At 53.6% G+C, this 57,671-nt stretch carries 41 protein-coding genes and 32 tRNA genes (1 of these 73 running past the window's edge); 53 read left to right on the top strand and 20 right to left on the bottom strand.

Features of this window, described 5'->3' with window-relative positions:
* Positions 1 to 920 carry the 3' portion of a recombinase RecA gene (recA, locus tag Pla144_RS20880; RefSeq protein WP_146452708.1) on the top strand. Its footprint begins 193 nt before the window's first position, so 920 of the gene's 1,113 nt are visible here — the last part of the coding sequence; its start codon lies beyond the left edge, outside the window; its stop codon occupies positions 918 to 920.
* 45 nt (positions 921 to 965) lie between these two features.
* Here recA and Pla144_RS20875 read toward each other — a convergent pair whose 3' ends face one another.
* On the bottom strand, positions 966 to 1,661 hold the full coding sequence (locus Pla144_RS20875; RefSeq protein WP_146452640.1) for a metallophosphoesterase: 696 nt from the start codon (positions 1,659 to 1,661) through the stop codon (positions 966 to 968).
* 270 nt (positions 1,662 to 1,931) lie between these two features.
* Between Pla144_RS20875 and thiC the strand changes: the two genes are divergently transcribed.
* Positions 1,932 to 3,263, top strand: coding sequence for a phosphomethylpyrimidine synthase ThiC (gene thiC / locus Pla144_RS20870; RefSeq protein ID WP_146452707.1), 1,332 nt, complete (start codon positions 1,932 to 1,934; stop codon positions 3,261 to 3,263).
* 67 nt (positions 3,264 to 3,330) lie between these two features.
* Positions 3,331 to 3,714, top strand: a complete 384-nt coding sequence (locus Pla144_RS20865) for a heavy-metal-associated domain-containing protein (protein ID WP_146452639.1) — start codon at positions 3,331 to 3,333, stop codon at positions 3,712 to 3,714.
* Here Pla144_RS20865 and Pla144_RS20860 read toward each other — a convergent pair.
* Positions 3,711 to 5,135 (bottom strand): MFS transporter, encoded by a 1,425-nt coding sequence (locus Pla144_RS20860; RefSeq protein ID WP_146452638.1) that lies wholly within the window; start codon positions 5,133 to 5,135, stop codon positions 3,711 to 3,713. The genes Pla144_RS20865 and Pla144_RS20860 overlap by 4 nt on opposite strands.
* Before the next feature lie 111 nt (positions 5,136 to 5,246).
* On the opposite strand from Pla144_RS20860, the gene Pla144_RS20855 reads away from it, so the two are divergent.
* Entirely contained in the window at positions 5,247 to 5,609 is a 363-nt protein-coding gene (locus Pla144_RS20855; RefSeq protein ID WP_146452637.1) for a SpoIIAA family protein, read from the top strand.
* Positions 5,610 to 5,704: 95 nt separating this feature from the next.
* Here the strand turns inward: Pla144_RS20855 and Pla144_RS20850 are convergent, their stop codons facing one another.
* From Pla144_RS20850 to thrC, 3 genes are read right to left on the bottom strand one after another with little or no spacing between them, the layout of a single operon-like run.
* Positions 5,705 to 6,082: a hypothetical protein gene (locus Pla144_RS20850; protein WP_146452636.1), complete on the bottom strand. Its 378-nt coding sequence runs from the start codon at positions 6,080 to 6,082 to the stop codon at positions 5,705 to 5,707.
* A gap of 48 nt (positions 6,083 to 6,130) precedes the next feature.
* Positions 6,131 to 6,919, bottom strand: a complete 789-nt coding sequence (gene dapB / locus Pla144_RS20845; protein ID WP_146452635.1) for a 4-hydroxy-tetrahydrodipicolinate reductase — start codon at positions 6,917 to 6,919, stop codon at positions 6,131 to 6,133.
* Positions 6,920 to 6,968: 49 nt separating this feature from the next.
* Positions 6,969 to 8,372 carry a threonine synthase gene (thrC, locus tag Pla144_RS20840; protein ID WP_146452634.1) on the bottom strand — a complete coding sequence of 468 codons (1,404 nt, stop codon included), beginning with the start codon at positions 8,370 to 8,372 and terminating at the stop codon, positions 6,969 to 6,971.
* 522 nt (positions 8,373 to 8,894) lie between these two features.
* On the opposite strand from thrC, the gene Pla144_RS20835 reads away from it, so the two are divergent.
* The 35 genes from Pla144_RS20835 to Pla144_RS20705 all read left to right on the top strand — a co-directional run bounded on the left by Pla144_RS20835 (position 8,895) and on the right by Pla144_RS20705 (position 19,306).
* Positions 8,895 to 9,266, top strand: coding sequence for a TraR/DksA family transcriptional regulator (locus Pla144_RS20835; RefSeq protein WP_146452633.1), 372 nt, complete (start codon positions 8,895 to 8,897; stop codon positions 9,264 to 9,266).
* Between the two features lie 55 nt (positions 9,267 to 9,321).
* Positions 9,322 to 9,882 carry a signal peptidase II gene (locus Pla144_RS20830; protein ID WP_146452632.1) on the top strand — a complete coding sequence of 187 codons (561 nt, stop codon included), beginning with the start codon at positions 9,322 to 9,324 and terminating at the stop codon, positions 9,880 to 9,882.
* 2,292 nt (positions 9,883 to 12,174) lie between these two features.
* Positions 12,175 to 12,246, top strand: a tRNA-Phe gene (locus tag Pla144_RS20825).
* A gap of 38 nt (positions 12,247 to 12,284) precedes the next feature.
* Positions 12,285 to 12,356 (top strand) — tRNA-Glu (locus Pla144_RS20820).
* An 11-nt stretch (positions 12,357 to 12,367) separates the two neighbouring features.
* Positions 12,368 to 12,440 (top strand) — tRNA-Pro (locus Pla144_RS20815).
* 174 nt (positions 12,441 to 12,614) lie between these two features.
* Positions 12,615 to 12,686, top strand: a tRNA-Lys gene (locus tag Pla144_RS20810).
* A 4-nt stretch (positions 12,687 to 12,690) separates the two neighbouring features.
* A tRNA-Ile gene (locus Pla144_RS20805) sits at positions 12,691 to 12,763 on the top strand.
* Between the two features lie 17 nt (positions 12,764 to 12,780).
* Positions 12,781 to 12,853: transfer RNA gene (locus tag Pla144_RS20800), tRNA-Lys, on the top strand.
* Positions 12,854 to 12,867: 14 nt separating this feature from the next.
* Positions 12,868 to 12,939 (top strand) — tRNA-Thr (locus Pla144_RS20795).
* Between the two features lie 42 nt (positions 12,940 to 12,981).
* Positions 12,982 to 13,052: transfer RNA gene (locus Pla144_RS20790), tRNA-Gly, on the top strand.
* A gap of 5 nt (positions 13,053 to 13,057) precedes the next feature.
* A tRNA-OTHER gene (locus tag Pla144_RS24830) sits at positions 13,058 to 13,147 on the top strand.
* Positions 13,148 to 13,155: 8 nt separating this feature from the next.
* Positions 13,156 to 13,230: transfer RNA gene (locus Pla144_RS24825), tRNA-Asn, on the top strand.
* A 6-nt stretch (positions 13,231 to 13,236) separates the two neighbouring features.
* A tRNA-Glu gene (locus Pla144_RS20785) sits at positions 13,237 to 13,308 on the top strand.
* 20 nt (positions 13,309 to 13,328) lie between these two features.
* A tRNA-Gln gene (locus tag Pla144_RS20780) sits at positions 13,329 to 13,403 on the top strand.
* A 16-nt stretch (positions 13,404 to 13,419) separates the two neighbouring features.
* Positions 13,420 to 13,490 (top strand) — tRNA-Gln (locus Pla144_RS20775).
* 5 nt (positions 13,491 to 13,495) lie between these two features.
* Positions 13,496 to 13,580 (top strand) — tRNA-Ser (locus Pla144_RS24820).
* Positions 13,581 to 13,586: 6 nt separating this feature from the next.
* Positions 13,587 to 13,659, top strand: a tRNA-Val gene (locus Pla144_RS20770).
* A gap of 16 nt (positions 13,660 to 13,675) precedes the next feature.
* Positions 13,676 to 13,749, top strand: a tRNA-Leu gene (locus Pla144_RS20765).
* A gap of 16 nt (positions 13,750 to 13,765) precedes the next feature.
* A tRNA-Asp gene (locus Pla144_RS20760) sits at positions 13,766 to 13,840 on the top strand.
* 8 nt (positions 13,841 to 13,848) lie between these two features.
* Positions 13,849 to 13,926: transfer RNA gene (locus tag Pla144_RS20755), tRNA-Leu, on the top strand.
* A 271-nt stretch (positions 13,927 to 14,197) separates the two neighbouring features.
* Positions 14,198 to 14,273 (top strand) — tRNA-Leu (locus tag Pla144_RS20750).
* 4 nt (positions 14,274 to 14,277) lie between these two features.
* Positions 14,278 to 14,350 (top strand) — tRNA-Val (locus tag Pla144_RS20745).
* Positions 14,351 to 14,454: 104 nt separating this feature from the next.
* Positions 14,455 to 14,525 (top strand) — tRNA-Ala (locus Pla144_RS20740).
* 5 nt (positions 14,526 to 14,530) lie between these two features.
* Positions 14,531 to 14,601 (top strand) — tRNA-Ala (locus Pla144_RS20735).
* Positions 14,602 to 14,612: 11 nt separating this feature from the next.
* Positions 14,613 to 14,701, top strand: a tRNA-Ser gene (locus Pla144_RS24815).
* Positions 14,702 to 14,723: 22 nt separating this feature from the next.
* A tRNA-Arg gene (locus Pla144_RS20730) sits at positions 14,724 to 14,795 on the top strand.
* Positions 14,796 to 14,806: 11 nt separating this feature from the next.
* Positions 14,807 to 14,891: transfer RNA gene (locus Pla144_RS24810), tRNA-Ser, on the top strand.
* 2 nt (positions 14,892 to 14,893) lie between these two features.
* Positions 14,894 to 14,969 (top strand) — tRNA-His (locus Pla144_RS24805).
* Between the two features lie 6 nt (positions 14,970 to 14,975).
* Positions 14,976 to 15,045, top strand: a tRNA-Trp gene (locus Pla144_RS24800).
* 4 nt (positions 15,046 to 15,049) lie between these two features.
* Positions 15,050 to 15,124, top strand: a tRNA-Thr gene (locus Pla144_RS20725).
* 105 nt (positions 15,125 to 15,229) lie between these two features.
* Positions 15,230 to 15,302, top strand: a tRNA-Arg gene (locus tag Pla144_RS24795).
* A 92-nt stretch (positions 15,303 to 15,394) separates the two neighbouring features.
* Positions 15,395 to 15,466: transfer RNA gene (locus tag Pla144_RS24790), tRNA-Cys, on the top strand.
* A 117-nt stretch (positions 15,467 to 15,583) separates the two neighbouring features.
* Positions 15,584 to 15,649 (top strand) — tRNA-Ile (locus tag Pla144_RS20720).
* A 485-nt stretch (positions 15,650 to 16,134) separates the two neighbouring features.
* Positions 16,135 to 17,238: a slipin family protein gene (locus Pla144_RS20710; protein ID WP_146452631.1), complete on the top strand. Its 1,104-nt coding sequence runs from the start codon at positions 16,135 to 16,137 to the stop codon at positions 17,236 to 17,238.
* 352 nt (positions 17,239 to 17,590) lie between these two features.
* The gene (locus Pla144_RS20705; RefSeq protein WP_231936473.1) at positions 17,591 to 19,306 is read left to right on the top strand and encodes an AAA family ATPase; all 1,716 of its coding nucleotides are present in this window, start codon (positions 17,591 to 17,593) and stop codon (positions 19,304 to 19,306) included.
* A 226-nt stretch (positions 19,307 to 19,532) separates the two neighbouring features.
* Here Pla144_RS20705 and Pla144_RS20700 read toward each other — a convergent pair whose 3' ends face one another.
* Positions 19,533 to 20,924, bottom strand: coding sequence for a diguanylate cyclase domain-containing protein (locus Pla144_RS20700; protein WP_146452630.1), 1,392 nt, complete (start codon positions 20,922 to 20,924; stop codon positions 19,533 to 19,535).
* A 256-nt stretch (positions 20,925 to 21,180) separates the two neighbouring features.
* Between Pla144_RS20700 and Pla144_RS20695 the strand changes: the two genes are divergently transcribed.
* Together Pla144_RS20695 and Pla144_RS20690 are read left to right on the top strand one after the other, a co-directional pair.
* A complete protein-coding gene (locus Pla144_RS20695; protein ID WP_146452629.1) occupies positions 21,181 to 22,332 on the top strand; it encodes an FHA domain-containing protein in 1,152 nt (383 codons plus the stop codon).
* A 35-nt stretch (positions 22,333 to 22,367) separates the two neighbouring features.
* Positions 22,368 to 25,163: a protein kinase domain-containing protein gene (locus Pla144_RS20690; RefSeq protein ID WP_146452628.1), complete on the top strand. Its 2,796-nt coding sequence runs from the start codon at positions 22,368 to 22,370 to the stop codon at positions 25,161 to 25,163.
* A 93-nt stretch (positions 25,164 to 25,256) separates the two neighbouring features.
* On the opposite strand, the gene Pla144_RS20685 is transcribed toward Pla144_RS20690, so the two are convergent.
* The 3 genes from Pla144_RS20685 to Pla144_RS20675 are packed head-to-tail and all read right to left on the bottom strand — an operon-like array spanning position 25,257 to position 29,778.
* Entirely contained in the window at positions 25,257 to 26,306 is a 1,050-nt protein-coding gene (locus tag Pla144_RS20685; RefSeq protein WP_146452627.1) for a hypothetical protein, read from the bottom strand.
* Positions 26,303 to 28,213, bottom strand: a complete 1,911-nt coding sequence (locus Pla144_RS20680) for a hypothetical protein (protein ID WP_146452626.1) — start codon at positions 28,211 to 28,213, stop codon at positions 26,303 to 26,305. The genes Pla144_RS20685 and Pla144_RS20680 overlap by 4 nt, the downstream gene beginning before the upstream one ends.
* Positions 28,210 to 29,778: a MotA/TolQ/ExbB proton channel family protein gene (locus Pla144_RS20675; RefSeq protein WP_197530880.1), complete on the bottom strand. Its 1,569-nt coding sequence runs from the start codon at positions 29,776 to 29,778 to the stop codon at positions 28,210 to 28,212. Before Pla144_RS20675 ends, Pla144_RS20680 begins: the two co-directional genes overlap by 4 nt.
* A 552-nt stretch (positions 29,779 to 30,330) precedes the next feature.
* Between Pla144_RS20675 and Pla144_RS20670 the strand changes: the two genes are divergently transcribed.
* Positions 30,331 to 32,388: a S46 family peptidase gene (locus Pla144_RS20670; protein WP_231936471.1), complete on the top strand. Its 2,058-nt coding sequence runs from the start codon at positions 30,331 to 30,333 to the stop codon at positions 32,386 to 32,388.
* Positions 32,389 to 32,428: 40 nt separating this feature from the next.
* Here the strand turns inward: Pla144_RS20670 and Pla144_RS20665 are convergent, their stop codons facing one another.
* From Pla144_RS20665 to Pla144_RS20640, 6 genes are all read right to left on the bottom strand, one after another.
* Positions 32,429 to 33,508: a hypothetical protein gene (locus Pla144_RS20665; RefSeq protein ID WP_146452624.1), complete on the bottom strand. Its 1,080-nt coding sequence runs from the start codon at positions 33,506 to 33,508 to the stop codon at positions 32,429 to 32,431.
* A 162-nt stretch (positions 33,509 to 33,670) separates the two neighbouring features.
* A complete protein-coding gene (locus Pla144_RS20660; RefSeq protein WP_146452623.1) occupies positions 33,671 to 37,075 on the bottom strand; it encodes an ABC transporter permease in 3,405 nt (1,134 codons plus the stop codon).
* 49 nt (positions 37,076 to 37,124) lie between these two features.
* Positions 37,125 to 37,727: a hypothetical protein gene (locus Pla144_RS20655; protein ID WP_146452622.1), complete on the bottom strand. Its 603-nt coding sequence runs from the start codon at positions 37,725 to 37,727 to the stop codon at positions 37,125 to 37,127.
* 89 nt (positions 37,728 to 37,816) lie between these two features.
* Positions 37,817 to 38,890, bottom strand: a complete 1,074-nt coding sequence (gene floA / locus Pla144_RS20650) for a flotillin-like protein FloA (RefSeq protein ID WP_146452621.1) — start codon at positions 38,888 to 38,890, stop codon at positions 37,817 to 37,819.
* Positions 38,891 to 39,085: 195 nt separating this feature from the next.
* Positions 39,086 to 39,667 (bottom strand): NfeD family protein, encoded by a 582-nt coding sequence (locus Pla144_RS20645; RefSeq protein WP_146452620.1) that lies wholly within the window; start codon positions 39,665 to 39,667, stop codon positions 39,086 to 39,088.
* A 104-nt stretch (positions 39,668 to 39,771) separates the two neighbouring features.
* Positions 39,772 to 42,054 (bottom strand): NfeD family protein, encoded by a 2,283-nt coding sequence (locus tag Pla144_RS20640; protein WP_146452619.1) that lies wholly within the window; start codon positions 42,052 to 42,054, stop codon positions 39,772 to 39,774.
* 244 nt (positions 42,055 to 42,298) lie between these two features.
* On the opposite strand from Pla144_RS20640, the gene Pla144_RS20635 reads away from it, so the two are divergent.
* Positions 42,299 to 43,882, top strand: a complete 1,584-nt coding sequence (locus Pla144_RS20635) for a sulfatase family protein (RefSeq protein ID WP_146452618.1) — start codon at positions 42,299 to 42,301, stop codon at positions 43,880 to 43,882.
* Between the two features lie 34 nt (positions 43,883 to 43,916).
* Here Pla144_RS20635 and Pla144_RS20630 read toward each other — a convergent pair.
* Positions 43,917 to 44,000: transfer RNA gene (locus tag Pla144_RS20630), tRNA-Leu, on the bottom strand.
* 227 nt (positions 44,001 to 44,227) lie between these two features.
* On the opposite strand from Pla144_RS20630, the gene Pla144_RS20625 reads away from it, so the two are divergent.
* On the top strand, positions 44,228 to 45,694 hold the full coding sequence (locus tag Pla144_RS20625; protein WP_146452617.1) for a mechanosensitive ion channel family protein: 1,467 nt from the start codon (positions 44,228 to 44,230) through the stop codon (positions 45,692 to 45,694).
* Between the two features lie 118 nt (positions 45,695 to 45,812).
* On the opposite strand, the gene Pla144_RS24785 is transcribed toward Pla144_RS20625, so the two are convergent.
* Positions 45,813 to 45,986, bottom strand: a complete 174-nt coding sequence (locus Pla144_RS24785) for a hypothetical protein (RefSeq protein WP_197530879.1) — start codon at positions 45,984 to 45,986, stop codon at positions 45,813 to 45,815.
* Between the two features lie 425 nt (positions 45,987 to 46,411).
* Between Pla144_RS24785 and gdhA the strand changes: the two genes are divergently transcribed.
* The 4 genes from gdhA to Pla144_RS20600 all read left to right on the top strand — a co-directional run bounded on the left by gdhA (position 46,412) and on the right by Pla144_RS20600 (position 49,755).
* Positions 46,412 to 47,764: an NADP-specific glutamate dehydrogenase gene (gene gdhA / locus Pla144_RS20620; protein WP_146452616.1), complete on the top strand. Its 1,353-nt coding sequence runs from the start codon at positions 46,412 to 46,414 to the stop codon at positions 47,762 to 47,764.
* A gap of 863 nt (positions 47,765 to 48,627) precedes the next feature.
* On the top strand, positions 48,628 to 49,044 hold the full coding sequence (locus Pla144_RS24780; RefSeq protein ID WP_197530878.1) for a helix-turn-helix domain-containing protein: 417 nt from the start codon (positions 48,628 to 48,630) through the stop codon (positions 49,042 to 49,044).
* Positions 49,045 to 49,258: 214 nt separating this feature from the next.
* Positions 49,259 to 49,537, top strand: a complete 279-nt coding sequence (locus tag Pla144_RS20605; RefSeq protein WP_146452614.1) for a hypothetical protein — start codon at positions 49,259 to 49,261, stop codon at positions 49,535 to 49,537.
* Positions 49,538 to 49,569: 32 nt separating this feature from the next.
* On the top strand, positions 49,570 to 49,755 hold the full coding sequence (locus tag Pla144_RS20600) for a metallothionein (protein WP_146452613.1): 186 nt from the start codon (positions 49,570 to 49,572) through the stop codon (positions 49,753 to 49,755).
* Between the two features lie 88 nt (positions 49,756 to 49,843).
* Here the strand turns inward: Pla144_RS20600 and Pla144_RS20595 are convergent, their stop codons facing one another.
* Together Pla144_RS20595 and Pla144_RS20590 are read right to left on the bottom strand one after the other, a co-directional pair.
* On the bottom strand, positions 49,844 to 50,320 hold the full coding sequence (locus Pla144_RS20595; protein WP_146452612.1) for a hypothetical protein: 477 nt from the start codon (positions 50,318 to 50,320) through the stop codon (positions 49,844 to 49,846).
* A 98-nt stretch (positions 50,321 to 50,418) separates the two neighbouring features.
* Entirely contained in the window at positions 50,419 to 52,173 is a 1,755-nt protein-coding gene (locus Pla144_RS20590; protein ID WP_197530877.1) for a hypothetical protein, read from the bottom strand.
* A gap of 444 nt (positions 52,174 to 52,617) precedes the next feature.
* Here Pla144_RS20590 and Pla144_RS20585 point away from each other — a divergent pair, with 444 nt between their 5' ends.
* Together Pla144_RS20585 and clpX are read left to right on the top strand one after the other, a co-directional pair.
* Positions 52,618 to 52,914 carry a hypothetical protein gene (locus tag Pla144_RS20585; protein ID WP_146452610.1) on the top strand — a complete coding sequence of 99 codons (297 nt, stop codon included), beginning with the start codon at positions 52,618 to 52,620 and terminating at the stop codon, positions 52,912 to 52,914.
* Positions 52,915 to 53,331: 417 nt separating this feature from the next.
* On the top strand, positions 53,332 to 54,606 hold the full coding sequence (clpX, locus tag Pla144_RS20580) for an ATP-dependent Clp protease ATP-binding subunit ClpX (protein WP_146452609.1): 1,275 nt from the start codon (positions 53,332 to 53,334) through the stop codon (positions 54,604 to 54,606).
* Positions 54,607 to 54,748: 142 nt separating this feature from the next.
* On the opposite strand, the gene Pla144_RS20575 is transcribed toward clpX, so the two are convergent.
* Entirely contained in the window at positions 54,749 to 55,612 is an 864-nt protein-coding gene (locus tag Pla144_RS20575) for a DUF4394 domain-containing protein (RefSeq protein ID WP_146452608.1), read from the bottom strand.
* Positions 55,613 to 55,969: 357 nt separating this feature from the next.
* Here Pla144_RS20575 and Pla144_RS20570 point away from each other — a divergent pair, with 357 nt between their 5' ends.
* The 3 genes from Pla144_RS20570 (at position 55,970) to Pla144_RS20560 (ending at position 57,510) form a co-directional block, all read left to right on the top strand.
* Positions 55,970 to 56,515, top strand: a complete 546-nt coding sequence (locus Pla144_RS20570) for a carboxymuconolactone decarboxylase family protein (protein ID WP_146452607.1) — start codon at positions 55,970 to 55,972, stop codon at positions 56,513 to 56,515.
* Between the two features lie 130 nt (positions 56,516 to 56,645).
* On the top strand, positions 56,646 to 57,251 hold the full coding sequence (locus tag Pla144_RS20565) for an RNA polymerase sigma factor (RefSeq protein WP_146452606.1): 606 nt from the start codon (positions 56,646 to 56,648) through the stop codon (positions 57,249 to 57,251).
* Positions 57,252 to 57,261: 10 nt separating this feature from the next.
* Positions 57,262 to 57,510 (top strand): hypothetical protein, encoded by a 249-nt coding sequence (locus Pla144_RS20560; protein ID WP_146452605.1) that lies wholly within the window; start codon positions 57,262 to 57,264, stop codon positions 57,508 to 57,510.
* Positions 57,511 to 57,671 lie beyond the last annotated feature (161 nt).

Raw genomic sequence — 57,671 nt, 5'->3', positions numbered from 1 at the left:
CAGACATCGCGCTCGGAGGCCAGGGGATCCCACGGGGACGCATTATCGAAGTTTACGGTCCCGAGTCGAGCGGCAAGACCACCCTGGCGCTGCATGTAATCGCTGAGGCTCAAAAGGCGGGTGGGATCGCCGCTTTTATCGATGCCGAACACGCTCTCGATCCGAGTTGGGCCAAGAAGCTGGGAGTCGACCTCGAAACACTGCTGGTAAGCCAACCAGGGCACGGCGAAGAGGCCATGCACATCACCGAGATGCTCATCAAGAGTAACGCTGTAGATGTGATTGTCGTCGACTCTGTGGCGGCCCTCGTGCCAAAGAAGGAACTCGATGGAGAGATTGGCGACTCACACGTCGGCTTGCAGGCACGGCTGATGAGCCAATCGATGCGGAAACTAACCGGTGCGATTGCCAAGAGCAAGACATCGGTGATCTTCATCAACCAAATCCGCGAAAAGATCGGTGTTATGTTCGGCAGCCCCGAGACCACGCCAGGTGGCCGCGCACTCAAGTTCTATTCCTCGTGCCGTATCGATGTGCGTCGCATCGGCCAGCTCAAAGATGGAGAAGAAGTCGTAGGCCAACGAGTACGGTTCAAAGTGGTCAAGAACAAGGTGGCCCCTCCGTTCCGTACTGCCGAGTTTGACATGATGCACAAGGATGGCATCAGCTACGAAGGAGATATCCTTGATTTCGGCGTCGAGCAAAAAATCCTCTCGCGTACCGGTGCCTGGTTCCGCTACGGCGAGATGCAACTCGGCCAAGGCAAGGAAAAGGCACGTGTCTTCCTCAAAGAGAATCCCGAGATCACTGAAGAGGTTAAGCAAAAGATCCTCGCCGCCGGTGGATTCGATGACCTGCTCACCAGCAAAACAGGCACAGCAGCGGAAACCGACGAATCCCCGGAAGAGGATTTCGAATAACAATCACCGAGTGGCAACGCTCAGGCATTGCAATGCCTGGGCGTTTCAACGCCATGCTGCCTGTGGTGGCGGCAATAGCCCTTCGCGGACGTCACCACGCTTGTTCGTTTGCCAGATTTTTCCGGTTTCCGGTTCAAGTGCCGTGAGCCAGCCACCACCGTGGCAATAAGTATCAATACAAACTAAATACCCAAGGTTGAGTATCTCACCCTGCTTGTTGGAAGTATGTCCCAGGACTGCCGTCTTGCCCGAGACATGCATCAACGGGAGTAGGTCGCGCAGTGATTCCCACCGCAGCCACTGCCACGGTTGCTCGGCGAGCTTTACGTTTGCCAGATAATTTCCATGGGCAAAGAAGTGGGACGGCGTCTCGTGGTAGTCAGGCCAAGTTCGCAGATAATCAACATGCTCCTGGGGCAAAACCGAGAGCCCCGCACCTTTGCCATACGAGTCGAGCGTTTCGGCACCGCCGAATGAAAGCCAATCCTGCAGAGCTATCTTGCTATCCACCGCATCGAGCAACATCTGTTCATGGTTGCCAAGAATGGGAAGCAGCTCGCATTCGTCACGCAACTGCATCAATCGCTCGATCACCGCGCAACTCCCTGGTCCGCGATCCACAATGTCACCCAGCACAACGAACCGGTCTTCAGGCCCCAGCTCAATCGCTGCGAGCAGGGTATCCAATGCGGTGTAGCAACCATGAATATCGCCAATGGCGATCGTTCGAGTTAGAGACATATCTTCTACTAGTGGCAGTGATGTAAAACGAAGGAATCGACAAATACGCAAGTGACCCGTTGGTGGCTAGCCTATCCGAAATCATATGAAACTAACAACATCCGCTTCTGTGGGAGAGTGGATTGCTAGATTGACATTCCCCGGTCGAGTAGTAGGATAAACCTTGCCAATGAGCCCGGCATTTTCAGGGCTGCCCATGCACGGTCGCCGGCTAGCATTGCGACGGACCGACAATTCATATGGAGGTATTTCTTCCCGATGCCAGAACCGATCACCCAATTGGAACATGCCCGCGCCGGGACAATCACCCCTGAAATGAACTATGTTGCCGAGCGCGAGCAACTTGAGCCTTCAGTAGTCTGCGAAGAAGTCGCCGCTGGTAGGATGGTCATCCCGGCCAATCGCGCACATCTCGCCGGTCGGCTCGAACCGATGGCCATTGGCATTGCTGCCAGTTGCAAGGTGAATGCGAACATCGGGAATTCGGCAGTTACCAGTGACGAGGAAGGTGAGCTGGAGAAACTGCACACGGCGGTCCACTATGGTGCCGATACCGTGATGGACCTCTCCACCGGCAAAAATATCGATGCGATTCGCCTTTCGATCATCGGTGCGTCGCCCGTCCCCATTGGCACGGTGCCAATCTACCAGATGCTCGAAGAACTCGGTGGCGAGATCGAAGAGATGCGGCCTCAGCATTTTCTCGACATGGTCGAGCACCAGGCCAAGCAGGGGGTCGACTATATGACGATCCACTGCGGCGTGATGCTTGAGCACTTGCATCTAACGATGAATCGCGTGACGGGAATCGTCAGCCGCGGTGGTTCGCTGATCGCCAAATGGATGATGGCCCACCGCAAACAGAATCCGTTGTACGAATCGTTCGACGATTTGTGCGACATCATGCGCCAGTACGATGTGACCTGGAGTCTCGGCGATGGCCTACGACCCGGTTCGCTCGCTGATGCCAGTGACGAAGCCCAGTTTGCCGAACTCGATGTGCTCGGTGAATTGACTAAGCGCGGCTGGGAGCGCGGCACGCAAGTAATGGTCGAAGGACCCGGTCACATTCCTATGGACCAGATCCAGATGAACGTCGAACGGCAGATCGAGATATGCCAGGGGGCACCATTTTATGTTTTGGGTCCGCTCGTCACCGATTTTGCGCCTGGCTACGATCACATTACTAGTTGCATCGGAGCTTCCTTGGCAGGTTGGGCCGGTGCAGCGATGCTCTGCTACGTCACTCCGAAGGAACATTTGGGTCTTCCCGAGCGCGAAGACGTCAAACAAGGTTTGATCGCCTACAAGATTGCTGCCCACGCAGCCGACATCGCCCGTCACCGTCCTGGAGCCCGCGACCGTGATGACGCCCTCTCGCGAGCCCGTTTTGCCTTCGACTGGGAAGAACAATTCCGCCTCTCACTCGACCCCGAAACGGCCCAGGCCTATCACGACCAGACATTGCCGCAGGACACTTTCAAGAGTGCCCACTTCTGCAGCATGTGCGGGCCAAAGTATTGCTCGATGAAGATCACCGAGGACATCCGCGAAATGGCGGCCAAAGGGGAGCTGGAGTTGCCTGTGGTGGCGAAGTCCTGAAAATCCAACGATTTTGAAACGTGAGAGTTAGCGAGTGGTGTAAGCATCCTTGGTAGGGAGAATAATTATGAGATTCACATTTTGCGTTGCGATAATTCTAGGAGCAGTCGTCGGTTGCCAGAAAGCAGCCGATACCGCGGCGGATAGTACTGTCGCGGCGAGCCCCGCCGTATTCAACGCCGCCGGAGCTCCTATCGTACAGTTTAAAGTCCCCGACATGATGTGTGAGGAATCTTGCGCCAAAGCGGTGCATGATACGCTCGCCGCTCAGCCTGGGGCAGTGGATGTAAAGGTTGACTTCCCCAATCGCTTGGCGACCGTTGCTATTGATGAGCAGAAGTTTGACAGCGAAGCCGCATTGGCTGCTCTCTTGGACAAGCAGTTTGCCGAGGCGACATTAGTGGGAACAGAGCACAGCGATGCGAAAACCGACACCGACAAAAGTCTTTAGCTGTTGCCGGTATTTGCAGCAGTCGCCTGAAGTTCGTGGCCGAGTTCATCGTTCTTTGGGTGATAGAATAGCACGATCGGAAGTATCATCACGGCAATGAACAAGAACATGATGCTTCGTGGCCAATCTTGAGCCTCGATAACGGATTTGAGTCCCCAATATAGCAGTTGCGATAATAGCACTCCGATCCAATTCGCCTGATTCATGACCGCGATCATACGGCCCTTCTTGTCATCGGGGGGACGCGATTGCAAAAACACCTGTAATGGCACGGCAAAGAATCCGGTAAAGCCACCCAAAAAAAGAAGCGTCCCCAAACTTCCCCAAAATCCAAGCCATTGCTTCCCATCGCCTATGCCGGGAAAGTGGGTCAGCTGTCCATCGCCATCGAGGAGGGCATTGAGGTTTCCATCGGCTGGGATGGCCATTAAGAGCAAGGTCACCAGCATGCCGATGCTGCCGATGCGGATCAGCGTGAAATTGACTTTCCCGCGCGAGACAAGTCCACCGATTGCGCAGCCTAACGCAATCCCGATCCCGATGACTCCTGCCAAAATGCTCGTGTAATCATCACCTAGGGCCAGGGAAGTTGTGCCTAGGATGTTGACAGCTGGCGGCACCATGCCCGCCAAGAGCCAAAAAATGCTTGAGACTAACAATGCGATAAGCAACGGGCGGTCTTGGGCCAACAGCGTCCGCATGTCGGGCGGCACAAGGAATGACGAAGGTTCGCACTTTAACTGAGGATTTGCGGGAGGCACTTTGCGGACAAACAGCGAAGTGATGGTCCCGAGTGCCGCGATCGAGATACACACCGCGGAGCCCACCCACAATTGGTCACGAAATTCCGTGAGGAGAAAACCTGCTACCACCGTGCCAAAGATGATGGCGAGAAAGGTTGTCATCAAGATAAAACCATTAGCACGTGGGAGGTCTTCATTGCGGAGCATTTCCGGTAAGATGCCATACTTCGCAGGACCGAAAAAAGCGCTTTGAGAACCCATCAGAAACAAACCGATGTACAACAGGATTAGACTCTTGTCCTGATTCGTGTAGTAGACAAACCCAATACCGCCCAAGATCATCACTGCGATCTCAGCCACTTTACAGAGAACGACGATGCCTCGCTTGCCGTACTTGTCGGAGAGATAGCCGGCAATGCCCGTGAAGGCCAAGAAGGGGATCGTGAACACCAAGCCAGCGATCCACTGGTTGTCTTGCGTTTTATCTCCACTATCGGCCCCGGCCACGACGGTGATCGACAGTAGCAAGATCAATTGTTTGAACAGATTGTCGTTGAACGCCCCGAAGAATTGGGTGATTGTCATCCCCCAGAAACTGCGGTCCCCATAAAGTGACGGGAGAGTTGATGTATCGAGATGTTCAGTAATGGCTTCGGAAGTGACTTCGGCGCTGGACATGAGTCAGATTATGCGTGGATTGGTGACAAGCTACAAGATGAATTGCTATGATAGGTCCAGTCCACAGCGGACTTGTCAGCGACTCTTGCCAGTTACAAGGAGCAATAACTCATGGTAAGTGCAGAACTACTTAAACAAGACGGCATCTTAGTCATCCGACCTGAATCTCCCTTAGCCGAAGACGATTTCAAGTCCATTGCATCTATTGTCGATCCATTCATCGACTCACACGGCAAACTCAACGGAATTCTGATCCAAGCCGAGAGCTTCCCCGGCTGGCAAAATTTTTCTTCGTTTGTCTCCCACATTAAATTCATCCACGAGCACCACAAAAAAGTAGCCAAGATTGCCGCCGTCTCAGATAGCAAGTTCCTGGAAATCGCACCCAGCATTGCCAGCCATTTCGTCAAAGCCGAAGTGAAGCACTTTTCGGCTGGTGATTATGATGCGGCGATCGATTGGCTCAAGGCTTAGGTAACGAACTAACTCACGTTAGACGCAACGCACTTGATGTCTTCATTTGGAGTACCAAAATGCCATAGGAGAGCTCGTGGATCCTGACACTATTCTCAGTCAATCCCCGGCGACACTGACTTGATCTTCGCCAGCACCTCCGGCAATGGATACTCAATAATCGGCAGATTGCCGCCTGCGACTTCTTTGAGTCGGTGCCAGCCGCGAGTGAAGAGGGTTTCCTGCTGGCGGACAAATTCGCGGTCGAGATTACGTTTGTCAAACGGTCCTTCTCGGAACACCGGCTCGAAATCATCGGCGACGATGTACTGGGCCAATTCGGGGTTGCAGCGGATGTGGCGCTCGGGGGTCGTGTGCAGCACTTCGGGATCGAGCATGCCGACGATGTACCGCAGGTACAAATCGCTCTCGATCAAATCGGCAACATCGTTGCCGCACACATCACAGAGATAACCTTCGTCGCATTTAGCCATGGCAGGGGAAGGGACAGGATACGGGGAAGAGGAGAAGGACACAAAACACTAAAGGCCAAGCACATCATTCATGCTATAAAGGCCTGCGGGCTTATCGATGATCCAATCGGCGGCGAGCAGGGCGCCCTGAGCGTAGCAATCACGGTTGGAGGCGGCGACCTTCAGTTCGATTGTCTCACCTAACATACCGAACACGATGGTATGTTCGCCAGGATTGTCGCCCGAGCGAAGCGCATGGTAGCCGATCTCGTTGCGCGGTCGCTCGCCGGGCCTGCCATGTCGGCCGTGGATGTGTGACGATTGGCCCATCGCCTCGGCGACGATGTTACCAAATCTGAGGGCAGTGCCGCTGGGAGCGTCTTCCTTGAAGCGGTGATGCCGCTCAATGATTTCGACATCTACGCCTGTTGGCAGTTCGCGCAGTGATATGGCGGCGATCTCGGTGAGTTTCATCAAAAGATTCACCGCAGGACTCATACTCGGTGCCCAAACTATGGGAAGCGTACGCGCGGACTCACGGATAAACTCGTCTTGGGGGACATCAAACCCGGTCGTGGCGATCACAAGCGGTTTCTTGAATTCCAGGCAATGGGTCAGCACAGCTATGGCTGCATCAGGAACCGAGAAATCGATCACCACATCGGCGTCGGACTCGCCAACTACCGCAAGAGGTACTCCAAGATTACCCACGCCAGCGAGCAACCCGGCATCCTGGCCCAGGGCAGGGTGGGTTGCCGATTCCAACGCGGCGACGACTTGATACCGGCTGTCAGCGCTGGCCACCGCCACGACTCGTTGTCCCATGCGACCCGCTGCGCCGTGTACTGCAATTTTCATGGCACTACCCTCCCGGAAACGAACACACGAAACTATGATTCGGACGGAACTAGCTATTCAATTGTATCGCCCGGACAATCTCTTCAAGATCGTTGGCCACCGCTACTGCCCGATTAGCGAATTCCGCTCGTTGGACTCCTCGGCTCCCCAATATCCGGTTGAACTCATCTTGATCAGTTGTGTGGTAGGCCACGGTGGCGGTGGGATCTTTAAGTTGATGACCGGTGAGTATGCAGACGACACGTTCCGACGGAGCAATGACCCCCTCCGAGCAAAGTAATTTCGCACCCGCCACGCTGGCAGCACTAGCCGGTTCGCAGCCCAGTCCGTGGGCGCCGACCTGAGCCTTTGCGTCGAGTATCTGCTGGTCGGTCACCTCCCAAACCACGCCGTCACAAACGTCGAGTGCCCGCAGGCATTTTTGATAGTTCACCGGGCGATTGATTTCAATGGCACTGGCAATTGTCGACGCCCGAGAGTGATTCTTATCCAACTCCTCGTAGTAGTCAGTCGTGGCCGCTCGGTCGATATCCCCGCCGTTCCAGCGCTGGCCATTTACTTCGAACAACTGGTAGAGCGTATCGGCACCCGCCGCATTGATGATCGCTAGCCGAGGAACGCGGTCGATGAGGCCCAACTCTTTGAGTTCCATGAAGGCCTTCCCAAACGCGGAGCTATTGCCCAGGTTGCCCCCCGGCACGACTATCCAGTCAGGCACTTCCCAGTCGAGGCTTTCGAGCACCCGGTACATGATGGTTTTCTGCCCTTCGAGCCGGAAGGGATTCACGCTGTTTACCAGGTAGATGCCAAGCTGCTCGCTCACTTGGCGAACCCGGTGCATGGCGTCGTCGAAATCACCAGAGATTTGCAGCGTTAGTGCCCCGTAGTCAAGTGCTTGGGAGAGCTTGCCGTAGGAGATTTTACCTGAGCCGATGAAGATCACCGCTTGCATCAGCTTGCTTACACCGCAATAGAGCGCAAGCGAAGCGCTGGTATTGCCAGTTGAAGCGCATGCGGCCCGCTTAGCGCCGATGGTATGTGCGTGGGTAAACGCCGCGGTCATGCCATTGTCTTTGAAACTACCCGAAGGATTCATCCCTTCGTACTGTAGGAATAACTGCCCGGCGTTGAGGCCAATGTACTGGGCAACACCATCCGAGGGTGCCAGCAGCGTTTGTCCCTCGCCGATGGTGACAATCTTCTCTGGGGGAGCAAATGGAAGCAGGTCGTGAAAACGCCAGACACCGCTCTTGCAAAGGGGCTCGTTGCGGCGGGACCATTTCTTCTCAAACTCTTTGAGGGAACTGGGAACGGGCAAGCGATCCCAATCGTAAGCGACATCCAACAGACCATCGCATTCACCACACGCGGTGCGCGCTTCGCCAATGTCGTAGGTCGCTCCACAACTGGGAGACAAACATCGTTGAAACGCCTGATCGGTCGAGATAGCCACACAAACTCCGCAATTACTCTGCGCACAGCAGTACGGTTAGGCCGGAACAAGCCGTGCGCGCTCCGTTAAAACACACTGGCGGAGATGAAAGTTATAAATCAGGCCGCTAAGCACAAACAACTAAACGACTTATCCCAGTCTAGTGCGGACAGGAAACTCCTGCAACTCAGGGCAGGGCGTCTGCCGAGGGCCTAAAAGGTAGTCCCTTTGGGGCACCCGTAAATTCCAGGCGACGAACAGAAGATCACGGTATGGCAAGGGGGATTCTTGTGAGCTTGTAGCCGGTCTTGGGTCAATGGAATAGCAGGGAAATCCAGAGAATCCGATAGTTCTCGGCGGACTAGTAGCCAGCGGTTTCTTCAGAGCGTTAGGATGCTCCCAAGGTGTTGTGACCAAAGAAGTTACGCGGCTTTCTTTGTAAGAGAAAACGTTTGACGCAGGCAATATGGCTCGGTAAAATAACGGGTCTGGCCTCCATCGCATGACGTTCGCTGGGGGTGATCACTTTTTCGGAGAACATTGATGAACTTGGCTGATATGAAGGTTTACAAGGAGCGGTTACTTATGCTCCGTTCCAGGTTGCGAAATGACGTGACATCGATGGCTGACGAGGCATTGGGTAACGAAAACCATGAGCCTTCGAGCATGCCGATTCACATGGCTGAACTTGGTAGCGACAACTTCGAGCAAGAATTTACGCTAAGTTTGCTGGCGACCGAAGAAGACACCCTGGGTTTGATTGATAAAGCATTGGTTCGGATCGAGAACAAGTCGTATGGCACGTGCGAGGAGTGTAGCGGAGTGATCCCCAAGACACGCCTCAATGCGATTCCTCACACCCCATACTGCGTCAAGTGTGCATCGTCCCGTGACTCGAAGGGCTTGGCTGGTTAATAACGCTGGGGTTGGCTGGGAGCTGATACACCCCTGATCGAGGCATAACGGGAGTATGGAACATTCCTCAAGTCTCTGGCCCCATCGGGTGCTGTGGTTTCTCTTGCTCGCAACGGTTGGCTGCTTTGCTGATCTCTGGAGCAAGCATCTCGTTTTTTCCAGCGATGAACTTTTCCACGGCAGCGAGTGGTGGCTGATTGAAGGTCACGTCGGCATTCAAAAAAGCCTCAACGAAGGGGCCTTGTTTGGCATAGGGCAGGGCAAGGTCTGGATTTTTGGTTTCTTCTCGGTCCTGGCGGCCATCGCGATTCCCGTCTGGCTGTTCCACTATCGCGCTGCAGAGGATTTCTGGCTCACGACCGCCTTGGGCGCGATCATGGGAGGAGTGCTCGGCAACTTCTACGACCGGGCAGGATTCTCGGGACTCACTTGGGACATGTTCGATCCCCGGAGGCATGGCGAAACCGTCTACGCCGTCCGAGATTGGATCCTCTTTCAGGTGAGCGACCAATGGGTCTGGCCCAATTTCAACATTGCCGACGCTCTGCTTGTCTGTGGTGCAATCGGTCTAGTGCTGAGATCGTTTTACCTTGCCCCGGATGAACCTAAGGCCTAGGGGGGATAGACAAAAAAAGTCGGGGAGACTGGGATTCGGGGGCTTGGGATTGGGGCATGAAGATCAGGTTGCGGAAAGTAGTTCGGCGCGCCGGGAATGTAAGTGACCGGAGAATTGCAACGCATATAGATCCTCTCGGCCTGACTTTTGTTCGGAAGGTATGGAAGATTGATTAGGAAGGTACGTAGGGAACTGAGAGGGGATTTAATGGCCACGAAAAACACAAGAATTCAAAAAAAGTAGAATATCCGGTGCTTGGGTGGTTCAGCTCTTTTTCGAGACTTTTCGTGATACTATTGATTCAATTACTCGCCGCTTACGCAAATCTATTTCAGCAGGATTAAAGAGGGGAAATTAGACGCGGACAAACGCAGAATCAGCAGAGTTTCGCTGATCCGAAACAAGACAATCAATTCTAATCCGCGCAACATCCGCCCAATCAGCGTTTATCCGCGTTCTATTTCTTCCTTAAACATCTGAACCGGTGCGAACTTCTCAGTTCGTAAGACAATGGGAAAACTTGTGCCTTGCGATGAGCTTCATTATAAGGAATCAGGGCGCAGTGTTTAGAGACTATTTTTGGGCCACCAGGGAAGTAGGCGCGAGGCGCTAGTCAGGAAGACACCTCTCAGCGCCGAGGGGAAAAAGACATAAATCATTCCGCAAACTGCATTCTGGCTAGCCTCTGTCCTCAAATATCTAGCCTCTATTTTGCTGGGGGAAGATTTTTGCCATCGCGGAGGCGCAGAGGGTAGGATGGGTGGTTCTGCTGTCTGAGGGATACTCAACGCTTCGCAAATAAGTCGGCCAGCAGGTTCACCCATCTGCATCGGCTTACGCATCGAAAGATGGGTGCATGCACGCCATCCTACAAAAGACCGTAGCGACGATTGGCTTTCTGCGAACGTGAGTGAATGGACGGATGGAGCCACCACTGCCCCCTGTTTGAGGGGTTCTTTTTTGACGAAACGTTTTTTTATTAAAAAACTCCCTCCCTTTTCGTCGGTCAGAATCGCTTCAACTCGTTAGCGGGTCGAGGCTTGCGTAAAATACATCGTTGTCAAATCAGGGGAGTTTTGTAACACAATATTATTCGCCCGCTCAGCCTCGCCTACCCTCTGAGCCCCCCGACGGACGTCACTTTGAGACAAACGGCAGTCCAAGTGAAAAACGGCTCAAGATAAATTTCGGCATCTTGGGTACCTCGCGTAGGTTGGTTGAAACAGGGGGAAGCAAAGGCCCCAGTGCGGCCAAAAACCAAACTCCTATTGAACATGAGGTTGCAGAGAAAACGGAGGGAATGAATAAGATAGTAGAGGAACACTAATCTACGCCAATCAGCACTAATCCAATTAGCGAAGATTAGCGATTCTATCTTCATTTCTTTCATTCTCTCTGTTCACTCAGTTGCCTCCTGTTCCTACGTTGCTGATTCCCAAGCCAGGCAAACAATTCTTGTGTTGCGCAGAAATATTTTCAATGAATGGGCCTAGTGGTTGGCTCTTGCATTATCTGTAATCGGCTGGCCGATTACTACAAGATTCTTTGGGCCAAAAGTAGTTTCGAATTACGAGTTACGAGGTGCTAGTCTGAATGGGGATCAGGGGTCTGGTGGAAGGGGAGAAGATCTTCACCGCCGAGTCGCAGGGATGTAGAGGGGAGCAAAGTGATGAATAGTGAGGGGATGAGTTTTGAAAGGATGAAGATGCGGACTACGAAGACACAACGGCTCTAGAAATGCTCCCCGTTATGTCATTGGGCCGCAGTGGTTAGTTCACAGATTAAAGGACGAGTCTGGACGGGAGTTGAGTGATGAGTGATAAGTTGCAACAGTGCACACTGGACCGATTAGCTCTCTATGCGGGCAAATACTATTGTTCACTTGAATTTCCTCGACTTTCCCAGGATCCTCAGCCGCCCACATTGTGAGGAAAGTCACAAACATTATTACGTATTTCAGAATTTTGCACGAACCAAATGCCGATTTGACACTCTAATAGAGAGACTAACGAAACATTACTCCAATAATGGGGTATATTTTAGATAGAGGTAACCAAAATGAATCATTTAAGACCAAGTTTCATAGCCCGATCTCTGGCTGCATATTTGCCGGCTGATAAATCATTTGCCCAACCGGTGAATGAACAGCTCATATATGCGCTTGCCAGCGGTAATGGGAGATTATGACACTTGGCCTACTCTTTGATGAGCCACAAGGCCCGGTGTCATAGCGACACCGGGCTTTTTTTGTTGGCTCCTCTCGATCAAAGAGGCGGTCCCCAAAACAACTTTGGGCTGGTAGCTGAGATGGTATAGCGGCGGTTTGAAGCACCGCATACGAGGATTCGAGCGCCTCCCAGCCCACTTTGCGCTACCGGTGCGCTATAAAAGAATTACAACATGCCCCGTTGGTCTATTGGCAAGGATAGCAGGCTTTCAATCTGCTGATGAGGGTTCGATTCCCTCACGGGGTACTGATAAATATCGGGCGGAGGTGCAGATGGAAGCACGCCTGCTTTGGGAGCAGGAGGGTTTCGGTTCAACTCCGAATCGCCCGACTTAGATGGTAGTCGAGGGCTGGTTGCCCCCAGAGTTTATTGATACTGGCGGCTGATAACCGAGTTGCGCTGAGTTCAATTCCCAGGGCTACCACTTTCAACGTTCTACGAATCGAAAGGAGAAACAAGATGTCAACTGTCCTGCGATGTAAACAAATACGCCCAACCAACTCTCGGGTTGTGGTGTAACGGAACCATCCCTGACTTTTAATCAGGTGGGTGTGGGTTCGAATCCCTCCGGCCCGACTACTGGCGTGTAGCTCAGTGGTGAGAGCGGCGACCTTATAAGTCGCAGGCCGAAGGTTCAATTCCTTCCACGCCAATTACAAGAAGAAAACTTGGGACTGAGGTGTTAGCGGCAGCATCCCCGGCTCTTAACCGGCGGGGTGAGGGTTCGAGTCCCTCTGGTCCCACTGGTTAAAACAAAGCACTGGTCGTCTAGTGGCGAAGATTCCGCTCTCGTACAGCGGCGACGTCGGTTCGAGTCCGACCCGGTGCTCTGTTGATCTTTGATCTTTGACAATTTGGTTAGCAATAGCTTGCGTCCATGATGTAGTGGCAGCCTTCCTGCTTGCCATGCAGGATGTGTCGGTTCGATTCCGGCTGGGCGCATTTTTCAGGACGTGGGATAGCTTGGTCCAGCTTTTCAAAAATACTGGGCCTGCTTTGGAAGCAGGAGATCGCTGGTTCGAATCCAGCCGTCCTGACTAGTTGATGCGGTGGGTCCTGTGTTGGTACGGGAGGGCGACTGTTAATCACTTAGACGCAGGTTCGATTCCTGCCTCCGCAGCTATGCGTGCCCTTGGCCGAGAGGTAAAGGTTCCAGCCTTTCAAGCTGGCGAGGTGGGTTCGACCCCCACAGGGTACTTTTGTAATGCGAGTAAGCATTCCGGGGTCGTCGCTGCTGGTAGTGATGCCTGCCTTTGAAGCAGGAGTCCGTAGGTTCGATTCCTACCCCCGGAACTAGTGCGAAAACTTATGCGGGGTCGTTCAACGGTAGGACGGGGCGCTCTGAACGCTCTGATGTTAGTTCGAGTCCAACTCCCGCAGCTTACGGAAGTCATCCGGCCGGATGAGGAGACTGTCTTGAAAACAGTTGGTCGTTCGCGCGACTTGGGGGTTCGAGTCCCTCGACTTCCGCTACCTGGTCCTGTGGTCTAGCGGCTAAGGCAGCTTCCTTACAAGAAGACAATCGGTGGTTCGAGTTCACCCAGGACTACTCCATAAATAAGAATGGCCCGGTAGGCAATTGGCAGACCACCTTGGCTTAGAACCATGGATGCTGTGGGTTCGAGTCCCACCTGGGCTACTGCAAGAACGACTTTGTCCTCGTGGAGCAGCTTGGAGTGCTCGCCACCCTGTCAAGGTGGAGGTCGTGGGTTCAAATCCCATCGAGGACGCTCACTACGGCGCGGTACGCAAACTGGCAAAGCGACGAAGCTCAAACCTTCGTGACTGTTTGTGGGTTCGACTCCCACCCGTGCTACTTAATTGGGTTGTGCTCCTCGCGGCTGACTGTAAATCAGCTGTCCGAAAACAAGCGGGGTGGGCGACGAGAGGTTCAATTCCTTCACGACCCACTCGAAACAAAATGCCCCGTTAGACTGGCGCCAGGATGCGAGACCCTCAATCTCGTGGTGCGAGTTCGATTCCCGTAAAGGCTGCTTAGTAAACTAGCGCGGGTGAGCCAGTGCTCAACCGGGCCTCATAAGCCTGGATCGTCGGGTGCGACCCCCGAACCCGCTACTTGCATAAATGGCTGGGTACGCAAACTGGCAAAGCGATCAGGTCGAGAGCCTGATGATTTTGTGGGTTCGACTCCCACCCTAGTCACTACGATCCCGTGGTCAAACGGCTACGACGCCTGGATGACACCCAGGAGAGAGATGGTTCGACTCCATCCGGGATCACTTCGATATTAGGTGATGGTCTGTAAGTGTTGTGGCCGCACACGTCTGTGGTAAGGACGAGGACCGGGTTCAATTCCCGGACGGACCTTTTGAAGAAAACTAACGGGGCGTTGGTCCAACGGGAAGACGCTTGGCTTGCACCCAGGTAATCGGGGTTCGATTCCCCGACGCTCCACATTAGGGCTCATGGTCAAACGGGAAGATACCAGCTCGGCAGGCTGGAAATCTGGGTTCGATTCCCAGTGGGTCCACTAGCACTTTTGGAAGGTAGCCGGATACGGCTCGCCGGGCCGGTTTGCTAAACCGTGCGACTCCACAAGGGTCATGTGGGTTCAAATCCCATGCCTTCCGCTGGATGTTGTTTGAAGCATGAGGCTCGATGGTGAAACGGACATCATGTCTCGCTTCTAACGAGAGGTTCCAGGTTCGAATCCTGGTCGAGCTACTAATGAAAACGGAAGGGCTACCCGATTGGTGACGGGACCCGGTTGGAAGCCGGTTGAGCTATAACGCCTTGAGGGTTCGACTCCCTCTCCTTCCGCTGTGGCCGGGTCCGGTGCTGGTTTCCGGAGGCAGACTGTGAATCTGTTTGGCGGCGGTTCAATTCCGCTCGGTCACCCTTTATACGAGTGTGCTCCTGGGAGAGCAGTCAGCCTCCAAAACTGACGGACAGGGTTCGAATCCTTGCACTCGTGCTTTGCCGACGTGGCCGAATAGTTAGGAACCGGTTTTGTAAACCGGTTGATGCTGGTGCGAATCCAGTCGTCGGCCCCATATCTCGATGGCCAGTGTTTAGTGAAGACGGGGCGGATCGCACTGGACTCTCCTAAAGTCCAAGTCCTGGTTCGATTCCAGGTCGAGATGCTACATGAGAAATAAGCCTTGCGAGTGTGACGGATTAGCACGGCAGACTTCGAATCTGCAAGACGGGGTTCGATTCCCTGGTGAGGTACTGAAACACATAGCCTGTGAGTGTGGCGGATTGCACGCGACTCTGCGGAGGTCGTAGGCCAGGTTCGACTCCTGGATGGGCTACTTGAAACTGACGCTGATGCTAAACGGCCAGGTGGCTGCCTGCAAAGCAGCTCGAAGTGGGTTCGACTCCCACCGGCGTCTCTTTGTATGCGAGGTTTTGATAGCGCTGGGCCAGCGGCGCACTTCACCCCACTGAACCGGTTGGTGTTGTGTGTTCCGTGTATGGATTGTTACGAAGGCGCGCGAGACCGCCACAAGGTTAGCTCAGTTGGTAGAGCACCAGGCTGATAACCTGGCTGTCACGGGTTCGAATCCCGTACCGCACCGCAGGCCGAAAACCTGCTCCTTTGCGAAAGGAAACGACGCGAAAGCGTCACCATGAAGCCCGAGGGTAGCGAACGGTTGTTTGATCGGTCGGGCGTTGTCTTCCTCACTTCGGTGAGAAGATAGCGTAGCGGCAGCACATACCGGCGCTATGCAGTGCGTGGATACCGCTTTCACGCACGCTGTGTCCGAAGGCCATCGAAGCCGAACGTCGTCTCGTGAGTATTGCTCGCAAAGACCTCGCCGGTGGAAGTGTCCCGAAGATACAGCGAACTTGACCGCTCAAATAGCACTCCGCGTGTGGATGTGTGACCAAGCGATTCGTTCCGCTGCCCGAGGGATTTTTATTTCAACAAAATGCGAACCATTGAAACATATCAATAGTCTTCAACTTCCTGTGCCACAGTTAAGGTAAGGAGTTTTACTAAGAAGTATGTGGCGAGCCGACCACAAAAGTTCCTCGGCTAGAAAGGAGGTACAACCTCATGTTGTTCAAGCAAGTAAAGATTCGCAGCTACGAAGTCGGTTTGTACTTCCGCGACGGTGAATTCCAGCGATTGCTGACCAAGGGTCGATACTGGTTGTTCGATCCGCTGTGGAAGGTCCGCGTCGATGTGGTCTCACAGCGAGATCCGTTGATTACCCACGACAAGCTGGACGTCATCGCCAAGAGCGGTGCGCTCACCGGGGTCGCTCAGGTCGTTGATCTGAAGGACTATGAGCGAGGATTGGTCTGGATCGAAGGCCGCTTCAGCCACGTTTTGCCGCCAGGTTTGTGCGCTTACTGGACTGGCTTCAAGGACGTGCGAATCGAAGTAGTCAACGCTCGTGATGTTCGTTTGCAGCACGGCGACTTGAAGACCATCGTTCGTTCGCCTTACGCTGCGCAGGTGCTCGACATCTGCGTGGTTGAACGAAACCACGTAGGTGTATCGTTCCAAGACGGTGATTACGTGGAGACATTGGCCCCGGGCCAGTACGCTTTCTGGAAGAACGTGGCTGATTCGAAGGTCGTTGAGGTCGACATGCGCGAGCAGGCCTTGGATGTGGCGGGTCAGGAAATCATGACCGCCGACAAGGTCACCTTGCGTATGAACGCGCTGGTCACTTACCGCATCACCGATGCGCGTAAGGCTGTTACCGTTACTGACGGTGCAACTCAGTCACTGTACCGTGAGGCACAGTTGGCTCTGCGTGCCGTGGTAGGTACTCGTGATTTGGATTCGTTCCTGACGGACAAGGTTGCCGTTACTAACGAGTTTGAAGAGCAGGTTCGTCAGCGTGCTGGTGATCTGGGTCTGGAAATCGTTTCAGTAGGTGTCCGCGATGTCATTCTACCGGGCGATATGAAGGATCTGATGAATAAGGTCACCGAGGCCAAGAAGGCGGCCGAGGCCAACCTGATTTTCCGACGTGAGGAGACGGCGGCCATGCGGAGCCAGGCGAACACCGCCAAGCTACTGGCCGACAACCCGACCCTCATGCGGCTCCGAGAATTGGAGGTCCTGGAGAAAGTCGCGTCGAGTGGAAAGCTCAACGTGGTCCTTGGCGAAAAGGGCTTGGCCGATCGTGTGGTCAATCTGTTGTAATATTGTACCCCCCTGGTTCGAGCGATTGGACCAGGGGTTTTTTACATTCACTGATTGATCCAACCCGTTCCACTAGGGATGAGGAACCTTTAAATGATGTTTGATGAGTTTGGAAGAAACGGCGGCTAGCGCCGATCCGCTCATGAGGGAGTAGCTAGGCGATGTCTGTGAGGCACTAGCGGTGAGTTAAGACCTGTCGGGCGTTGCCCGCCTAGAGGGGGGAGTGGTTGGTGGCGGGGGGAGCGCACTTCCCTTCGGGACGCGGCTAAACGGGGGGCGGTGTGGCGGGCAAATGGGTTGGAATAAGCTACGCTTCAGGTGGACCCCGAAACTGCTTGGGAAATAACCATTTATGCATACCATCGCTGCACCAGAATCGTTAAATACGGAAGAACAGGACGTTGTCCGGGTTGCCGCTAGGAATAGTGGGAAGCTGGCCATTGAAAACAGGTCGGATACTCGAGGGCATGCCGTCAGGGCGGGGAATGAAAAGCTCTACAACCCGCAAAATCCTGATTACGCGAAGAATTGCTGCGAGGCAGTTTCCCAATTGATTGAGATGCAACTGCTTCGAACTGGAGACGGGCCCAAGCAATATGAACTTACCAACTTTGGTTGGCAGTTGAGCCGCAAGTTGACTACCAAGTCCAATGAAGAGGATCAAAACGTGTCTCACGAAGAAGTTTTGTCGCCAACAATTCCCACCGAATCTATACCGTCGGTCTCCGCAAATGCAGCTACCTGGACCTCCTCGAAAACGGAGTCTCCGGAAGCGTTGATTTCAGCTTTAGGCCTCGATGATAGTTTCCTGCCCGAAGAGCCGAGCACACTTGAAGAGACAGGTCTCAACGCTACTTTTGTCGAAGACTTGATTCTCAAAATCATTCAGACAGCGGGCTCGTTAACAGGAAAACAGATCTCCGATCGAATTTGTCTAAGAGTAGCAATCATTGAAGATCTTTTCACTAATCTTAGAAAGAGACAGTATGTTGCACTCACTGGCTCAGCGATGTTGGGTGATCATATCTATCAGCTGACCGATCAAGGGCGCGAACGGGCTCGCGAAGCTACACAGGAGTGTGCTTATTCCGGTCCCGCTCCGGTGCCCTTGGATGATTATGCAGCCTCTGTACAGGCGCAGACGATTCGCACTGAGAAGCCGAAGCGAGATCGATTGGAAAAAGCATTTTCGGACATCAATGTGGAACCAGAGATGCTGGCGAAGCTCGGCCCCGCAATCAGCGCGGGAAAGGGAATGTTTATTTATGGACCTCCTGGGAATGGAAAAACAACCGTCGCCCAACGAATAACTCGTTGCTTTGGCCAGAATATCTTAGTTCCACACGCCATTATCGAAGATGGTCAAATCATTAAGTTTTTTGATGCATCCTGCCATGTGCCAGTGGAGTCGAGTGCGAGCAAGCTCATCAATACCTCGAATCAAGATCGACGCTGGATCCGAATTCGGCGCCCCACGGTCGTCGTAGGTGGCGAATTGACCATGGATAGCCTGGAGTTGAATCACGATCCAATTAGTCATGTCAGCGGTGCATCTTTGCAACTCAAAAGCAATTGCGGAAGTCTATTGATTGATGACTTTGGACGGCAACAAATCGATCCGACTTCTCTTTTGAATCGGTGGATTGTTCCGCTTGAAAATCGCATCGACTACCTAAGCCTGGCCAATGGGAAGAAAATTGAGGTGCCGTTCGAGCAGCTCATTATCTTCTCGACCAACTTGGAACCGAGCGACCTGGCGGATGATGCTTTCTTGCGACGCATTCCCTTCAAAATCGAAGTCGGCGCTCCTTCACGGCAGGAATTCTCTAAGCTGTTTGAAGCGTTTGCCAGCAAGTCGAAGATTGAATGTACGATGGATAAGCTGGAGTACTTGGTCTCTCATCACTATGATTCGTGCGATCGTCCGCTGCGACGCTGTCATGCACGTGACCTATTGGATCAAGTGGCTCATTACTGTGAATACAATGAGCTACCTATGGTGGCCACCACTGAGATTCTCGACCACGCCGTGAACAATTACTTCACAGCGATGAGCGGGAAGGAATAGCCTCGCACCAAATGCGAGGTTGACGGGCTCATTCGTTATCTGGAAGTAAGATAACTTCTCGCAGAGACACAGAGAGAATGGTAACTCATTTCTCTGCGATCTCGACGCCTCTGTGAGAAAATTCATTTAGATGTCGCACGTGTTGTGCTGGGTCGATTAGTGCTATTCCGTGGCTTAAAATGACTGCGGTAGTAGCCGAAGGCCTTGTTGAGAATCAGTACATCGCTTAGCTAAGTGGAATTACCAAGGAGTTCATTCCAGCGTCGACTAGCACGGGCTGAGAGTCTTCTTCTCCGCCAATTGGATCGACAGCCATTGCGACTATGTTCTCGTAGGTTATAAATCCAATCGGTTTGCTGTCCTCTACAACCACCAGGTAATCCTTCTGATTCGATGCCATGGTGCTGATGATTGCGTCCAGGCGTACGTCGCCTTTTATCGTTTCCGACACCGGAATGAGATGTTCCTCGATTGAGTCGAACACATCGTTTCCACATTGTCGAAATGAGTTTGATTCGATCACACCCAGAAAGAGTCCTTTCTCATCCACCACAGGAATGCAAGGTGGTAGGTTTTGGCCTGAGGCAAAGGCGTAAATTCCTAGGCTTTCTCGGTCGATAGAATTTTCGCCATTGATTGGCAGCACCAGAGGGAGTGCCTCCATCACATGGTGAGCAAATACTTCATGATAGGGGGGGAACTTTTGTTTCCAGTCTGAATGGATCTGTTCCACTTCGTTTCCATCCAGGATGAGATCTCCTCCGAAACTCCTCACCTGCCCGAGGATTGTAACTCCGCGCTGAACCTCATGGCTGGCTGTGTTTCCAGTCGGCCAGTTGAGAACGACTCCAGAGATGGTATGTCGGGCGCGACCTCCCTCGGTAGCGGGAGCTTGTCCAGTAAATTTGCTGGAGATGTCCTCCGCCCACTCCAGTCCTTCGCTAACGGAGGATCCTTGCAGCAGAACTGCGAAAACTCCCTCGTCAACTACACCACAACAATCTTCATCGGTGAGTTCTTCACCCAGACATTGAGCCAAGATTGTGGTAGCTTCCGCTACGGCAAAGTTGCCATTTTGCGACCGCAGACTATCTAAGCTGTCAATTCCCAGAACGATGAGCACGCCGTCCTTAGTGTCGAGGGTGTCACGTAATTGCCGCTCCAGTTGTCGAATAAATCGCCTCTGGTTAGTAATTCTGGAGTGTTTGTCAAAGCCGATGGTAGTGCCAAGTCGTCGTTCGAATTCCAAACGGCGGGCACCACTCTTGATGCGAGAAAGCAGCTCGCCAATGTTGACGGGAAAGCGCACCAAGTCATCGGCACCTGATTCCAGCAGTCGATTTGACTTGGCCGAGGAGTTCGCATCATACAATGCGATCCTGTAGACGAACGGAGTTGCACGTTGCGAAGCCAATGCTACTCTTGTCTGGTCCTCATCGCGTGCGTCTAGTATCAGCAGCGAAGGAGTATCGACCTGCTGCCAGGCAGCATTCTCATTCCAGTCGGAGGACGAGTCGACTTGATAGCCAAAGGAAGACAAGGCCCAAGAGAGCTCTCGTAGGGCGGTCCTATCAGTCGAAACGATCTTAATGGGAAATGGGGTTGTACTGGAAGTCACATAAGCCTCGCTGAAAAAAGGGCATGACGGATTACAACTTCTCTCAAAAGAACCTTAGCATTTTTTCTCACAAAATGTGGAGCAAAGATGCCCATCTCTAGACAGACGATAAGCTAGGCTTCTGATGAACGAATAACTTTTCTGTCAAACCATGAGTCGGTCCGTTTTGAACTGCCGAGAGACTTAAAAAGCTTTTGGCTCAGCACAACGGTTCTTCTCCTGGAACTATTTTCACTCGACTTGAGGCGTAATTTCAGTGACACCAACCTTGCGCAATGAGAATGACACTCAGCCGCGGCTCGAGTATTACCCGGTGAACAGCCCTACTCTCAGAACGGTTGTTATCGAAGAATATCCGTTCATCATCGGACGTGGCGATACCGCCCAGTTGCAGATCAGATTAGAGAGCATCTCACGCGAGCATGCAGAACTGACCAAAACTTCTACTGGATATGTGCTGCGCGACCTAAATAGCACAAACGGAACTGCGATCAACGGCCAACCCATCTCCGCAGCATCCCTTGAGGATGGAGATATAGTAAGTATTGCGGAGACGAAGCTCACATTCCTATGTCCCACAAATGGAAATCTGGAGCGAATGGTCACCCAGCCACTAGGGGACAGGCAGAAAAGTGATCCTCAACGCGAGATAATCGATCCCCAGCATGAGTGCTCAAGTGAAATCAAAGCTTCTCGCGAACTAGCAGAGGCCCTGCTGTGGCAGGCCATACCTCTGAAACGAACCAGTATCATCGATTGCCAATCGGGATCCGAACAGTCCACGATAGTTTCAATCGATCGGCCCTTGGCTGTGAGACTACGCGCTACTGATGCTCAGGATATTTATTCCACGGCCTCTCGCATACAGCAGATGGCATGGCAGCTGACTGCGGAAAATGCGGGAGAAATCGCCTCTTCAGATTCAATTCTGATGGCAGTGGAACTGCAGTCATGCGTCGACAGCAGATTATGCGACGCGTTAATTCAGGCGAGCGAGTGTTTAACTGGAAGCCAATCGCTAGGAATCATACTCCCCTGGGAATTGGCAGTTCAATCTCCTGCAACTTTGTCACTTTGCGCAGAGCTGAAAGCACTGGGAGCAGATTTGGCATTTGACCGATTTTCCGGAGGAGCCGCGTGCATCGGCGACATGGAGCTTGCTTCTCCTGAGTTCTTGGTGCTTGAAGCGTCATTGGCCCGTGGTATTTCATCGCATCCACGACGGCTGACGCAACTGAAAAATTTGATTTCGATTTGCGAAGCAGCTGAGATCGAGTTGGTGCTGCCCTATGGACTGCCAGAAGAAGATTGTCAAGCGAGTCATGATCTCGGTTTAAACTTGCTTGTAAGCAATGCCTCGAACTCTATTGAGGTTGCTAGCGCGAATGCTGTTGTCGCACTGGTCTAGTTAGACCCCGTTCTAATCAAGACGTACTCACAATCATGTCATCCACAATCGCAGAAAGCATTGAACTCCCATCTGGCTACTCCATCATCGATCGCCTTGGAGCCGGCGGTTATGGAGAAGTGTGGAAAGCAATTGCGCCCGGTGGTGTCGAGAAAGCAATCAAGGTTGTTTTTGGACACTGCGATGAAGGTATGGCAGAGAGAGAACTTAAGTCTCTTGAACGCATCAAGAGTGTTCGCCACCCGTTTGTGCTTTCGGTCGAACGATTTGAAATCGTTAACCATCGACTGGTAATAGTCACCGAACTGGCTGACATGAGCCTCAATGACAGCTTTCAGAGTTATCTCTCTGAAGGCCACCAGGGGATCCCACGCGAACAACTGATCGCCTATCTGTGGGATGCTGCTGATGCACTGGATTGCCTTGTCGATCAACACTCCCTTCAGCACCTCGATATCAAGCCAGAAAACCTTTTGGTAGTGGGGGATCACGTCAAGGTGGCCGATTTTGGCCTCGTGAAGGAATTAGCCTCGAAAACGATCAATTCGATGATGGGTGGGATGACGCCCCTCTATTCTGCTCCTGAGATTTACGACGACAATCCTTCCGCGTTCAGTGATCAATACAGCCTGGCTATCGTTTATCAGCATATGCTAACGGGCTCACTCCCGTTTCCTGGTCGAACACCAGCGCAATTGGCAAAGCAACACACACTGTCTGAGCCGAATCTGTGTCAACTCAGCGAAGCGGATCAGCGGATAGTCGGAAGAGCTCTGGAAAAACAACCAACGGCGAGATACTCCAGTTGCCGCGATTTCGTATCTGCACTGCGCTCTGCTGGGAAGTCCAATAATGTCGGCAGTACGAACTCAAGCAACCATGAGAGTTCGCAGCACAGTTCCTCGGTGGCAAGTGAAGATACCAAATCACTCGACTTATCTGAGACGAAGCACGCCGAGGTTTCAGTTGTCACAGCTGCGACGCAAGTGCTTTCAGATATTACAAAGACTTGTGATCTCTCGGAGAAGACAGTTGAACGACCTCAGTTAAAAGCTCTTCCTAAAAGGTTTCCCCGTGTCGAATCCACGATTGAGGATATCGAAACTCCCGATTGTGATCGAACAACGTCAACCGAATCCTGTCCGACGTTATACATCGGTGTTGGAGGCATGGGCATCACGATGCTTAGGGCAATTCGCTCACGTGCCAATTCCCATGATCCAGAGACGGAGTCTTCAAGAGCTTGGCTAGCGATCGATACAGAACGAGACGCCTTGAAATCTACCTCCGATGGTGAATGTCACGATTCGCTGTCGAGCGATGAAAAACTTCATATTCCATTGCGTCGACCCAATGAGTATCGAGAAGAATCGCAGGACTTGTTGAAATGGGTGAGTCGTCGTTGGCTCTATAACATCCCACGATCATTGCAAACGCGTGGTTTTCGACCGCTGGGACGAATAGCAATTGTCGATCATGCCGAAGCGGTATTTTCCGCTTTGCAAAACCGACTGCATTGGCTGGCAATGAATGATCATGGCTCTGAAAACAAGCCTCGGCCAATTCGCGTCGTATTGCTCGTGGGGATGAGTGGTGGGACTGGTGGTGGTACGGTGATTGATCTTGCGCAGGGGGTTAGATCGGTTTGCCAGGAGTTTTCGCAAGAAGTAGTGATACACGGCGTGTTAGGAACCACCTTTCATAACGGCAGTGCTGAGTCACTTGCCGCTGCCAATATGTATTCGTTGCTCACAGAGATTAATCATTCTCAGCTTCGTGGCAACTGTGGAGAGTGCCCTCCGCCGGGTCTTGCTTCCCGATTTGAGTTGCCGCAGCGACCCTTTGATGAGATCTACACGGTTGCAATTCCAATGCGTGGCGACAGGGAAGTTTACGACTTAACTCTGCAGTCGATGGCGGAGTATTTACTTTTGGAAGCGGATGGGAGTATTGCTCCAGTAGTTGATGCACTTCGCTCGGTGAGAGAGGACTCAGCAGATCAAACGTCATTGCGGACCTTTAGTTGCGTCAATGTGGACCATCTGGCGAACTCATTTCGTTCCATTCATCAACAACAGCTAACAGCAGCCATTACGGCAAGCTGGCAAGAGCAAATAGCCGATGAATCGGATGGCGATGCGAAGTGTTTCGAACAATATGCGAATTCTCAATTTGCACATGCGGTCCTGGCGCATTTTCCCCGGATAGTGGCAAGAAGTAATGACGCCATTGAGGACTCTGAGTCTTCTACCCAGAACAAGATTCGTACTGACAACATTCAAAGCATTGCTAAAGCTTTCTTGCAGTTTTTCGAATGCAACGGATTGCCGCATCATGCCGATCAAGCCATGATCGATAGCGCTGACGTCGCGTCGGCGAGCAGTCAAATTATCGATAAGTTCTGCTTACTTTTCCAGAGCAAGAGTGTTCCAGAGCATGAGCTGTCGCAGGAATTAGCTAAGCTGCTTGCTCAGCATGTATGTGAGATGACAGAGAGTATTTCAATAGCCAATCCTCCCTTCTTAGCTGAAAGTGCTTTGACACTCCTTGAGGGGAGCCCGCTTAAGTGTGGTTATCGACGCCGAACGATGTTGATTACTCCAAGCGATCAACACGATTCAGCTTTGTTGGAAGCATTCAAAGAGTCGTGCCCGACCTTAGCCAACTTCCAGACGGCGGTCGCCGACACTTATTTGATTCGAGAGGGGAGTGAGTTGCAGGCTTTGTACCTCGGCGCCCGGTTGGCAGAGACTTATCCCGATATCGATGAAGCAGGTGGTCGACTGCATACACGAAACGATATCTCTTGGGAAGACCTGCGTGGGGTTTGAGAGAGGACGCGCTTCGCTCTGGCTCGTTTGACTCGCCGGGCGCGTCGCGGCTAACAAGGGGAGCATTCCTGCGGGTTGCGGTTAAACGGGTTTCTATTGCGCTGCGGCTTTTGTGCCGTGGGGGGATGCGCCGATGTTTGAGCCGGGGAGCATCGGGCGGGTGGCCAGTGAATAACCCATTTCCCAGAGAGTGCGTTTCAGTAGACGAAAATCATCGAAGCTGTCCGTGTAGAGCCAAACGACCACTGAAGGAGAAGTTCGTCGATGTTGCTGCAAGTAAGTATAAAGGGAGCCGCCGGGCATGAGGGCCTGCTCCACATCCTGGCCGATGCCTTCGGAGGTTGGCAGCACTTCGGCATATTGATCGAAAATGATCCGTTGGATATGTCCAGCGCGGGGTCCTCCAAGGGATGAGGGGTCTTGCGCGCGGCTGACCGTCATGCGGATGCGATAGCCATCGATAGGGCCAAAGGTGTCGACTACATGATCGCTCGCCTGAAGACGACGGCGAATATCGTCCACATGGTTTTGGACTTCGCCTAAAAGTTCATCGAAAGGAACAATCGAAACGAGGCCCTTTTTAAGCCGGAGATGGATCGCATTACCGTCTACCTCTCTAGCCAATGGCGTGGGAACGCTTTCGAGTTCCTCCACCGTCTCGGGACCCGTGAGCAGACCTAATTGTTCCTTGGTCAGCGCATCGAGCGTGAGTTGGTATTCGGCAATTCTCTTTTGCACGTCGAATTGCTGTTGGTGATCGGCATCGAGAAGCTCTCTCCGTCGGGCCAAATCCTCTTCGATGACACTACGGTGCATGGCCAGATTGACCCGCTCGGCGTCAAAGTCGGCTGCCTCTTGTTTGATTTGAATCAATCGTGTTGCCAACCTCTCAACTTCCTGTCGAGCTTGAAAGGTACTTGCGCGAGCCTGCTTCAGTTGGGCCAAAAGTTCTTCTTCATTTGGTCCCGTCTCGACGGCGACGATTTCGGGGAGTGTTTCTGGCTTTATACCGTGAAGGGCATCGTGAGTTGCTTTCGCGCCGACGAGCATAACTAGGATAATGATCACCCCCACGAGATTGGCAACAATGTCGAGGAATGAATCCTGGGACGAATCTTCTTGTTCGATCTGGCGTCTGCTCATCGTAACACCCCCTCTCGCGGAGTCGGAGTGACTGGGTTTTCCGCAGTCTCAGGGAGTTGAAGGTCTACACCGCTATCTTGTAGAAGGTTTGCTACCCGCGTGGCCGTAAGTTGGGCATCGGGGCCGACGTTGAGTTCCAACACGGGCCGCCAATACATCCCGCTGCCCGCGAGTCCCCATTCTTCGATTCGATCCCGGAGTGCTGCGACAAATTCCTGGGAGATTTTATCCACCGGCTGATCGAGCGAAATAATTTGACCGGTGAACTCCTTTCCTCGCGAGGCGTTCTTTGTGGGTAGAATTGCCATCTGGTTTTCACGAACGACCACACGGATCGAGCGTCGTATCGGCACGGAATGTTGGTTTGCGCGTTCGACGGCCCAATTAGCACCCTTTGAGGCTGCGATCGACTCGCTTGGTTTGTTGGAGAAGCTCATGGTTGGCGTGCCGTCGCTGGATGACTGTTGGCTTGCACCACCTGAAGACGCTCCACTTGCTTGTTGATTGGGTGCATTGGAGTTTGCTTGCTTGGAGCTGCCGCCTGCTGAACCAGGCTCGCCGGTGGACTGTTGGGAGTAGCGGGAGCCGACCAGGTTTTTGTCGGTACTTACTTGTTGTGAGCTTCCACCTTCGCTGTTTCCTTCGCTTCCGCTTGCTTCGCCATCTGCTGAAGCAGATGCCCCGTCGGGATTAGGGGTTCCGGGTGTGCCTGCCAGGTCACCCTCTTGACCCTGCAATTCCCCTGGTCTCCGCTGCTGATTGGAATCAGTTTGTCCGCGGGTGTTCCCGGAATTTTCGGAACCGCCTTCACCGTCTTGATTTCCAGCTAGATAGCGATCAGAGTCGTTACTCGTGGAACCGGTGCTGCCGTAGCCACGACCGCCGGGGACGTCCCCATCGCCAGAGGCTGATGTCATGCCCCCTCCCAATCCCATGCCGCGAAAGCGACTCGGTGCGGCCTGTGCCAATTGCAAGAGCCGATCTCGCGCGATGATCACGGCGTGTTGTTGGGCACGAGCCAGTTGCGGATCAGCGGCCTCGGGGAATGTGAGTTTCATATCCTCGTCGATGAATTCGTAACCGTAGTCAGAATCCCACGAGGTTATTGCCGCCCGGGCTAGGGCATATTGCTTGATCCCGTCGGGGCGAATAATCATCAGAGGATACGGGTCTGGCGGAGCATAGTCTCCCCCTTTGGCAGCTTTGTTGTTGAGATATTCGCGCGAGGCACGCAGGGCCGCCGCCAGAGGGTTGCCTGGCCAGTTGGGGGCAATAAAGTCATCGGCAGTGAGACGGACTCCTTCGGGATGCAGTGTGATCCCTTCGCTGCTGCATTCGATATAGATCGGCCTGCGATAAGTGCCGTTAGGACCCTTATAGGGGACGATCGCAAAGGAATGCTTGCCTCCGCTCTGGGCTCGCAGTTCTTCGACTTGCTGCTGGGTATCGGCTACCAGTTTCTCGAGACGCGCCACCTCACGCTCAGCTTGTTCTTGATCGACAGATTGGTTTTCCTCGGTCTGCTTGAGCTGGGCAGCAGCGATTGCCAGTCTGGCGAGCTCTTCTTCCAGCCGCCGAGCATGCTCCTCAGAATGACTGAGGCGAAGTTGTTCGGTCTCGAGACGTTTGTTCGCTTCGTCACGGAGATTGGCAAGCTGCTGTTGATAGGCAGCGACCTCTGCAAGCTCCTCTTGGAGTTGCTTTGTTTGGTCGTGATTCTCCGCAGTCGGCTGGGTTTCCGAAATGAGCGTAAGTTGACTCATTTGGGCGACCAACCCTTCACGGGTAGCGCGTTGGACCAAAACAACCAACAACACAAGCAATGCCCCCATCGTGCAAAGCAGCACGGCTAAAAAAGGGAACAAGCTAATCGAATCGGAGTTCTCGCTGACGCTGCGATTGCTCATGCTGCCTTATTCTGCGTGCGAAGAGGTGTCATCTCGAGGTGGTCGCCATTGACAAGGGTCTTGCCCAGGTGTGCCCCGAGCAATTGTAGGATTGCCGACAGGCCCGAGATCGTTTGCTCAAAATTGTGCGTTTCTGCAAGAGCACGAAGGTTTCCGTTGAGCGAATCTTCGAGTTGCTTGATCTGGTTGGTCCCTTCGACAAGTCGCAGCAAGACCTCTCCCTGGCGATAGAGTTGCTCCTGTTGAGCAACCGTAGCGCTGGCCGAGTCGACCAGGGCAGTTTGCATCTCGTGCAGGATCTGCTCGCTCTTGGATATCAGTTTTTCCTGGCGGCTGGAAGCCACAAGCATCGCTTCGCCGACGGCCGCTTCTACCTCGGCCAGATGGCGACGATTTTCCACGGCTACGACCGACTCGGCTTGGGCTAGTGCCGTGGCATGGTGGTCGAGTCCTTCGTTGAGTAGCACTGCGTGCCGCACGAGAGTCTCTTCCATATTCTTGGCGTGTTGCTCGACTCCCTGGTTGAGCGCCTTGGCATGGCGGGAGAGTCCCTCAACGACGGCCCCGGAGAGGGCTTCGTCCAGGGTGGTCGCGGCGGCGGCGAACGATTCTTCCAAGCTCGCTGCTGCACCAGCCATGACGCGATTGAGTGTCGAAGCGGTGCCGTCGAACATCTCTGACCAACGGCTGCCGGTCTGATCGAGCGAGGCCTGGAGCAACTCGCTTTGTTTCTCGGCACTGGTTTGCACCACGGAGAGTAGTTGTTCAGACATTCGCCGGATCGAGGCCAGATGAGGATCGTTTTCTGTTCCAAGTTGCTGGAAGCGGCCGACAAGTTGTTTGGCTGCGCTCGTATCCACTGAGCTGAGCAAGCGGTTCTCAACCTTTTCAACACAGAATTTTACGAACAGGAGCACCGTGGATAGTACCAGCGACAAGGCGGTCGTATCGAACGCCACGCTTAAGCCGGCCACCACGGCCGGGAGCGATTCATCCATCGCGTCGGCTGAGAGATCGAGCTTAGCGATGGCCATCGTGATTCCGATCACGGTTCCTAAAAAGCCGAGGATCGGAATGGTCGAAAAGATTATACGCACCATCGAGTAACTTTGATGAGAACGTGTTGCGTCAGCATCTTCCAGGTGATGGAGGTGCGATTCAAGCGTGTCCGCCGAGCCTTTTTGCTGGACGTATTCCAAGGCATTGCGGAGTCTTTCCGCGAGATAGCAGTTTTGCAAGGCCGACGAGAGTTTTGCAAGTCCGGCCAGTAGCTCGGGGGCATCACCGACGGTTTGCCCTTGCACACCTGCGGGAGGTAGTTTGATATTGTCCAAGGTGGCGAACTGCACCATCAGGCCTAGCATCTTAATTGTCAACGCTGCCAGACCCACGAAGAAGATCGTGGTGGTTGTATAGTTAATCCAGTGACCAGCGAAGTAACGCTGGATGGTAGAGCCGGGCTCACTTCCACCCACCACCAGCGCGTAAAAGGTGAGACAGGCGAGGCCGCCCCAGATAAACGATTGGCGTAACAGCCATTCAGAGATTGATGAGACTCGTGACACGGCCAACTCCCTTTCGCACAATGCGTAACTACAACCTACGGGAACCATGCCGGCGCACGCCGACCCCGCTACTCCTCAAAATCGGCGCAATCGTCAAAGTTTGTGAGTCGAATTCTGTAAAAAGTCATCTAGGGTGCTGTCGGGGTCGACTGCTAGCGATGCCTGCCATCGGGAAATAAGCTTCCCGGCAAATTCTGTATATCCGGCAAACTTTGCCAAAGCCGGAATCCCGCTAGGTCGATAAGTCCTTTGTCAAATCACGGTGTTTCATTTTAATCAGCCCCAGTAATCGCAACATGACAGCAGTGCTTTGGCCCAAAAGGCTACCGCATTAATTGAGACACCCAGGGGGGCTAGCAGGCGCGGGCGAGACAATCGTCCGCGCCTGCGTTTTTTCTTGCCGGCTTCATTCTGATGCCGCTCTCTACTAAGTTGGATTGGCTCCATTTGGGCAAACCGGACAGAATGTGTTACCATTCTGTCCACCTTTGACTGACTCTCCGAGTCGGAGATTCGGCCAACATTGATCTTATTCACCAACGAGGAATTCCGATGTCCAGACCCCTTGGTTCGCACTGCTATTTCTCCTGCCTGATTTGGCTCTTTTTCACCTCACTGATGCTAGCAGATGAGGGGATGTGGTTGTTCAACGATCTGCCGCGTGAGATTCTCAAGCAAGAATACAATTTTGAGCCCACGCAGGAGTGGGCCGACCACATCATGCTCTCCAGTGTTCGATTCAGCTCGGGGGGGTCGGCGTCGTTCGTCTCTAGTAATGGGTTGGTGCTGACCAATCACCACGTCGCGGCTGATACGCTGCACAAGCTCTCTACCCCCGAGTTTAATTACTACGAGAATGGTTTTCTCGCTAATGGGATGGAGCACGAGATCAAGGCTCCAGACTTGGAGCTCAATCAACTCGTCTCGATCGAAGACGTGACCGAGCGGATCAACGCGGCTGTCGCCAGCGATCTCGATCCTGAAGCATCGCACCAAGCCCGTCGAGCAGCGATGGCTGTCATTGAACAAGAGTCGCTTGACAAGACGGGGCTGCGGAGCGATGTGATCACCTTGTTTGGTGGGGCGAAGTATCATCTCTATCGCTACAAGAAATACACGGACGTGCGGTTGGTATGGGCACCCGAAAGTACGGCCGCATTTTTTGGCGGGGACATGGATAACTTTGAATTTCCGCGCTACAACATGGATGTCACGATTTTTCGTGTCTACGAAGATGGCAAGCCGGCCAAGATCGAGCACTTCCTGAAGTGGTCGGAGCATGGTGCCGGGGACGGTGAGGTAGTGTTCGTCTCTGGAAACCCGGCGCGCACCGATCGCGGGCTGACTACGGAGGCGCTCAAGACATTACGCGATCACTCGCTTCCTTTTTATCTGGATTACCTGTGTCGCATGGAGGTTGCCATCCAGCAGTTCGCCTATCAAAGCCCCGAGCACCAGCGGCGCGGTCAGGATGAACTGTTTGGCATCCAAAACAGCCGCAAGGCAATTACGGGGATGCTCGTCGGGCTGCAAGATCCGCAATTCATCGCCGAAAAAGCGACTCAGGAAGATGCCCTCCTGGTCAAAGTGAATGCCAATCTCGACCTCAAACACTTTGCCGAGGCTTGGAAAAAGGTGTCCGAGGTACAACCAGAGAAGATTGAACTACTCAATGGTGGAGTGGATTTCCGGGAGCGCTACTACGAAATCGCCAAGGAACTCGTGTTGAAGGCCGCGGAGGATCAGAAGCCGAGTGAGGATCGGTTGCGAGAATTCAGCGATTCGGGCCGCGAATCATTGGAGCATGAATTATTTTCGCCCGCGACGATCTACGACGATCTGGAAGTCGCCAAGCTGTCGACGATGCTGTCGATGTTCGTTGAGCAACGCGGCGGGGATGATCCGCTGGTGATCAAGGCACTCAACGGGAAGAATCCGTTCGAGCGTGCTGCCAAATTGATTGGTGGCTCCCAACTCAACAAGGTTGATGTGCGGCGGGAGTTGGTTGAGGGTGGTGTGGCGGCGATCGAGGCTTCCACCGATCCGATGATCCAGTTCTTCCGCAGTCTTGAAGCGGAGTATCGTAAGATTCGCAAACGGAAAGAAGCCCTTGAAGAAATCGAACGTCAGGCGTATTCCCAAATCGAGGATGCCCGCGTGGCTGTCGAAGGGACCTCTGGTTACCCGGATGCGACGTTCACGTTGCGTTTGTCGTTTGGTGTCGTGAAAGGCTACGAGGAAGATGGCCGTGAAGTACCCCCGTGGACTACATTTGCCGGAGCTTTCGCCCATCAGGCAGCCCACGAGGCAAAAGAACCTTGGAAGTTGCCTCCTTCCTGGAACGAGTCAGAGAGTCGCATCGATCTGGAGACACCGCTGAACTTTGTGTCGACTGCCGACATCATTGGTGGCAACTCAGGCAGCCCTGTGGTTAATCGAGCAGGTGAGTTCGTCGGTATCATTTTCGACGGCAACATCCAGAGCCTCACAGCCGACTATTTGTATGACGATGAGGTATCGCGCGCCGTTTCTGTTCACTCCAGTGGCATCCGCGAAGCACTGAAAAGCATCTACAATGCTAAGGAACTTGCGGAGCAATTAGGGAAGTGAAACTAAAGGTCAACGCCGGGTGATTGCAATCCCCCGGCGTTCACTCGGGGGGTGAATCCAGAACGGGTTCTATCGGAACGACTCTTTCTTTAGGAGGTGGACCACCCCGGGGAGCGAACACCAGAACAATCGCCGCGCCGGCGATCACCAGCATTAGCCCCGCGACGAACAGGGCATTGATCTTGTCCCACAATCCTCCCGCGGCGATGGTAAAGAGCGTGTTTACAACCGGGGCACCACCAAAAACCAGTGGCATCACATAGACTGGTTTTCCGCCGAAGTTGAACGCCATAATAATGCCTAAAGCGCCAATCGCCCCCGCGGCACCGCCAGCGAGGCTCCACATCGTGCCGAGGAAATTGTATCGGCTGGCCTCACCCGTGGCAGCTAGCCACAGATTTCCCACGATCACCGCGATGGCAAAGTACGCCAGCCCCACACAGATCAACGGGCGCAGGCGACTATGGTGCATTGCCGCCTGGCCAATGTGCAGCACCGGGCCATAGGCTCCCCAGCAACAGATCACCAAAGCAACCGCTGCGACTCGCAGTACCCAGTCGCGAAAGGTGTGACTCTCGTCTGGTGCCACTTCTTCAGCTTGCGCTGGTTCTACACTCTCAGCGGGTGGCGCGGGTTTCTCAACTATCGGCGGATTCGGTTTCGCCACCAGCACGGTAGTAGCGCCCAAGAGCACCATGATCATGCCGGCAATGAAGATCGGGCCGATCTCTTTCATCTTGCCGGCGAGATAGATCGTAAGAAAGGCGTTCACAACCGGCGCCCCGCCAAACACCAGAGGCATCACATAAACCGGTTTTCCGCCGAGGTAGAATGCGAGGATAATTCCCAGGGCGCCGATGGCGCCAAGAGCACCCCCTGCAAGGCTGAATAGTACTCCAGTGATCGTCCATTCTCCCGCCTCTCCGCGCAGCTTAAGCAACACCGCCGGCACGGCCACGCCAATGCCGAAATATGCCAGACCAACGCAGATAAACGGACGCAACGAGGCCATTCCGCCGACTGTCGACATGCCATGCTGCCCCCAATGGAGTACGGGACCATAAATCCCCCAGGCCAGAATGGTGACGGCAAACGAGGCGATCACAAACAAGAGATTCATAGCAACAGGCGGGGGAAGAATCGATGGGGGTGAGTGAAACTAAATTAACTGTAAACTAAGCACCTGCGATATGCTAGTCGCGGGGAAAGTGTCGAGAGTCAAGTGCGGAGAGTCCAGAGCCAGAAATAGCACTTCCTTGGCACTCGAATCTTGGCTTCTCCTCTAATCCCCCCGTAGCGCTGGTAAGAGCGGCACTCGAACCGCCGCTCTCACCGCCATCCAACCCGCAGCAATTCCAGAAACTGCCACCGCACCCAACAAAATCGCGAGCGTCTCCCACGGCACACTAGCCTGCCGCAAAACCCAGTGGGGGAGGGTGGCCACGAGGGCGGCCAGACAGCCGCATCCCAAGCCTGCGATTAAGAGCGTAATGTTTTCCCCCAGGAGCATTTCTGAGAGGCGTTTTCTTCTAAAGCCAGCACAACGCATGATTGCCAGTTCGCCACGTCGTTCCAGTGCACTTCGCAGTTGCGCAATCGCCAGGCCGACCGTTCCCAACAAGAGGCCGAGCGCCCCAAGCGACTGGAATGTGGACAGATATGTGTTTTGCACCGCCAAGAATTCGGCCAGCCGATCGCGGGTACTGATTGCGTCGAAGCCGAAATCCACGAGTCGGGTCTCTAGCAGCGCAGCAAGTTCTTCAACGCTCTCGGGTGAACTTGCTCGAATCAAGAACTGAGTTCGCCCTGCTTCGTCTGGGTAGAGCCGCAGGAAATTCGCCTCGCTCATGAGCACGTTTCCCTGCAGGATGCTTCCGGCAAGTAGTCCTACGACTTCGGCTATGACTGGTTGGTTTGCGGCATTGCGGAGTTGTAGTCTCGCACGAATTCCACTGAGGTGTAAACTGTAGGTAGCCGTGTTCTGATCGAGCAGGATAGGAATGATTTGGTGGCCTTGATCGTCGTTGCCAAGCGATTTGTCTAGAAATAACCAGTCAGCGTTCCCCTGTGTGGTAATGGCAAACTGATTGTCGCCATAAAAACTCCTTGGAAGACCAATCACGCGAGGCTGCGTGGTTTGATAAAGATTGAGGCAGCTCGCATCCTCACCACGGTGAACACGAAATGAGTAGATCTTCGTTTTCTTAAATAGCAATTCATCTGCTTCTGTGAAGCCAATTTCTTTGCGACCTGCTGCCGTATCGAGATCAAAATAGATCGGCAGATCCGCCGTCGCCATTAGGTCGAACCCGCCCGTCCCACTTTCAGTCGGCGCGAGCCGAAATGCACTCAATGCGACAATCAGAAAACTTGCCACTGCCGTGAGCCCTATTGCGAGGTTTGTCCTGCTCGGGTTGCGACGGGCATTGCGGGTAGCGAGACCTGCTAGTGAAAGAGAAGTGGGGACTGCAAAACTCGATTGACGCAGACGACTTCGTAGCCAGGTTAGCAGTCCCGCTAATACTAGCGCACCACTGCCAAAGAAAGCACCTGCCTGGGCCTCGTCGCGGAGTCCGCCCGCCATTGCTCCCGCTGCGATACCTACTGCGATTGCAACCAGCATAAGAGGAATCCATGGTTGACGTGGTTTGGCGAATAGTGAAGGGAGGTCGTTTGGGTCGCTGGTGTCGCCGGTCAAGAGTTGGCGCGGAGGTATCCGCAGGAGTTTTCTAAGTGACCAGACAATTGTCATCAGTGAAACGACGATACCGATTGCAAATCCTATGGCCAAACTTTGCGGTGAGACATGCAACTTCAAGAACGGCGTCACCGTGGCCGCCACCCACCAAGTCGTCAGGCCGTGAACCATCACTGCGGCGTAGACGATTCCTCCTAGCACGCCGATCGCAGCCCCCACCAGTGCCACGATCGCTGCCTCACTAAGCCAGATGTGGCGTATCTTGCGCGCCCCCCATCCTGTCGTAGCCAAAATCCCCACTTCACGGGCACGGTTCTCAGCACCCAAGCGAAACAGCAGGGCGATCAACATTACGGCCGAAGCCATCAGAAAGAAACTAAAACCCAGAAACAGTCCCTCAAAAGAAGTCGTCCCTCGTGCGGCAGCCAATCCTTGCTGTTTGACTGGCAGTAATTTCATTCCCAAGTCACTTGGATTGATGGCCTCCGTAAGCCGGCTCGTGAACTCGACGACAGTCGGTTTGTCGTTTTCCATCGGAATTCGCAGAGCGCTCACAGTTCCCCAGCGTGTTGACCATAGTTTTTCGGCAAGTGAATACGAGACAAACGCTTTAGGAGTGGTGCGATACTCGTCCCAGTAGGTTTCGTCCTCGGTTTCAATCGTTTCAACGAGCTTGAACGGCAGATCCCAATCACTGATCGAGCGTTCATCCGTCACGCCGGGTAGCTCAGGAGTGAAGTGGGGATCCGCAGCAGCAGTCAACTCCCCGTCGACGTTTTTGAGGGGTGCAATGAACTTGAGTGCTAGTGGGGGCGTACTCTTTTCGACCAGTCGCCCGTGAGTGGTTTCCGGTTCGTAGTAGGTTATCGTAATCTTGTCGCCAAGCTGACCACTAAGCCTTTGAGCGGCCCAATCGTTGAGCGCGATTTCATCATCGGCTAGAACAATTGGCTTTCCGTCCGCATCACGTAATGGTCCTAACTCTTCCGTAGAATCGACCCCCGTTACCGTCGAGTACGGAATTTGATTCTTACCGAGCGAGATAGTGTTGGCCAAGTAAGTGACAACCGGCTGTATGTCTTCCGCTGGCCACAGCTTGCGGACTGTCTCAACCAACTGCGGAGCAAGCACAAGCCGCTCCGCCGACAACTGCAGGAAGTGACTTGCCGTTGGAGCACCAATCTTGGTTTCGGTTACGCGCAAACCAAAGTCTGCCAACTCCGGCCGCAGAGCCTTTTTCAGATTATCTTGGTGGACGACAGTACTCGGCTCAGTAGGCTCCACTCCGCCGATGGCGATGAGATTCGCCCGACCAGGAAGCTCCAGTAATCGCTGCATCGTCTCAAGCGAGACAAACACATTACGGGGCTGAAGCTGGCTCGGCTGCAATCCGAATCGCGAGATCCCCTCATTGAGAATCTCGACAATTCGTAATCGACGCGAAGTGGTCGAATCTTCTTTTTCGCCAAGTGTGCTGTCCGCTGGGATGTTGCTCGGCAAAGAAACTCGCAGTAGCACTTCGTCACCAACGGCTGCCCCGAGTTCTGCGGCAATCGATTGCGAGATGGCAATGTCATCTCCTGTGAGCTGCTTAATCGGTCCGCCATCACCCAATTTCCAAAACGCATCCGTTATACCGAGGATAGAAAGTTGCGTTGCTTGTTTAGTTTGACCGTCCTTGGTGGCCGACAGACTCCCCGGCACAAAGAGCAGAGGGGCGAACCCCTGAAATCCCCCTTTACCGGTTGCGGAATTCCGTTGAGCCAACTCAGTGGCCAGTCCCTCACGAAATGGCTGCTCTGCCAAGAGCACAGTATCGATATTGGAGAGCCGCGCGAGCGTAAGATCGCGAAGACTTCCGCGCACCGAGTCTCCGACTAATAGCGCCCCCGTGATGACCGCCGTGGCAACCGCTACCCCCAGGGCAACGGCCAGATGGGTTCGCCGATATTGCCAGAGACTAGCAAGGATGTAACGGAGTGGAGACATATACCCATTATGGCAAATCGAAGTGATGGTGTCATGGAAACATGACCCATCAAATCTCGGGCCGGCGTAGGATCTCGCTGGCGATGATTGCTTGGCGCATGCCTGCGGGGCTGCGGAGCAATTGGGCGATGTCGTCGGCTCGCTTATTTTGATGTTTCGGCTCGGCTGGTCGCACTTGATGCTCCAACGCCCCCAGCTTGTGCTCGAATGTTTGCTGTAAATGGGATTCTAACCGTTCATCAGCGAGGCCTACATCTTCCCCAAGTTTCGATGTCTGCTGGGCAATTTCGACAGTGCTGATGTGCCTCCTGACATGCTCCCGCACACTCTCAGACCGTAGGCTGGTGGGAGCCGCAACCGGGGTTGGTTGCTGGACTTTGATGACAGCGGGCTTGGGTTTTTTTTGCTTTTGCTTTGGTCTGGGAGGTTTGCCCTGCATTTCTCGTAGAAAATCTTCTACTTCGCCACGGAGGTTTTCGGCAATCTCCTGGCCTTTAGGAGGTGCCCCATCACCCTGTGGACGGGGAGGCCGGGGCTTCCCCTCCTTGTTCTTTGCAGAGAGAAGTTGTCCCAGCGCAGAAATCATGAAGAAGATGATCACAATGACCAGCTCTCCCCAGCCGGCAGCGAATAATGGTGGGAGATGATTCATGTTTCTAGCGATGTTAGTCTTGTGTACATAGATATCGACATACGTTGCGGCCACAGTCGCGCAGTGTGCTTACCTACACCTTGCTCCGATTAATCTCGACGAACTGAGCCAACGCCGGCGATTGATTCCCGCATGTCGGTATCCGCTTGCACGTTCTTTAGTTTGTAGTAGTCGAGAATTCCCAATCGGCCATTGCGGAAAGCTTCGGCCATTGCTTTGGGGACCTCAGCTTCGGCTTCGACCAAGTGTGCCCGATTCTCTTCGATCATGGCGATGTTTTCTTGTTCTTGCGAAACGGCCATCGCCCGGCGGCCTTCTGCAGCGGCGCGAGCGACTCGCGTGTCAGCCTCCGCCTGATCGGCTTGCAAGCGGGCACCGATGTTGTCTCCCACGTCGATATCGGCGATGTCGATCGACACGATCTCAAAAGCAGTTTGCGAATCGAGTTTACGAGCCAGCACCGCCTTGGAAATTCGATCCGGATTTTCGAGCACGTCGGCATGAGACACTGCCGACCCGATCGCGCTCACGATTCCTTCGCCGACACGGGCAATGATGGTTTCTTCGCCTGCTCCACCGATTAATTGTTTGAGATTCGCCCGCACGGTGACGCGGGCTTTCACCTTGAGCTGAATGCCATTCTTGGCAACTGCGTCGAGGGTAGGCCGTTTCGATTGCCTTCCCGGGCAGTCAATCACGCGGGGATAGACACTTGTTTGCACCGCTTCGAGAATGTTCCGCCCCGCCAGGTCGATGGCAGTGGCCCGCTTGAAATCGAGGTCGATGATTTTTGCCTTGCGAGCCGCAATCATCGCACGAATTACCAAGGGGACGTTTCCACCAGACATATAATGAGATTCAAGGGCTTTGGTCGTGAGTCCTTCCTCTTCAGTGATACCGGCCTGGGTTGCCATGATCTTGCTGCGCAGAATGACGGTGGGATTCACTTTGCGAAAAGTCATCCGCAAGAGATCAAAAATGCCAACCCGCGCCCCAGTACTGACCGACTGGATCCACAGTCGCGCATAGCGGGCGAAGATGGCAAACATAACCAGGAACACCACCAAGCCAATAAAGCCGATGATTAGCCATACCGTTGGAGATAAGGCCGATACTACCTGAGCCAATGGGCTCGGTAGAAAAGTAGATAAGTGCCAATTCATGGAAAAATCCCTGTATTAATACGATTACGGGCGTCGCCGCTCTGCCCGCTTTGTACCCCTTGAGGAGTGTGAACGCAAGTCAGAGCGGGGGAAGAAATGACCAATGTTCAATGGCCAATGACCAAAAGGTAGCTTTTGGATTTGGGAATTGTGTATTGGTCCTTGGACATTCATCCCGGCAATATTCTCGTCGTGTTACTCCAGGCGGTCGTCGAACTCTTCGAGCCCCAATTCATCTAGTGGACGCGACATCACATCCTGTTGGTCGACAGGGGTCTGCGAGGCTTCGTCTGGGTCGGCTCGACGAACAAGCACTCGATTGCCGCGTACTTCGACTACGACAACCGGTTCTCCGGCTTCGATGGCATCTCCCTGAGAGATTGCATCAAGCCTTTGTCCATCTACAAGGACGACGCCGGAGGGAAGCATCAGTGACTTGGCAACCCCAAAACGACCCACTAGTTCGCGCCGTTGGTCAATCGACTTGACCTCCTCTTCACTGGGAAGCTCTCCCAAGAAGGCCTTTCCCATCGGAGTGTGAGGCCAGACTTTGAATGCCAACGCCAAGATCGCAGGGACTGCGAGTAGTGCGCAAATAATGAACAGAAGGCCGGAGGTGGTATCGCTTTGAAAGGCGAACACAATGCTCCCTATGACTGCAAAGCCTGAGAGGATGCCCAAGATGCCCCCCGAGGGGATAAACACTTCCAGCACGACCAGCGCGCACCCTAACAACATGAGAACGACTGCCCAGGTAAGTGGATCCAATCCTGTCATACGAGCGGGTCTCCAGAGTGTCAGAGCTAATCACTCGAGACATTCTATCCGAAAATGTGGCAGAGGGGCAAAGCCTGAGATTTTCATAGGGAAAGCGTACCTAATCAACTCTGACCGGCGGCCCGCACCACAACCCGCGACCCGCGCGCTTCGATGACGACGATAGGAGTACCATTGTCCAAGGGCTCGGCCTCGGCAATGACGTCGATCAACTCGTGGTTGATGCGTGCCTTGCCTGCCGGTCGTAGATCGGTCGCAGCGGTCCCTTGAAGTCCGATCAAGGCAGAATAATCGGCAAGGGATTCGCGATGGCCTAGATCTTCCAATTCCTCGTTGCGGGGAGGTTCCAGCACAATCTGACGGAACAAGGGAGCCTGAGGTAGATAGCGCCTAGAGGCGAGTACAATAGCCATCATTCCCAGTCCCGCGAGGGCGACCGTTCCAACTGACCGCGAAAGCTCTTCGACTTCCGCTTCGCTATGAGGACGCACGAAGGTGAGGCTAGCCAACACCAGCGAGGCGAGCATCATCGCTCCTCCGCCGAGTCCGAAGATACCAAAACCAGGGATCACAAAGAACTCTAGCAGGACGAAACTGAAGCCACCCGCAAACAATAAGATTTCAAGCCAACCGGCAGTGCCGTCGAGGTACTTACTCCAGAAGAATAACAGTAGTGCCACAGCACCAATGAATGCACCAGCCCCGACACCAGGAGTGCGCAGCTCGATGTAGATCCCGGCGAATCCCACCATCAGTAAGATGATCGCCAGCTCGGGCGTTGCCAATGCTTCGATAAACTCCAGGGCCTTGTTCGGCTGGGGATTGGGGATCTCACCCTGCAGACCGAAGGGCTGCTTCAAGTCATCAAACGTATCTACTGTTCGCCAGGCGATGCCACGCTCCACAGCCTGTTGCCCGTCGAAGCTCAATTGGCCATTTACCGGATCGATCGCAGCGCGATGCTGCCAAGCTGCGGCATCGGGCAACTCTTCAATTTCGGCGGGAGAAAAAATTCGGGTTTCGCCTGTTTCCTTGTTTTGATACTCGGCTATCTCTATCGATGGATCGATCATGGCAGCCAGCAGCGACCACGAATGATCGGTGCGAAGTGAGAGCGACTGCCGAATTGCCTGCAGGGCTGCCGCCTGTTCCCGAGGGCCCACATCGCCAAGCCGTTTCGCATTAACGGCTACCGAGGAAAGTCGAGCCGTCGGGGCCATCGCCAATTGGTCGCAGGAAAGGGCAACCAGGGCAGCGGCACCTTTTGCTTCGGCTGGGACGTAGGCCACCGTCCGCACGGAGTTGGCATCGAGTCGGGCCAGTGCCGAAGCAATTCGCAACCCGGCCTCGACGTCTCCGCCGGAACTATCGATCCGCACACAGATCCAGTTGGCATTCTGTTGCTCGATGGCAACTCCCAGAAGCGTTTCCACGCGACTGGCGGTCTTGGCCGTCAACTCGCCAGTCACGTCAATCACTACCGGACGCCACGTTTCGACCAGGCTGTCGTCTTCCGCAAGTGAATCAAGCGACACGTCGAGCGCGGTTGCCAAACCTTGCCGAGTGGAAGCGAGATATTTCACAAATCCAAACTGCCGACCCTCTCGTCCGTCGAATTCTGCCAAGGTGCCGACGGGGACCAAGATTTTTTCGTTGATGATTTCATGGTTCGTGGCGAACTCTTCGAGATCTTTTTGTAGCAAGAAATGAGTGCCGTCCTCTGCTTCGACCTGCAGAACTTCGACCTGCGGATCGATCATTCCCACAGCCAGGGCAACGGGAATCGTTCGCTGAGTCTCCGCGATTTCCCGGTAGGCGGCTACTAATGTCTGTTGGATCGTTCCCTCAGCAGCCTCGTCGGCTCCGGCGGCACCAATGGAAGCGTCCCCAGCCATCACGATTTCTTCACTCGCAAGGGCCAATAACACGCCATGCCCTCTCAAGGTATGGGGAACATACGCGACCGTCTTAACTCCGGCCATTTCCCGACTGCACAGGAAACGAGCCAACGAAAAGGCACGTTCGAATCGGCTCCCGCCAACGTCATCACCCACTTGCTGGGAGTCGAGTTGCAAGACGAGCAGGGGGCGCCGGGCGTCCTTTTGATCTTTAGCTTGAGCGAGCAACCGATCGCGGAGTCTGCGGATGGTGCTTTGCAATGCCTGGTCGGCGCTGCCGGTCAGGGGAAGATAGACCCGTACTAGGCCCGCTGGAATGGCCCCCTGTTCAGGTGGCGGAGCGGGCTGCGCGGCAGCCAAGGTGGATCCTGACAGGTGATAGAAAGCGCACAGCCATGATGCCAGCCAAAGAATCACAAGGAAGTGTTGGTGAAAACAATGCTTGTACGAAATTCGCACGGGCGAGTCGGGCAGTCGGTCAGGAGCCATGCTGTACTCGAAAGTGTGAATTGAGGGGCAAATGTTTTTCGCTTCCAATTATACGTTTTCGTGGGGCTGAGGAAAAGAAAGCGTTGCAGGCAGGGATTTCTGAGTACAAAAATGGGAGATTGAGAGCTAAACCGCAAGCGAAGGGGCTAAGTCACAGGCGGCGGTCTCCAGGGTTCGCAAGCTGGGAAATTCCGTTAAAATGCAGGCAAATTCTATTCGTTTCTCTCTTCGCAAGGATTTAACGATGCGGTTCACCATTTGCCTGATTATGCTCTGCCTTTGGCTACTGGTCGTAGCCACCGCTAATGCCGCGGCGCGGCCAAATATCCTGTTCGTATTTGCGGACGATCACGCCTATCAAGCTATTAGCGCATACGGGTCGCGGATTAATGAGACTCCGAACATCGACCGCCTGGCCCACGAGGGAATGCGGTTTGATAATTGCTTCGTAACTAACTCGATCTGCGGGCCTTGCCGAGCCACGATACTCACGGGCAAGTACAGCCATCTCAATGGATTTCTGGTGAATGGCAATCGCTTTGATGGGTCACAACAAACTTTTCCCAAGCTGATGCAGGCCGCCGGGTATGCGACAGCGATGATCGGCAAGTGGCACTTGGAGAGCGATCCAACGGGGTTTGATCATTGGGATATCCTGGTAGGGCAGGGGACCTACTACAATCCGAACATGATCCGCAATGGAGAGCCGACGAAGAACGAAGGCTACTCGACGGAGATTATCACCGATAAGGCCCTCGATTGGCTCAAGGATGGCCGCGATCCCAGCAAGCCATTCATGTTGATGTATCAGCAAAAAGCCCCGCATCGTCCTTGGGATCCCGGGCCGCGGCAACTCGATCTCTATGAAGACGAAACGATCCCCGAACCCCCTACTTTGTTTGAGGACTATTCACTGCGCGGCACCGCAGTGAATCAACAGGACATGACAATTGCGGAGACGATGGATAAGCGAGACCTCAAGCTCGTGCCTCCGGAGAATCTCACCGCGAAGCAAAAGGCGACCTGGGACGCCGCCTATGAACCACGAAACAAAGCCTTCCGCGCAGCAAACCTGTCGGGCGCAGCGCTGGTGCGCTGGAAGTATCAGCGTTATATCAAGGACTATCTACGCTGCGTCGCCTCGGTCGACGAGCAACTGGGTCGAGTCTTAGACTGGCTCGACGAGACGGGCCTCGCCGACAACACGTTAGTGGTCTACTGCTCCGACCAAGGTTTCTACCTGGGTGAGCACGGCTGGTTTGACAAGCGCTGGATGTATGAAGAATCTTTGCGGACACCACTCTTGGCCCGTTGGCCTGGCACCATCGAGCCGGGCTCGCTCTGCAACGCGATTGTGTCACCGCTAGATTTTGCGGAAACGTTTTTGGAAGTGGCTGGTGCAGAGATTCCCGCCGACATGCAGGGACGATCGCTCTTGCCCCTTTTTCATGGCGAGACCCCCTCAGACTGGCGCAAGACATTCTACTACCACTACTATGAGTATCCAGGTTGGCACCAGGTGCGCCGTCACTATGGCGTGACAGACGGTCGGTTCAAGCTGATCTACTTTTACGAGCCGGACGTCGATGAATGGGAACTCTATGATTTGCAACTCGACAAGAATGAATTGCAGAACGTCTATGACAACCGGGCCTATGCCAGTGTGCGGAAGCGGTTAGAGGGCGAACTAAAGCGATTGCGAGCAGAGTTGAAAGTGCCGGAGGAAGATCCTCCCGCGTCTAATCTCAAGCAGAATGCCCCCAGGACGCGTAAGCCAACCGCCATGAAGAAAGCAGCTGCGCAGAGGGAAATTGGTCGGAACTATTGAGGTGAGAAAAAAGAAGCGAGCCTGTTTTCTATAGTACCGGAGGGGGGACTTGAACCCCCACGACCTTGCGGTCACTGGATTTTGAATCCAGCGCGTCTGCCAATTCCGCCACTCCGGCATGGTTTCTATCGTAACAACTTACGATGATTTCTTGATTCGTCAACGGGGGCCAAAAATCACGTGAAATAACACAAATTGGTGATTGACCTTGGCTCGTTCTTTGACCTGACCCAGCTATGACCTTTGGTATGGGAAGACCGCTATTCTGATGGAATGGTATACTATTCGCTCCAAAATACTTTCGAATCGATTGATCGGCATTTGACTTAAACGAGGCAGGTATCCGTGGAAGTTTGCTACAAATCGTGGGGGCAGAGTTGTTTCGTCTGCATTTGTTTGACTTGCTCGTTGGTGTTGCTGTCGAAAGTACCAGTCCATGGGCAACAGGAAAACGCTGTCCAGACTGAGGCGGAGACGTCTCCAGATGAGCAGCAGGCACCTGCTCGAGTGGATGTCGAGCCCGTGGCGGAGGACGCGGATATTGGATCACGTCTCAAGAAAATTCTTGTGGCGACCAAATGGTTTATCGATCCCCAAGTGCGAGTCGAAGAAGGAGTCGTCTTTTTAACGGGAGAGGCGAAGACCCCCGAGGACAGGGAATGGGCTAGTAAGTTAGCGGGCAATACCCAGGATGTGGTTGCGGTGGCCAATCGCATGACGGTCACTAAGCCTTCGCCTTGGGATTTCTCGCCTGCCTGGCTGGAAATCGATAAGCTTCGCCGCAATACGATCCAGACCCTGCCGGTGTTGCTCATCGCCGTCGGATTGCTACTGGTCTTTTGGGTAGCAGCGAAGCTGGTAGCAAAGCTTAGTCGTAGGATCGCTTCGCACCGAACGACGAATTTCTTGTTACAGGAGGTAGTGGCCAAAGCGGCTTCGATTCCTGTCTTCTTACTGGGGATCTATTTGGCCTTACGCATCTCGGGACTCACTCGGCTGGCGGCAACCGTACTAGGTGGGACGGGGCTCTTGGGAATTGTGCTCGGCATCGCGTTTCGAGATATCGCCGAGAACTTTTTGGCCAGCATTCTGCTGAGTGTTCAACGCCCCTTTCGAACTGGCGATTTGATCGTCGTAGAGGGGCGCAAGGGTTTTGTCCAAAGTGTGACCACCCGTGGCACAACGATAATGACACTAGACGGGGATCATGTGCAGATACCCAACTCTACGATTTACAAGAGCGTTATCGAGAATATCACGGCTAATCCCAATCAACGGCAAACCTTTGTGGTGGGGGTCGACTACGAAGATTCGCTTGAGGAAGCCCAGGCTGTCATTCTGGACGTTTTAAAGCAACATACAGCAGTGCTCGCCAAACCTGAGTCGCTTGTTTTGGTCGACGCATTGGCGGCTTCCACGGTGAACCTGCGGGTTTACTTCTGGATTAGTATCGCGAAGCACGACGGGTTGAAAGTGCGTTCCTCGCTAATCCGCCTGGTAAAGAATGCCTTGGTCGAGAAGGGCTTTACATTGCCTGACGAAGCGCGGGAAGTGATTTTCCCGAAGGGAGTCCCGGTGCGGATGTTGGATGCATCTCATCAACCTATGAAAGAACGAAGATCTGCCTTGCCTGCCGACAGAAATAATGAACCCGAAGAAATCAGTACCCAGTCGGAAGGCTCACTCACCAGTGACGCCGAGGAAATCGAACAGCAGGCGAAGAACTCGCGGCAACCTGAGTCGGGGGAGAACTTGCTGCCTCCCAAGAAGTTGGAGGAAGCCGGTGAATCACACGGAGAAGAAAAGATATAGCCACGGATCGACTCGGATAAAAAACGGATAGGTGGGAGGTATGATTGCCATCCGCGCCTATCCGAGTTGATTCCGTGGACAAAATGAGATGTGATCGCTACAGCCGACGACTCGTGGCTTAGTGGACTGTTTCATGCGTCACTGATGCCGCCATGAGTTGGCGCTGAGCCATTTGTGCCCACATGCGTCGCAAGGTTTTCTCTGAGTCGCTCCAATTTTCGCGAACTTGTTGGCAGCGGGCCTGGATGCTGCTCTCAATCTTTTCCGAGGCTTTTTTTGTTAAAGATCGCACGATTTCTGTTCCTCCTAAGGCTTGTCAGTTAGTCCTCAGACCTATCTACGCTAAACTTATGCCATTGGTTCGTTGAGAAATCATGCATATTTTGCGGGTTCTTTTATTTATCTCCTGGGACAGTGTTGGACTCATTTGAGCCGAATTGGCTGTTAGGCGGTCAGGCGGGCGAAATTGCTATCAGTTGCCTAGGAAGACAGCTGTTGAACTCGATTGGTCTAGAGTACTTTGAATTGCGATTTAGCTGTGCCATTGGTCAGACTGTTTCTATATTGAGCAGAGGCATTAGGCAAATCGACTTGCTGATGCCGATTGGTAAACTGAGAATCAAGTAGTTTACTTTCTCCTAGTTTCCTTGTTTAGCGTAGTAGCGTGAGCCTAGTAGTAATTTCCTCCCGTCCCCATCCTTTTCCAAGAGTGTTGTAATGCCTCAGGCCGTTGAAAAAGAACTCAAACGATTCATGGCTGGTCTAAAAAAGCGGAATCCCCACGAAAAGGAATTCCATCAAGCGGTCGAAGAAGTTGCAACTTCGGTCATGCCCTGGTATCTCGATCACGCGGCCTATCGAGAAGCAGCAATATTGGAACGTGTGACTGAGCCTGATCGCATTGTTATCTTCCGCGTCACCTGGGAAACCGACGATGGCTCTGTGCGGGCCAACCGTGCCTGGCGTGTTCAGTTCAACCACGTTCTGGGTCCCTACAAAGGAGGCTTACGATTCCATTCGTCGGTGACCCAAAGCGTACTCAAGTTCCTCGGCTTCGAGCAGATATTTAAGAACAGCCTCACGGGTCTTCCGATGGGAGGTGCCAAAGGAGGATCGAACTTTAATCCCAAAGGCAAGTCCGATCGCGAGGTGATGCGCTTCTGCCAGAGCATGATGATCGAACTGCATCGCCACATTGGCGAGAACACGGATGTCCCTGCCGGCGACATTGGCGTCGGCTCACGAGAGATCAGCTATCTGTTCGGACAATACATGCGGTTGGAGAACATCTGGTCGGGAGCCATGACTGGCAAGGGCCAAGACTACGGCGGCAGCGCTCTGCGTACCGAGGCGACTGGCTGGGGCTGTGTCTATTTTCTGGAGCGGATGCTCCAAAACGTTGACGAAGAACTCGTTGGCAAGCGTGTCGCTGTTTCTGGTTCCGGTAACGTCGCCCTCTACGCAGCCGAGAAAGCGATTGAGAAGGGGGCCAAGGTCATTTCACTGAGCGATTCCAACGGTACAGTGGAAATCGACTCAGGCCTTGATCGACAGCAATTGGAGTTTGTCAAAGAACTCAAAGAAAAGCGGCGCGGACGAATTTCAGAATTTGCGAACGAATACAAAGGTGTCAAGTTTCACAAAGGCGTCTCACCCTGGGGGCTCAAATGCGACATAGCGCTGCCCTGTGCTACCCAGAACGAACTGGATGGCCAGGATGCTCAAACGCTAATCGACAATGGAGTTATGGCCGTTTGCGAAGGAGCCAACATGCCGACCACTCCTGAGGCGGCTGACGCACTACGAAACCACCACATCATTCATGCACCCGGAAAAGCTTCTAATGCCGGAGGAGTGGCAGTGAGCGGTCTTGAACAAAGTCAGAATTCGATGCGGATCAGTTGGTCGCGGGAAGAAGTTGACGAGCGCTTGCAAAAAATCATGCAAGCAATCCACAAGCGATGCGTCGATTACGGAACCAAAGATGGCAAGGTAAACTATACCGACGGTGCCAACATCGCTGGCTTCAAAAAAGTTGCCGACGCGATGATCTCATATGGGGTTGTTTGACGGCGAGAATATCGAAGCCGATTTGCTGATTCGCTATATTGTTGCGGGCTGTTCCCGGCCCAAACCGCGGTGGCTGGTTACCTTAATCAATGTCGCGGTGAATGTGCAATTACCCATTCCATATGCGAATCCGATGCCTTCAACCGCCCAGATCCTTGTTGCCGAGGTAGTTTCTCGGACCCGACCTTGTGATTGAATGATGGCCTCCGCGCCGAGAAACCCCAATGCCACCTATGACATCTGACACCGAATATAATTCGAATGAGATCTGATGAGAAGTGTTCCTCGTGGTGGGTCTTAGACAAGCGAGTTACATAGATCCAATGCGGCCAGTCTTGCGGTGGCCGGTCCAATGGCGACGAGCATTTTGGTTTGCAATCAAGCTAATTCGTCGATGAACTCTGTTTCCTTCCAACGAAAGGCCTGCAGAGTATGGCGTCTATAACACATTCTACTGCGTCCTAGAGTCCTCTTTCGCCCATTAACATTTCACGCCGCCGTTGAGGGCCGATGTGAGGGCAGAGGCGCGAGGGGCGGCCCCCTGTGTCGAGCCTGAGCAAGGTCCTATATTTCAGATAATCAAGCTGCGAACGAAGGTCGTTAATTGAATGGTACTGAAAACTTACAAGAGGTTGATCGATTTCTAACCAAGTTGGCTTCTAGGCGTACACACTAGGAAGCAGATGCCAAGTATACGCAATCTCAAACCACAGGATTCAGTTAATAATAAATCAACTTTTGCGTTCCCGACACGTATCATTTTATTCGGGATTCCGAATTAGAGACCGATGAAATGCCTCCGGCACGCAATATGCACCCTATCCGTAGCGGCACCTGCTAAGGAGACAGATAGGGAATTAAACATGGTAACTGCTCAACCAACTATCCTTGATTCTACTGGCTTTCATCGAGACGGCCGTATCCAAGCGGAGAGCCGCGAGAATCTTTTTTTTCAACTTAATGTTGCCAGAAACCAAGTACCTGAACTTCTACTGCATCCTGAGACAACCAAGAACCATTCCCAAGCAAATGGCCACGGTTCCAATGGAATGGAATCGGGCAATTCAGGGGTGCCCGCCACCAAGGCCATAGATATCCACCGATCCGCTGATGGCTTGGCCCATCTTCCCTTGGGAGGGCACAAGCTGGCAGAACTGGAACGAGAAACTATCCAGCAGACTTTGAGCATGTACAAGGGAAATCGGAAACGCTCCGCCGCGATCCTCGGCATTTCGGTCCGCACTTTGCAGCGCAAGATCAAGCAGTGGAACATTGCTTGAGCTATTGGACGCGTTGTAGCGGTAGCCAGTGAGCGATACTATGAAGGCACTGTTCATGCTTGCTGGTAAGTATCGAGTTATTTGCACTGGGAGGTTGCACCCCCAATCGCGTTGATGAGGAACTTGCAACAGTTTCAAGCCACGCCCTCTTGCAAGAGGTAAGTCACATTGAATCTGACAGTGTCCCACTAACGATGGAATTCGGACAACTACAATGACGACTAACGTATTAGTAGAAAAATCGCCTGCAGATGCTTCTTCGGATCCGCTTTGGGCTCCTTCTCCCGTGGATATCACGCAGTTGGATCTTGAAACGATTCAAGAGGCAGAATCATGCGAGGCGAAGGAACAATCTAAAGCTTATATGCTAAAGAAAACTCCGGAGTTTAGCATTGATGAACTGCGCGAGATCGCTCGTCATTTTGGCGTGCCCAATCGAGCCCAGATTACCGAGCGTGAGACTTTAGTCGAAGCTATTCGACGCCGAATCTAACTTCCTGAGCAGAAACACTGCTGGAGAATATTATGCTAAAACTCAAATGCGCTCACGAACCTTGCCAATGTGCATTGCTCGATGACGAAGGGTTAACCGTAGATGGTGTCCACTATTGTAGTGAGGGATGTGCCGAGGGGCGCGGCTGTGAATGCCCCAACTGCAATTGTGCAGTCGAGGTGCGACACGAAGTGACTTCGCCGCATGGAGAGAAATGATTGTGCAACAATGCCTTCGGCGGAGTTTGTCGGTCGGCGCAGCTTAGTATCACCCTATTGCGCAACCGAAGGGGGCTTGTCCCCGGTGTCAATCCGCCACGCCTCGATCGCGCTGAAACGCCTCGACATACCAAGTGTCGATGGCGTTTTCCTGCATGCGGATTCGAATGATGAGCGCCAGCGTTTCACCGGTCAATGGCGGTAATATGGCGTCAATTTCTTCGGAGTCGCGCTGTGGGGCCTCTTCGGCGGCGTTGATTATTCTCTTAGTCCTCGCAAACACCCCACTGAGTCGCTCGATTTCCTTCAGGATGGCAGCATCTTCATCACGCACGCGTTCCATGCGAGGTATCTGCCCAGGGTCTTGTTTCACGATTTCCTTGTACTGCGCCTCATGCGAGGAAGCTATGTGGGCAGCGTATTTCTTTTGCAAGCCTTCCAACTCGGTCTGTCCGCGCTCTGCCCAATCGTACAATTCCCCCGGCACGACAGGAGTTTCTAATTGTTTCTCGAATTCGGCCAGGGATTCAACAAGCTCAGTATCGGAGTATGGTTTTTCTGCCATGGAAGTCTACCGCTTGGTTCGAAAGGGAAGAGCGAAATAGGAATCTGGACTGCATCATAACCGGGAAGCAGTTCTGAAACCAGCTGTTCAAATCGGAGTTACCAACCCGTAGAAGGAGTTACTCTTGGCACCCCGGTGATGGGCCTCACGTCGCGGAGGTGGCCGGTGGGTTGGGGGCGATTGAGCGCGAGCGGCTCGGGAGTTTGAAAGGTAGCAACGTTGCCGGCTGTGTCGCGCACTTCCAGTCGCACATAGAATCGCTCAGGGACGTGGCGCTCAATCCGCCAAGTGTAGCTGCCCGTGTTCTCCAGACCTGCAGCGATGGCCGACCACGGCCCGTTTGGCTGCGAGCTAAAGTACAAACCGATGGGTCGAGGCTCAAGGTTGTCGTCCTCGGCCTTCCAGCGGATGTGCAAGTGATCGTTGAGATTCCCTTCGCCCAATTCGGCGGAAAGTAGTTCGGCGGCGGGTGGTTCCAGGTCAACGGTGATTACCAGTTCTGGGGCTTCGCCGGAACGAGGTGGCGGAGATCCTGCCCCATTCGCACCATCAACCAGGATGCGAAAGCCGTAGACGCCGGCACTGGGGACCCTGGCCCGTACAGGACTGCGGTTGTCCGGGTCGACGCCGTAGCTTTGCCAAGTGGCTCCGCCATCTTGGGTGCCCCACAGTTCTACTTTGGCGACACCCCACGGCCCGACAGATTGCAGGTCGTATTCCACGTCAAACGTGCGCGAGTTTACGAGGAGTGGCTCTCCAGGTTGGCGACCTGTGGAAGACCATTCTTGATTCGATTGCTCAGACTCAAGAGGCATTCCTCCTGTAGGAAGTTGTCCCTCGCCATCGAGTGCAGCGCCTAGCCCACTGCTGAGTGTGGGGTCAGATTCTTGTTCTTCATCGGCGGCACCATCCACTGCGAACTTAGCCGGCGTGCGACGTTGCGTATGCTGTTGAGAGGTGTTGGAATAGGCATTGAGTGGTGGAGGTGAGAACAGGTTTGTGCCAGGGTTTTGTTCCGAGTTGTTGGCAAACGGTTTTTCAGATCTAGCGGGCAGTTGATTGGTGGTTGGCCAATCTTGGGAAGTTTGCAGTGGACTGGATTGCGCCGTGTTCAGTTGAGATTGGGCCAACGGAAGCGATTGATCCGGAGTGCGGTCAGGAGGCGAAAAGGATGGACCCGCAAGCGAAAGCATTGTGGCCGCTTGCCCTCGATGGCCCGCGCGATCGGCAATCGCCCCGCGAATTTCTACGTCGCTATTGTTGGGAGCCATCCAGCGAGTGCGACCCACCAGCCGATCTGGTTGATTAAGATCAGGGGCGGTGATCGGCACATTGGTCCATAATCCATCCGCGGTCCGAGCTTCGACAATGAGCGATTCTGGAGCGAGGTTGTTGTCGGCAGCATCATAGCGAATCACCACGTCGCCATTGGCGCCGCGCGAGGCGGAAAGCTCCACCTTGGGTTGCGTGGTGTCGATGACAATTTGGAGCTGAGCTACACAAGTTTGCTGGTCAAGCGAATTTCCTTGCGCGTCCAAGTGGCGCAGGGCAAACCAGTAGGCACCGTCTTCAGGGGCATGGTAGCTAAACCCGAGGACGTTGGGCTGGGCAGATTGTAGCGTCTGCCAATCGTTGTTTCCTGTACGAGAAACAAGCAATTGAACCTGGGCGATTTTCTCTGCCCCAGGAGCCTGTTTATTGACTTGATAAGGAATGAACAATAGCGGCTGTTGCCAGTAGATGGGCTGAACTGCTGGGCGAGCGGGTGGTGCCTGGGCCATCGAGGGCGAATGACCATCAATCGCCCATGCCAACAAGCAGCATGTGCGTATCCAAGGACCCATTGCGGCCAATTGGTTTCTCCAGATTTTCAGAAAACAATTCATAGTCGCAATCAGGTATCGGGAGGGTTCCAATCGTCATTCCCGCGTAGGCAGGAATCTAGTTGTTCTCGCTGCCGTTAGCGTTCCAGCCTGCGCAGAATTGATCGAGTCGAGGGCACATGAGCGCGCTATGTCCCACTTGGTACAAAATGTGTCCCTCAAGAGAACTATCGGAGATGCTGCCAGCTCCGCTTGAAACGCTTGCAAAAGCTGTTCACCCTGCCAAAACTGGGAAAACTCTGTCGGTTTGGTCAAGTTTTCTGGCTACGGGGACCTGGGGACGCCGTATCATTCTGGACGGAAGCTAGCAGTCGGGACATAATAATTAATTAAGGAGGGACCGGGTCAGAATCGGTACAGGGGATTGGCAAAGCGAATCGATCGGTTTGATTCGAGTTTTTGGGTAGGGGCGCGATGGACGAGAGATGGCAGTCGCTGACAGAAGCCGCCCTATTACTCGCGGCAATCTTCGCGGTCGTTGCGTTCGGCATAATCATTGTGCGAAGATTTCGGGATGGTAAGGCTGACGACGTGCAGGAGAGTAGTCAATTGATGTCAAAGTTCCGAGACTTGCACGACGAAGGTGGGCTGAGCGACGAAGAATTCCGAAATATTAAAACTAAGCTAGCAACCAAATTAAAAGCAGAGCTTAACGAGACCTCTCAGTCGAGTGGCCCGCAAAGTGCGGGGAGCCCATCGACGGAGAGTTGAGAAACTTGATAGACAATCGTCTGATGAGGCTACGGCCTTTCAAGGCTTGTTTGTCGAGAACGCAGAGTTTGTCGGCATTGCGGGTTGGCACCGATAGCACCGGTCGCCACATTTACTGAGAAACACTCCGGCTGTCGCGGTTGTTCGGTAGCGGTGGGTGCTAGTAAACCCCCCGGTAGCGGAAGACCGATGAACGACTCACGTTGGAGCTACGTATGGTACCACATAATTGGTGCTCGGACTGAGCGGACATGGAAGCCCCGCGAGGCATGATAAGTTTGGCTCACAGATCGGAATTCGGTTAGTCGGAATTTGATTAGTGAGTTGACTCCCACGAGCGACACCCTTGACGAACTAAGCGACCTCTCAGAACGGTGATGGCCTGAGTGGTCTTGCATCCCTCGGAAGGAGAATTTCATGCCTACGGGTAAAGACATTGGTGGACGACGCGGAAGCACTTCGAAAAAGAATGCTTTCTGTTCGTTCTGCCGAAAGAGCTACCGCGACGTAGGTCCCCTGGTCGAAGGACCGGGTGACGTCTACATTTGTGGCGAGTGTATCGAACTCTGCCAATCGATTCTCGATCAAGAGCGCAAGCGGCGCGGATCGAGCAAGCAACCTTTTGCCAAAGTCCCCAGCCCCCGCGAGATTGCTGCCGAGTTGGACGAATACGTCATCGGTCAGGAAGCTGCTAAGCGGGTACTTGCCGTGGCAGTTCACAGCCACTACAAGCGGCTCATGGTTGCCGAAGAAGAGTCGGACATTGAAATCGACAAGTCGAATATCTTGCTGGTTGGTCCGACTGGCTGTGGCAAGACTCTGTTGGCCCGCACTCTGGCCCGCAAGTTGAATGTGCCTTTTGCGATTGGCGATGCCACCACGCTCACCGAAGCCGGCTACGTCGGCGAGGACGTGGAAAACTTGCTTTTGAAACTTCTGCACGCAGCCGACTTCGACATCGAAGCCGCCCAGCGTGGAGTTCTTTATATCGACGAGATCGACAAGATTGGCAAGACGAGCCAGAACGTCTCGATTACACGCGACGTGTCTGGCGAGGGAGTTCAGCAGGCGCTGCTGAAGATGCTTGAGGGGACCACGGCCAATGTGCCGCCCCAGGGAGGACGCAAGCATCCCGAGCAGCAATACATCCAGATTGACACCACGAACATCCTGTTCATCGTCGGTGGCACCTTTGACGGCGTGGATGAAGTAATTCGCAAACGCATGGGTCGCCGCACGATGGGCTTTGGTCAGCAGGGGGATGTGGCCTCAGAAATGGACCTCGGAGAAACACTCTCCAACATCACACCCGACGACCTGATTGAATACGGCTTGATCCCGGAACTTGTAGGACGCCTGCCTGTGGTAACTTCGCTCCGACCTTTGGACGAAACATCACTGGTCCGCGTGCTAACCGAACCGAAGAATGCGTTAACTAAGCAGTATCAACACTTGTTTGCGATGGAAGAGGCCGACCTGCAGTTTACTGAAAAGGCACTCCAAGCCATTGCCCGTCGTGCTGCGGAACGTAAGACAGGTGCCCGCGGCCTACGGTCGATTATCGAGAATGTGATGCTCGACATCATGTACGATCTACCTGACCAACCGCGGGGCAATCGCTACCTGTTAACTGACGACGTGGTCGATGGCCGCGAAAAGTTGTTCGGTGAACCTCAGACAAAGAGTGCGTAACGTTCAAGCCCGTGGTTGGACTTCGGTCCGCCGCGGGGGTTAAGTTGCGTACCAACCATTAACGGGCCCGGGTGAAAACCCGGGCCCGTTTTTCGTAGTTGTTTTTGGAGGAATTCACTTCAAGCAAGTGACTGGCTATGCATTAGCCACGTTTTCTTGTCATAAACACGCACATGCTGACGCTGAGCAATACAAACGTCGCAGGTTCTGGAATAGGACGAAATGCAATCGCATCCAAAGACGTGACATCGGACAACCCAAGATCTGTGACCGTTCCATCCACCGGATCAATAATTACGAGATGTGCTGGTGGCGGAGATCCTGACCCAACATTCATGCCATAGAGCACGCTGCCATCATAAGCGAGACCGCCATAGCCTCCCCCAGCTGGTCTAGCTGGAGCAGCGATATTGGTGAACGCGCCCGAGACTGAGTCATAAGTTCCAAAACGGGTTGAAGTTGGCGTGCCGTTGAAAACCCCTGAAGGGCTAATCGCCAATCCGCCACCAGTCGACGACGTGCTCACTCCATTGCTGCCAATAACCGTGGCCTGCCCTGTGGCAGTGTTAATGGAATAGAGATTCGGACCTCCGATTGATCCTACTCCATACAAGTTACCGGCCGAGTCGAAGGAGATATCGGCCATCGTCGCGGGCTTGCCTGACGAATTTGTCGGCCCTGCATTGTAGGAGCCAATCAGTGTTACTTGTGCGGTTGCCGGATCGATAGTCACGAGCTGAGCTTCTTTCCCAGCAACACTGTTGCCGGTCGAACCGTAGAGGACACCTGTGGTCGGATGGAATGCGAGCCCCGTAATGGGATAGTTACCACCCGCAACGTCATTAAGAGGGCCGACATCCTGAACCACGGTGCCGTTGGCAGAATTGAGTATGTAAAGTTCGCCAGGACCCCCTGCGGCACTGGAAGCGAATAGGGTCCCCGCATCAACTCGTGAAGCAATAGTAAGCATGCCTAAAAGGCAAAGAAACAAGCGAATTGTTTTCATGAGCGTGTTCTTTCTGTTAGTGGACCAGTTCAACAAAGCTATCAAAGCATGGCTGTATCATGCTAACCAACATCATTGTTTGTCAAGATTTTCGATAACCATAACTCCACAGAGTCTTAGGATTGCGCTCTAGAGAGAAACGCTGGCGCAAAAAAGTTGCAAGGTGTATCAGAAAGATACAATGCAAGAGAACCTTTTTTGCGACGCGGTTCTAAGAAATAGACTTTTTGTGAGACCAAGCTGACTTACAGAAGCAGTTGGACAGAGGTAAGAAAGCGTTTGGCAATGCCATCCAAGAAATAAGAGCACGAACATTCTTGCTCACACTTCAAATACTCTAATCCAAGGATCAAAAAGATGGCACGCATTCAACCTATCAGCAAAGAGACTGCCGATTCCGCAACGGCTCAACTTCTGGATACCGTGAAAAAGAAAATGGGGATGGTCCCCAACCTCGTCGCGACGATGGCTAATTCGCCCGCCGTTGCTAACGCCTATCTGGGTTTCAGCCAGCAGCTAGCGACGGGGTCGCTAACTCCCCGCCTACGGGAACAGATTGCCTTGGCGGTGGGTGAAGAAAATAGCTGCGACTATTGCCTGGCGGCTCACACGGCCCTCGGCAAAGGGGCAGGGCTCTCGGAGTCTGAGACTTGTGACGCGCGGAAGGCAGAACCCAAGGACGACGCGGAGCGAGTTGCTCTGGAGTTTGCCCAGAAAATCGTGAAGGATCGAGGCAATGTTTCCGACGACGACATTCGCCAGGTCCGAGTGGCTGGGTATACTGATGAAGAGATATCCGAGATCGTGGCGAATGTGGCACTCAACATTTTCACGAACTATTTCAATCACGTTGCGGGCACGGAAGTGGATTTCCCTGCGGCGCCGGCGATGTCAAGCTGTTGAAATCCGTGTAGCCGGAACGAGCAACAAGAGTTCCGGCAATGCAGTGCTCAAGAGCAGTGTATTGTCGGAACTGCTCACGGCTCGTTCCGGCCTAGATGTTGTCATTGTGCCAGGCGATTGAGAATCCTTCATGAATCGAGACAACGACACTTGGGTTGCCCAACTGAGCAGCGCGGGAGCGGAGCGTGAGGTGGCACTCACCGAGCTGCGAGTGGTGTTGTTTCGGAATTTGCGTAAGGCACTTGCGGGTCGTCCCCACGTTGACAACTCTTTTCTCGAAGATGCTGTGCAGGATGCGCTGCTGCGGATACTTGATCGACTCGATCAATTCCAAGGCCGCAGTCGGTTTGTTACTTGGGCGACATCGATTGCAATCCGTGTGGCACTCGGCGAACTGCGCCGGAGTCGCTGGAAAGACGTGTCGCTCGACTCGGTGCTGGACGATACAGATTACGCACCGACTCGTGCCGTCGACTCTTCGCCGAGCCCAGAGTTGCTGGTCCAGCAGGAAGCATTGTTTCACAAACTGCACGAGTTGATCGAGACAGCCTTGACCGAAAAGCAGCGCGCCGCCTTGCTCGCGGAACTGCGTGGCATGCCCCAAGACGAGATCGCCCGGCACCTGGGGAGCAACCGCAACGCTCTTTACAAACTTACTCACGACGCCCGCAAGAAACTCAAGTCCGCCCTGCAAAATGCGGGCTATCGGGAAGACGAATTGGAGCTCACCTACTGAGACATTCATCATGGCATTTTCCAAACGAGAAATCGAAAACTTGCTGCGGTTGGTGAGTCGCACCAAGGACGCCGAGCTGAATTGCGAGGAGTGCCTAGCTCTGGTAGCTGAGTTTGCCGAGCAGCATCTGGCTGGCAAGTCAATTGGTTCTGGCTTACAGGCGGTCGAGCAGCATCTCGCGGTCTGCGACGAGTGCCGTGAAGAGTACGAGGCACTGTTGGTGACGTTGGGTAAGATTGATGACGACTCCCCGGCTTAAATCTCAAGATGTCGCAATTAGTGCGTCCATCGAATAGCTCTAGCGCCCTCTAGGTAAGTTAGTTAATCTAGGTTCACCAGAAACAGGAGGTGAACCGATGTTAGCTTACTCGAAGGAATTTCGCCGTGAGGTCTTGGCGGCTTGTGATGGAGGTGGTGGCA

This window comes from Bythopirellula polymerisocia, assembly GCF_007860015.1.
Taxonomy (GTDB): domain Bacteria; phylum Planctomycetota; class Planctomycetia; order Pirellulales; family Lacipirellulaceae; genus Bythopirellula; species Bythopirellula polymerisocia.
Note: the sequence above shows the minus strand (reverse complement) of the source record. Positions and strands in the feature narration are given on the sequence as shown.

Coding starts and splice junctions, on each gene's coding strand:
- Pla144_RS20875 (WP_146452640.1), bottom strand. CDS start 1,661: ATGTCTCTAACTCGAACGATCGCCATTGGCGATATTCATGGTTGCTAC.
- Pla144_RS20865 (WP_146452639.1), top strand. CDS start 3,331: ATGAGATTCACATTTTGCGTTGCGATAATTCTAGGAGCAGTCGTCGGT.
- Pla144_RS20860 (WP_146452638.1), bottom strand. CDS start 5,135: ATGTCCAGCGCCGAAGTCACTTCCGAAGCCATTACTGAACATCTCGAT.
- Pla144_RS20855 (WP_146452637.1), top strand. CDS start 5,247: ATGGTAAGTGCAGAACTACTTAAACAAGACGGCATCTTAGTCATCCGA.
- Pla144_RS20850 (WP_146452636.1), bottom strand. CDS start 6,082: ATGGCTAAATGCGACGAAGGTTATCTCTGTGATGTGTGCGGCAACGAT.
- dapB (WP_146452635.1), bottom strand. CDS start 6,919: ATGAAAATTGCAGTACACGGCGCAGCGGGTCGCATGGGACAACGAGTC.
- Pla144_RS20835 (WP_146452633.1), top strand. CDS start 8,895: ATGAACTTGGCTGATATGAAGGTTTACAAGGAGCGGTTACTTATGCTC.
- Pla144_RS20830 (WP_146452632.1), top strand. CDS start 9,322: ATGGAACATTCCTCAAGTCTCTGGCCCCATCGGGTGCTGTGGTTTCTC.
- Pla144_RS20710 (WP_146452631.1), top strand. CDS start 16,135: ATGTTGTTCAAGCAAGTAAAGATTCGCAGCTACGAAGTCGGTTTGTAC.
- Pla144_RS20705 (WP_231936473.1), top strand. CDS start 17,591: ATGCATACCATCGCTGCACCAGAATCGTTAAATACGGAAGAACAGGAC.
- Pla144_RS20690 (WP_146452628.1), top strand. CDS start 22,368: ATGTCATCCACAATCGCAGAAAGCATTGAACTCCCATCTGGCTACTCC.
- Pla144_RS20685 (WP_146452627.1), bottom strand. CDS start 26,306: ATGAGCAGACGCCAGATCGAACAAGAAGATTCGTCCCAGGATTCATTC.
- Pla144_RS20680 (WP_146452626.1), bottom strand. CDS start 28,213: ATGAGCAATCGCAGCGTCAGCGAGAACTCCGATTCGATTAGCTTGTTC.
- Pla144_RS20670 (WP_231936471.1), top strand. CDS start 30,331: ATGTCCAGACCCCTTGGTTCGCACTGCTATTTCTCCTGCCTGATTTGG.
- Pla144_RS20665 (WP_146452624.1), bottom strand. CDS start 33,508: ATGAATCTCTTGTTTGTGATCGCCTCGTTTGCCGTCACCATTCTGGCC.
- Pla144_RS20660 (WP_146452623.1), bottom strand. CDS start 37,075: ATGTCTCCACTCCGTTACATCCTTGCTAGTCTCTGGCAATATCGGCGA.
- Pla144_RS20655 (WP_146452622.1), bottom strand. CDS start 37,727: ATGAATCATCTCCCACCATTATTCGCTGCCGGCTGGGGAGAGCTGGTC.
- floA (WP_146452621.1), bottom strand. CDS start 38,890: ATGAATTGGCACTTATCTACTTTTCTACCGAGCCCATTGGCTCAGGTA.
- Pla144_RS20645 (WP_146452620.1), bottom strand. CDS start 39,667: ATGACAGGATTGGATCCACTTACCTGGGCAGTCGTTCTCATGTTGTTA.
- Pla144_RS20640 (WP_146452619.1), bottom strand. CDS start 42,054: ATGGCTCCTGACCGACTGCCCGACTCGCCCGTGCGAATTTCGTACAAG.
- Pla144_RS20635 (WP_146452618.1), top strand. CDS start 42,299: ATGCGGTTCACCATTTGCCTGATTATGCTCTGCCTTTGGCTACTGGTC.
- gdhA (WP_146452616.1), top strand. CDS start 46,412: ATGCCTCAGGCCGTTGAAAAAGAACTCAAACGATTCATGGCTGGTCTA.
- Pla144_RS24780 (WP_197530878.1), top strand. CDS start 48,628: ATGGTAACTGCTCAACCAACTATCCTTGATTCTACTGGCTTTCATCGA.
- Pla144_RS20605 (WP_146452614.1), top strand. CDS start 49,259: ATGACGACTAACGTATTAGTAGAAAAATCGCCTGCAGATGCTTCTTCG.
- Pla144_RS20600 (WP_146452613.1), top strand. CDS start 49,570: ATGCTAAAACTCAAATGCGCTCACGAACCTTGCCAATGTGCATTGCTC.
- Pla144_RS20595 (WP_146452612.1), bottom strand. CDS start 50,320: ATGGCAGAAAAACCATACTCCGATACTGAGCTTGTTGAATCCCTGGCC.
- Pla144_RS20585 (WP_146452610.1), top strand. CDS start 52,618: ATGGACGAGAGATGGCAGTCGCTGACAGAAGCCGCCCTATTACTCGCG.
- clpX (WP_146452609.1), top strand. CDS start 53,332: ATGCCTACGGGTAAAGACATTGGTGGACGACGCGGAAGCACTTCGAAA.
- Pla144_RS20575 (WP_146452608.1), bottom strand. CDS start 55,612: ATGAAAACAATTCGCTTGTTTCTTTGCCTTTTAGGCATGCTTACTATT.
- Pla144_RS20570 (WP_146452607.1), top strand. CDS start 55,970: ATGGCACGCATTCAACCTATCAGCAAAGAGACTGCCGATTCCGCAACG.
- Pla144_RS20565 (WP_146452606.1), top strand. CDS start 56,646: ATGAATCGAGACAACGACACTTGGGTTGCCCAACTGAGCAGCGCGGGA.
- Pla144_RS20560 (WP_146452605.1), top strand. CDS start 57,262: ATGGCATTTTCCAAACGAGAAATCGAAAACTTGCTGCGGTTGGTGAGT.